The sequence below is a fragment of the Streptomyces sp. NPDC001222 genome, from assembly GCF_042896945.1.
Taxonomy (GTDB): Bacteria; Actinomycetota; Actinomycetes; order Streptomycetales; family Streptomycetaceae; genus Streptomyces; species Streptomyces gibsoniae.
Genome location: NZ_JBIAXT010000010.1, coordinates 114633 through 171926 on the forward strand (window position 1 = coordinate 114633; position 57294 = coordinate 171926).

52 protein-coding genes and 1 riboswitch (2 of these 53 running past the window's edge) are annotated in these 57294 nt (G+C 70.6%); of the genes, 17 read left to right on the forward strand and 35 right to left on the reverse strand.

The genetic code is table 11. The features are described 5' to 3' along the window. From serA to ACFY2Z_RS16410, 6 genes are all read right to left on the reverse strand, one after another. Positions 1-288: the 5' portion of a phosphoglycerate dehydrogenase gene (gene serA / locus ACFY2Z_RS16385; RefSeq protein WP_390744829.1), read on the reverse strand. The gene continues 1314 nt to the left of window position 1, outside the view; the window shows 288 of its 1602 coding nt (coding positions 1-288); its start codon is at positions 286-288; its stop codon lies off the left edge, out of view. A 276-nt stretch (positions 289-564) separates the two neighbouring features. Then, entirely contained in the window at positions 565-1563 is a 999-nt protein-coding gene (gene ilvC, locus ACFY2Z_RS16390) for a ketol-acid reductoisomerase (protein ID WP_390744830.1), read from the reverse strand. Between the two features lie 142 nt (positions 1564-1705). Beyond that, positions 1706-2230, reverse strand: coding sequence for an acetolactate synthase small subunit (gene ilvN / locus ACFY2Z_RS16395; RefSeq protein WP_390744831.1), 525 nt, complete (start codon positions 2228-2230; stop codon positions 1706-1708). Positions 2231-2250: 20 nt separating this feature from the next. Further along, a complete protein-coding gene (locus tag ACFY2Z_RS16400) occupies positions 2251-4107 on the reverse strand; it encodes an acetolactate synthase large subunit (protein ID WP_390744832.1) in 1857 nt (618 codons plus the stop codon). Between the two features lie 226 nt (positions 4108-4333). Then, positions 4334-7315 carry a putative bifunctional diguanylate cyclase/phosphodiesterase gene (locus tag ACFY2Z_RS16405; RefSeq protein ID WP_390744833.1) on the reverse strand — a complete coding sequence of 994 codons (2982 nt, stop codon included), beginning with the start codon at positions 7313-7315 and terminating at the stop codon, positions 4334-4336. A 618-nt stretch (positions 7316-7933) separates the two neighbouring features. Beyond that, entirely contained in the window at positions 7934-8896 is a 963-nt protein-coding gene (locus ACFY2Z_RS16410) for a 2-hydroxyacid dehydrogenase (RefSeq protein WP_390744834.1), read from the reverse strand. A gap of 74 nt (positions 8897-8970) precedes the next feature. Between ACFY2Z_RS16410 and ACFY2Z_RS16415 the strand changes: the two genes are divergently transcribed. Further along, positions 8971-9969: an aldo/keto reductase gene (locus ACFY2Z_RS16415; RefSeq protein WP_390744835.1), complete on the forward strand. Its 999-nt coding sequence runs from the start codon at positions 8971-8973 to the stop codon at positions 9967-9969. 133 nt (positions 9970-10102) lie between these two features. Then, positions 10103-11251, forward strand: coding sequence for a PQQ-dependent sugar dehydrogenase (locus ACFY2Z_RS16420; RefSeq protein WP_390744836.1), 1149 nt, complete (start codon positions 10103-10105; stop codon positions 11249-11251). A 10-nt stretch (positions 11252-11261) separates the two neighbouring features. Here ACFY2Z_RS16420 and ACFY2Z_RS16425 read toward each other — a convergent pair whose 3' ends face one another. From ACFY2Z_RS16425 to ACFY2Z_RS16485, 13 genes are all read right to left on the reverse strand, one after another. Further along, positions 11262-11450 carry a DUF6191 domain-containing protein gene (locus ACFY2Z_RS16425; RefSeq protein WP_390744913.1) on the reverse strand — a complete coding sequence of 63 codons (189 nt, stop codon included), beginning with the start codon at positions 11448-11450 and terminating at the stop codon, positions 11262-11264. Between the two features lie 177 nt (positions 11451-11627). Then, the gene (locus tag ACFY2Z_RS16430) at positions 11628-12185 is read right to left on the reverse strand and encodes a hypothetical protein (RefSeq protein ID WP_390744837.1); all 558 of its coding nucleotides are present in this window, start codon (positions 12183-12185) and stop codon (positions 11628-11630) included. A 35-nt stretch (positions 12186-12220) separates the two neighbouring features. Beyond that, positions 12221-12787: a GNAT family N-acetyltransferase gene (locus ACFY2Z_RS16435; protein ID WP_390744838.1), complete on the reverse strand. Its 567-nt coding sequence runs from the start codon at positions 12785-12787 to the stop codon at positions 12221-12223. Next, positions 12765-15008: an MMPL family transporter gene (locus ACFY2Z_RS16440; protein ID WP_390744839.1), complete on the reverse strand. Its 2244-nt coding sequence runs from the start codon at positions 15006-15008 to the stop codon at positions 12765-12767. Before ACFY2Z_RS16440 ends, ACFY2Z_RS16435 begins: the two co-directional genes overlap by 23 nt. Positions 15009-15292: 284 nt before the next feature. Further along, positions 15293-16807, reverse strand: coding sequence for an Asp-tRNA(Asn)/Glu-tRNA(Gln) amidotransferase subunit GatB (gene gatB, locus ACFY2Z_RS16445; protein ID WP_390744840.1), 1515 nt, complete (start codon positions 16805-16807; stop codon positions 15293-15295). A 15-nt stretch (positions 16808-16822) separates the two neighbouring features. Further along, positions 16823-17065 (reverse strand): hypothetical protein, encoded by a 243-nt coding sequence (locus tag ACFY2Z_RS16450; RefSeq protein WP_390744841.1) that lies wholly within the window; start codon positions 17063-17065, stop codon positions 16823-16825. Then, positions 17062-18564, reverse strand: coding sequence for an Asp-tRNA(Asn)/Glu-tRNA(Gln) amidotransferase subunit GatA (gatA, locus tag ACFY2Z_RS16455; protein WP_390744842.1), 1503 nt, complete (start codon positions 18562-18564; stop codon positions 17062-17064). Before gatA ends, ACFY2Z_RS16450 begins: the two co-directional genes overlap by 4 nt. Before the next feature lie 6 nt (positions 18565-18570). Beyond that, positions 18571-18867: an Asp-tRNA(Asn)/Glu-tRNA(Gln) amidotransferase subunit GatC gene (gene gatC / locus ACFY2Z_RS16460; RefSeq protein ID WP_006130840.1), complete on the reverse strand. Its 297-nt coding sequence runs from the start codon at positions 18865-18867 to the stop codon at positions 18571-18573. A 926-nt stretch (positions 18868-19793) separates the two neighbouring features. Next, positions 19794-22103: a putative bifunctional diguanylate cyclase/phosphodiesterase gene (locus tag ACFY2Z_RS16465; protein WP_390744843.1), complete on the reverse strand. Its 2310-nt coding sequence runs from the start codon at positions 22101-22103 to the stop codon at positions 19794-19796. A 225-nt stretch (positions 22104-22328) separates the two neighbouring features. Further along, on the reverse strand, positions 22329-24524 hold the full coding sequence (gene ligA / locus ACFY2Z_RS16470) for an NAD-dependent DNA ligase LigA (RefSeq protein WP_390744844.1): 2196 nt from the start codon (positions 24522-24524) through the stop codon (positions 22329-22331). A gap of 15 nt (positions 24525-24539) precedes the next feature. Beyond that, entirely contained in the window at positions 24540-25547 is a 1008-nt protein-coding gene (locus ACFY2Z_RS16475; protein ID WP_390744845.1) for a methionine synthase, read from the reverse strand. 160 nt (positions 25548-25707) lie between these two features. After that, entirely contained in the window at positions 25708-26406 is a 699-nt protein-coding gene (locus ACFY2Z_RS16480; protein WP_390744846.1) for an SDR family oxidoreductase, read from the reverse strand. A 15-nt stretch (positions 26407-26421) separates the two neighbouring features. Then, positions 26422-26961, reverse strand: coding sequence for a TIGR00730 family Rossman fold protein (locus ACFY2Z_RS16485; RefSeq protein WP_390744847.1), 540 nt, complete (start codon positions 26959-26961; stop codon positions 26422-26424). A gap of 51 nt (positions 26962-27012) precedes the next feature. Between ACFY2Z_RS16485 and ACFY2Z_RS16490 the strand changes: the two genes are divergently transcribed. Then, positions 27013-27336, forward strand: a complete 324-nt coding sequence (locus ACFY2Z_RS16490) for a DUF427 domain-containing protein (RefSeq protein ID WP_390744848.1) — start codon at positions 27013-27015, stop codon at positions 27334-27336. Positions 27337-27373: 37 nt separating this feature from the next. Next, complete coding sequence (locus ACFY2Z_RS16495; protein ID WP_390744849.1) at positions 27374-28153, forward strand: alpha/beta fold hydrolase; 780 nt, start codon at positions 27374-27376, stop codon at positions 28151-28153. 28 nt (positions 28154-28181) lie between these two features. Here the strand turns inward: ACFY2Z_RS16495 and mnmA are convergent, their stop codons facing one another. The 4 genes from mnmA to ACFY2Z_RS16515 form a co-directional block, all read right to left on the reverse strand. Then, positions 28182-29306, reverse strand: coding sequence for a tRNA 2-thiouridine(34) synthase MnmA (gene mnmA / locus ACFY2Z_RS16500; RefSeq protein ID WP_390744850.1), 1125 nt, complete (start codon positions 29304-29306; stop codon positions 28182-28184). 88 nt (positions 29307-29394) lie between these two features. Then, on the reverse strand, positions 29395-30558 hold the full coding sequence (locus ACFY2Z_RS16505) for a cysteine desulfurase family protein (protein WP_390744851.1): 1164 nt from the start codon (positions 30556-30558) through the stop codon (positions 29395-29397). A gap of 98 nt (positions 30559-30656) precedes the next feature. After that, a complete protein-coding gene (locus ACFY2Z_RS16510) occupies positions 30657-30989 on the reverse strand; it encodes a DUF4190 domain-containing protein (protein ID WP_390744852.1) in 333 nt (110 codons plus the stop codon). A 39-nt stretch (positions 30990-31028) separates the two neighbouring features. Further along, on the reverse strand, positions 31029-31196 hold the full coding sequence (locus ACFY2Z_RS16515) for a hypothetical protein (protein WP_390744853.1): 168 nt from the start codon (positions 31194-31196) through the stop codon (positions 31029-31031). 131 nt (positions 31197-31327) lie between these two features. Here ACFY2Z_RS16515 and ACFY2Z_RS16520 point away from each other — a divergent pair, with 131 nt between their 5' ends. After that, the gene (locus ACFY2Z_RS16520; protein ID WP_390744854.1) at positions 31328-31954 is read left to right on the forward strand and encodes a TetR family transcriptional regulator; all 627 of its coding nucleotides are present in this window, start codon (positions 31328-31330) and stop codon (positions 31952-31954) included. 48 nt (positions 31955-32002) lie between these two features. Here ACFY2Z_RS16520 and ACFY2Z_RS16525 read toward each other — a convergent pair whose 3' ends face one another. Beyond that, positions 32003-32968 (reverse strand): helix-turn-helix transcriptional regulator, encoded by a 966-nt coding sequence (locus ACFY2Z_RS16525; RefSeq protein ID WP_390744855.1) that lies wholly within the window; start codon positions 32966-32968, stop codon positions 32003-32005. A 101-nt stretch (positions 32969-33069) separates the two neighbouring features. On the opposite strand from ACFY2Z_RS16525, the gene ACFY2Z_RS16530 reads away from it, so the two are divergent. Beyond that, complete coding sequence (locus tag ACFY2Z_RS16530) at positions 33070-33654, forward strand: TIGR03086 family metal-binding protein (RefSeq protein WP_390744856.1); 585 nt, start codon at positions 33070-33072, stop codon at positions 33652-33654. Positions 33655-33724: 70 nt separating this feature from the next. Here the strand turns inward: ACFY2Z_RS16530 and ACFY2Z_RS16535 are convergent, their stop codons facing one another. Continuing rightward, positions 33725-34585, reverse strand: coding sequence for a thioesterase family protein (locus ACFY2Z_RS16535; protein ID WP_390744857.1), 861 nt, complete (start codon positions 34583-34585; stop codon positions 33725-33727). 219 nt (positions 34586-34804) lie between these two features. Between ACFY2Z_RS16535 and ACFY2Z_RS16540 the strand changes: the two genes are divergently transcribed. Next, entirely contained in the window at positions 34805-36031 is a 1227-nt protein-coding gene (locus ACFY2Z_RS16540) for an alpha/beta hydrolase (protein WP_390744858.1), read from the forward strand. On the opposite strand, the gene ACFY2Z_RS16545 is transcribed toward ACFY2Z_RS16540, so the two are convergent. From ACFY2Z_RS16545 to ACFY2Z_RS16590, 10 genes are all read right to left on the reverse strand, one after another. Beyond that, entirely contained in the window at positions 35940-36596 is a 657-nt protein-coding gene (locus tag ACFY2Z_RS16545; RefSeq protein ID WP_390744914.1) for a trimeric intracellular cation channel family protein, read from the reverse strand. The genes ACFY2Z_RS16540 and ACFY2Z_RS16545 overlap by 92 nt on opposite strands. A gap of 68 nt (positions 36597-36664) precedes the next feature. Then, positions 36665-38056, reverse strand: a complete 1392-nt coding sequence (locus ACFY2Z_RS16550; RefSeq protein ID WP_390744859.1) for a M1 family metallopeptidase — start codon at positions 38054-38056, stop codon at positions 36665-36667. 196 nt (positions 38057-38252) lie between these two features. Then, positions 38253-39794, reverse strand: a complete 1542-nt coding sequence (locus ACFY2Z_RS16555; RefSeq protein WP_390744860.1) for an ABC transporter ATP-binding protein — start codon at positions 39792-39794, stop codon at positions 38253-38255. A gap of 23 nt (positions 39795-39817) precedes the next feature. Beyond that, positions 39818-40915, reverse strand: a complete 1098-nt coding sequence (locus tag ACFY2Z_RS16560) for an ABC transporter ATP-binding protein (RefSeq protein WP_390744861.1) — start codon at positions 40913-40915, stop codon at positions 39818-39820. Continuing rightward, positions 40912-41910, reverse strand: a complete 999-nt coding sequence (locus ACFY2Z_RS16565) for an ABC transporter permease (RefSeq protein ID WP_355904674.1) — start codon at positions 41908-41910, stop codon at positions 40912-40914. The genes ACFY2Z_RS16560 and ACFY2Z_RS16565 overlap by 4 nt, the downstream gene beginning before the upstream one ends. A gap of 110 nt (positions 41911-42020) precedes the next feature. After that, the gene (locus ACFY2Z_RS16570) at positions 42021-43814 is read right to left on the reverse strand and encodes an ABC transporter substrate-binding protein (protein WP_390744862.1); all 1794 of its coding nucleotides are present in this window, start codon (positions 43812-43814) and stop codon (positions 42021-42023) included. A gap of 67 nt (positions 43815-43881) precedes the next feature. Beyond that, on the reverse strand, positions 43882-44889 hold the full coding sequence (locus ACFY2Z_RS16575) for an ABC transporter permease (RefSeq protein WP_390744863.1): 1008 nt from the start codon (positions 44887-44889) through the stop codon (positions 43882-43884). Positions 44890-45232: 343 nt separating this feature from the next. Then, positions 45233-46033 (reverse strand): enhanced serine sensitivity protein SseB C-terminal domain-containing protein, encoded by an 801-nt coding sequence (locus ACFY2Z_RS16580; protein WP_390744864.1) that lies wholly within the window; start codon positions 46031-46033, stop codon positions 45233-45235. Positions 46034-46311: 278 nt separating this feature from the next. Further along, on the reverse strand, positions 46312-47103 hold the full coding sequence (locus ACFY2Z_RS16585; protein WP_390744865.1) for an enhanced serine sensitivity protein SseB: 792 nt from the start codon (positions 47101-47103) through the stop codon (positions 46312-46314). 118 nt (positions 47104-47221) lie between these two features. Next, on the reverse strand, positions 47222-47905 hold the full coding sequence (locus ACFY2Z_RS16590) for an AAA family ATPase (protein WP_390744915.1): 684 nt from the start codon (positions 47903-47905) through the stop codon (positions 47222-47224). A gap of 171 nt (positions 47906-48076) precedes the next feature. Then, positions 48077-48187: riboswitch (glycine riboswitch) on the forward strand. Positions 48188-48372: 185 nt separating this feature from the next. On the opposite strand from ACFY2Z_RS16590, the gene gcvT reads away from it, so the two are divergent. From gcvT to ACFY2Z_RS16640, 10 genes are all read left to right on the forward strand, one after another. Continuing rightward, positions 48373-49494, forward strand: coding sequence for a glycine cleavage system aminomethyltransferase GcvT (gene gcvT, locus ACFY2Z_RS16595; protein WP_311695111.1), 1122 nt, complete (start codon positions 48373-48375; stop codon positions 49492-49494). Positions 49495-49600: 106 nt separating this feature from the next. After that, the gene (gene gcvH, locus ACFY2Z_RS16600) at positions 49601-49978 is read left to right on the forward strand and encodes a glycine cleavage system protein GcvH (protein WP_311695112.1); all 378 of its coding nucleotides are present in this window, start codon (positions 49601-49603) and stop codon (positions 49976-49978) included. 12 nt (positions 49979-49990) lie between these two features. Then, positions 49991-51253, forward strand: coding sequence for a serine hydroxymethyltransferase (gene glyA, locus ACFY2Z_RS16605; protein ID WP_390744866.1), 1263 nt, complete (start codon positions 49991-49993; stop codon positions 51251-51253). Positions 51254-51339: 86 nt separating this feature from the next. Continuing rightward, the gene (locus ACFY2Z_RS16610) at positions 51340-52707 is read left to right on the forward strand and encodes an L-serine ammonia-lyase (RefSeq protein ID WP_390744867.1); all 1368 of its coding nucleotides are present in this window, start codon (positions 51340-51342) and stop codon (positions 52705-52707) included. Between the two features lie 578 nt (positions 52708-53285). Next, positions 53286-53447, forward strand: coding sequence for a hypothetical protein (locus tag ACFY2Z_RS16615; RefSeq protein WP_390744868.1), 162 nt, complete (start codon positions 53286-53288; stop codon positions 53445-53447). A 97-nt stretch (positions 53448-53544) separates the two neighbouring features. Then, positions 53545-53907 (forward strand): hypothetical protein, encoded by a 363-nt coding sequence (locus ACFY2Z_RS16620; RefSeq protein ID WP_390744869.1) that lies wholly within the window; start codon positions 53545-53547, stop codon positions 53905-53907. 520 nt (positions 53908-54427) lie between these two features. Further along, entirely contained in the window at positions 54428-54949 is a 522-nt protein-coding gene (locus tag ACFY2Z_RS16625; RefSeq protein WP_390744870.1) for a hypothetical protein, read from the forward strand. A 90-nt stretch (positions 54950-55039) separates the two neighbouring features. Further along, on the forward strand, positions 55040-55882 hold the full coding sequence (locus ACFY2Z_RS16630) for a DUF4097 domain-containing protein (protein ID WP_390744871.1): 843 nt from the start codon (positions 55040-55042) through the stop codon (positions 55880-55882). A gap of 97 nt (positions 55883-55979) precedes the next feature. After that, positions 55980-56969, forward strand: coding sequence for an ATP-binding cassette domain-containing protein (locus tag ACFY2Z_RS16635; protein ID WP_390744916.1), 990 nt, complete (start codon positions 55980-55982; stop codon positions 56967-56969). Continuing rightward, on the forward strand, positions 56966-57294 hold the beginning of the coding sequence (locus ACFY2Z_RS16640) for an ABC transporter permease (protein ID WP_390744872.1). 454 nt of this gene lie beyond the right edge of the window; the window shows 329 of its 783 coding nt (coding positions 1-329); it begins with the start codon at positions 56966-56968; its stop codon lies beyond the right edge, outside the window. Before ACFY2Z_RS16635 ends, ACFY2Z_RS16640 begins: the two co-directional genes overlap by 4 nt.

Sequence of the window (57294 nt, forward strand, 5' to 3'; positions counted from 1 at the left end):
GACCATCACGCCGGCCTTGGTGGCGGCGGAGACGTCCACGTTGTCCAGGCCGACGCCGGCTCGCGCGACGACCTTCAGCTTCGGCGCGGCGGCGACGGCCTCGGCGTCGACCTTCGTCGCGGAGCGGATCAGGATCGCGTCGACGTCGGTGATCGCCGACAGCAGCTCCGCGCGGTCCGCACCGTTGCAGTGGCGGATCTCGAAGTCGGGGCCGAGTGCGTCGACGGTCGCGGGCGACAGCTCTTCAGCGATGAGTACCGTGGCTTTGCGACTGGAGTACGAGCTCACGTGAGTCCTCACATGTCCAATGCGGTCGGCCGTCCCGACGGCCGCAGGCGGTGGAGGGGTGCTATCCGCGTGGAAGACGCACGACGCTGTGGGCCTGAACGCGATTGTTGTGCAGAAGTGTAGTGGCGAAGCATGCGTCCTTTTGCGCCACTGCGGAAGGATCACCCGTCCGTGGCTGGACGGGATGGACAGGGTGGACGGGGTCTCTTCCCGACGTTACCCCTGGTTCGCCGAAGGGGCCGGAGCTCAGTGCTCCGACCCCTTCGGCCCTGAGGCTTACGCCTCCTCGTTCACCCAGCTCATGAGCTTGCGCAGCTCCTTGCCGGTGGTCTCCAGCAGGTGCTCGGAGTCCCGCTTCTTGTACTCGTTGTACTTCTTCAGACCGCCGTGGTACTCGTCCATCCAGTTACGGGCGAACGAGCCGTCCTGGATCTCCGCGAGGACCTTCTTCATCTCGGCCTTGGTGGCGTCGGTGATGATGCGCGGACCGGTGACGTAGTCGCCCCATTCGGCGGTCTCCGAGATCGACCACCGCATCTTCTCCAGGCCGCCCTCGTACATGAGGTCGACGATCAGCTTCAGCTCGTGCAGGCACTCGAAGTAGGCGATCTCCGGCTGGTAGCCGGCCTCGGTCAGCGTCTCGAAGCCCGCCTTGACCAGCGCCGCGGTGCCACCGCACAGGACGGCCTGCTCGCCGAACAGGTCGGTCTCGGTCTCCTCGGTGAAGGTCGTCTTGATGACGCCGGCGCGGGTGCCGCCGATACCCTTGGCGTACGACAGGGCCAGCGGGAACGCCTCACCCGAGGCGTCCTGCTCGACGGCCACGATGCAGGGCACGCCGCGGCCCTCCTCGTACTGGCGGCGCACCAGGTGGCCCGGGCCCTTCGGGGCGACCATGCAGACGTCCACGCCGGCCGGGGGCTTGATGAAGCCGAAGCGGATGTTGAAGCCGTGACCGAAGAACAGCGCGTCGCCGTCCTTCAGGTTCGGGGCGATGGACTCCTCGTAGACCTGGGCCTGGATCGGGTCCGGGACCAGGATCATGATCACGTCGGCCTCGGCGGCGGCCTCGGCCGGGGTCACCACGCGCAGGCCCTGCTCCTCGGCCTTCTCCTTGGACTTGGAGCCCTCGTGCAGTCCGACCCGCACGTCGACACCCGAGTCGCGCAGCGACAGCGCGTGGGCGTGGCCCTGGCTGCCGTAGCCGATGACCGCGACCTTGCGGCCCTGGATGATGGACAGGTCGGCGTCAGCGTCGTAGAACAGCTCGGCCACTTTGTGTTCTCTCCTTGGGTACGGATGGTGCGTCCCACCGTATGACGGCGGGGAGAAGGGAAGTTTCGGGGTCTCGGCATTCGGGCGGCCGCCGGTCGGTCGGCCGCCCGTGTCCGGTCGTACGGGAATGATCCCGGAGGTCCTAGGCGGACCGGTCCAGGGCGCGCAGCGACCGGTCGGTGATCGAACGGGCGCCGCGGCCGATCGCGATCGTGCCGGACTGGACCAGTTCCTTGATGCCGTACGGTTCCAGCATCTTCAGCATGGCCGAAAGCTTGTCGGTGCTGCCGGTGGCCTCGATGGTGACGGCCTCCGGGGAGACGTCCACCGTCTTGGCGCGGAACAGCTGCACGATCTCGACGATCTGGGAGCGCGTCTCGTTGTCGGCGCGCACCTTCACCAGAACGAGTTCACGCTGAACGGCCTGGGACGGCTCCAGTTCGACGATCTTCAGGACGTTGACGAGCTTGTTGAGCTGCTTGGTGACCTGTTCGAGCGGCAGGTCCTCGACATTCACCACGATGGTGACGCGGGAGATGTCGGGGTGCTCGGTGACACCGACCGCGAGCGAGTCGATGTTGAAGCCGCGGCGGGAGAACAGGGCGGCGATCCGGGCGAGGATGCCGGGCGTGTTCTCGACGAGGACCGAGAGGGTGTGCTTGGACATGGTTCTCACTCAGCTCTCTCTCAGTCGTCTTCGTTGTCGCCGAAGTCGGGGCGCACGTCCCGGGCGGCCATGATCTCGTCGTTGGAGGTGCCGGCGGCGACCATCGGCCACACCATGGCGTCCTCGTGGACGATGAAGTCGACGACCACGGGGCGGTCGTTGACGGAGTTCGCCTCTTCGATGACCTTGTCGAGGTCCTCCGGGGACTCGCAGCGGATCGCGTAGCAGCCCATGGCCTCCGACAGCTTCACGAAGTCGGGGACGCGGGTGCCGGCGCTCGGCTGCTTGCCGTCCGCCTCGGGGCCGGAGTGCAGCACGGTGTTGGAGTACCGCTGGTTGTAGAAGAGGGTCTGCCACTGGCGGACCATCCCGAGGGCGCCGTTGTTGATGATGGCGACCTTGATCGGGATGTTGTTCAGGGCGCAGGTGGTCAGTTCCTGGTTGGTCATCTGGAAGCAGCCGTCGCCGTCGATCGCCCAGACCGTACGGTCCGGGGCGCCGGCCTTCGCGCCCATCGCGGCCGGGACCGCGTAGCCCATCGTCCCCGCGCCGCCGGAGTTCAGCCAGGTGGCGGGGGTGTCGTACCGGACGAAGTGCGCGGCCCACATCTGGTGCTGGCCGACGCCCGCCGCGAAGATCGTGCCCTCGGGCGCGAGCTGTCCGATGCGCTCGATGACCTGCTGCGGGGACAACGAGCCGTCCTCCGGCAGGTCGTAGCCGAGCGGGTAGGTCTCGCGCCAGCGGTTGAGGTCCTTCCACCAGGCGGTGTAGTCGCCCTTGTGGCCCTCGCTGTGCTCCTTCTGGACGGCCTGGACGAGGTCGGCGATGACCTCCCGGGCGTCACCGACGATCGGCACGTCGGCGGCGCGGTTCTTGCCGATCTCCGCCGGGTCGATGTCGGCGTGGACGATCTTGGCGTACGGGGCGAAGCTGTCCAGCTTGCCGGTGACACGGTCGTCGAAGCGGGCTCCGAGGGCGACGATCAGGTCGGCCTTCTGCAGCGCGGTGACGGCGGTGACCGCACCGTGCATGCCCGGCATGCCCACGTGCAGCGGGTGGCTGTCGGGGAATGCGCCGAGCGCCATCAGGGTGGTGGTGACAGGCGCTCCGGTGAGTTCCGCGAGGACCTTCAGCTCGGCGGTGGCCTTGGCCTTCAGGACGCCGCCGCCGACGTAGAGGACGGGCCGCCTGGCGGCGGTGATCAGCTTGGCGGCTTCGCGGATCTGCTTGGCGTGCGGCTTGGTCACCGGGCGGTAGCCGGGCAGGTCCATGACGGGCGGCCAGCTGAAGGTCGTCTGCGCCTGGAGGGCGTCCTTGGCGATGTCGACGAGGACCGGGCCCGGGCGGCCGGTGGAGGCGATGTGGAAGGCCTCCGCGATCGTCCGGGGGATCTCCTCGGCCCTGGTCACGAGGAAGTTGTGCTTGGTGATCGGCATCGTGATGCCGACGATGTCCGCCTCCTGGAAAGCGTCGGTGCCGATCGACTTGGAGGCGACCTGGCCGGTGATCGCGACCAGCGGCACGGAGTCCATATGGGCGTCCGCGATGGGGGTGACAAGGTTGGTGGCGCCGGGTCCCGAGGTCGCCATGCAGACGCCGACCTTGCCGGTGGCCTGGGCGTAGCCGGTGGCCGCGTGGCCCGCGCCCTGCTCGTGACGCACCAGCACGTGCCGCACCCGCTGGGAGTCCATCAGCGGGTCGTAGGCGGGAAGGATCGCACCACCGGGAATGCCGAATACCGTGTCGGCGCCGACCTCCTCGAGAGAGCGGATGAGGGACTGCGCACCCGTGACGTGCTCGGGCGCGGACTGGTGTCCTCCGGATCGGGGCCGCGGCTGCGGGTGATGGGCCCCGGTGGCCTGCTCGGTCATCGGCATTCTCTTCTCGATGCTGAGGGTTTTTGCGAGGTTCGGGCGTTGTTCGACTGGTGCGTGTGCAACAAAAAACCCCTCGTGCCGTTAGGCAAGCGAGGGGAGCGCGCCGGGAGTGGTCGCTGGGTGTTCCGGTTCATTTCCGGTGGGTCCCAGCTCAGCCGACGCGCTGTCCAAGTACGAGAATTCGGGTGCGCATGGCACTGACCCTCCCCCCGGCACGCCATCACTGTCAAGTGGGTGGGACGGGAGTCTCATTATGTGAGCGTAGGGCGCTTCCACCGCCCAAAACCGCAGGCACACCGCTGGTGAACAGCGCGGCTCCGCCGACCGCGAACGCCGGCGCCGGTTCCACCGTGCCGTGCGGCACGGCGCAGTGGCCGGACGTGAGCGCCCGGCGCAGCCGGTACTCGTCCAGCGGTCCCGAGAATGCCATGCCCTGCCCGTGCGTACACCCCATGGCACGCAGGGCGACGACCTGTTCGGGCAGATCCACTCCGTCGGCGACCGACTGCAGACCGAGGTCCGTGGCGATGCGCAGCAGCCCGCTGGTGATCTTGTGCAGTCGGGCGGACTCCACGACCCCCTCGACCAGGCCCCGGTCGAGCTTCAGTACGTCGACGGGGAGCCGGCGCAGCGCCGTGATGGCCGCGTAGCCGCTGCCCAGGCCGTCCAGGGCGACTCGGACGCCGATCCTGCGCAGTGCGCCGAGTCTGCGCTCCAGTTCGTCCAGGGCGACCCTCGGGTCGATGTCGGACAGCTCGACGACCAGGGTGCCCGAGGCCAGTCCGTGCCGGGTGAGGAGGGCCTCCACGGAGCCGACGGGCAGCGAGCGGTCGAGCAGACGGCGGGCGCTCATCCGTACGACGACGGGCACCGCGAGCCCGGTCGCGGCGCGTTCGGTGGCCTGCTCCACGGCCTCCTCCAGCAACCAGCGGCCCAGCTCGGCGGCCTTGTCGCTGTCCTCGGAGACCCGCAGGAACTCCGAGGGGGTGAAGAGCACGCCCTGGGAGGACCGCCAGCGTGCCTGGGCGCTGACGGAGGTGATCCGGCCGTCCTCCAGTGAGACGACGGGCTGGTGCAGCAGGGTGAACTCGCCGTCGTGCAGGGCGGCCCGCAGCCGGGTGGCCAGCTCGGTCTTCCGTACGACGTCCTGCTGCATCTGGGGCGCGTACAGCTCGACGCGGCCCTTGCCCGCGGCCTTGGCTCGATACATCGCCAGGTCGGCGTTGCGCAGCAGCTCGCCCGCGCCGAGGCCCGGCTCCGCGAAGGCCACCCCGATGGACGCGGCCACCCGGACATCGTTGCCGTCGATGTCGTACGGCTGTGAGAGGGTCACCCGCAGCCGGTCGGCGAGCTCCAGGATGTGTCTCTCGTGGGCGGTGCGGTCGCGGGTGCCGTCGCCGACGATGAGGGCCGCGAACTCGTCGCCGCCGAGGCGGGAGGCCGTGTCCCCCTGCCGTACGGAGTCCTGGAGTCTGCGGGCGGCCTGGACCAGCAGTTCGTCCCCGGCCTGGTGCCCGATGGTGTCGTTGACCGCCTTGAAGCCGTCGAGGTCGATGAAGAGGACCGCAGTGTTCCGCAGGGCGGGGCCCCGGTCGGAGGCGCGGCGGCCGGACAGCGCCTGCTGGACGCGTTTGGTGAACAGGGAGCGGTTGGGCAGGTCGGTGAGCGGGTCGTGCTCGGCGTTGTGCTGCAGCTGTGCCTGCAGGCGCACCCGTTCCGTCACGTCCCGGCTGTTGAAGATCAGGCCGCCCTCGTGACGGTTGACGGTGGACTCGACGTTGAGCCAGCCGCCGTAGCCGGACCGGAAACGGCACTCGATGCGGGTGGTGGGTTCCTCCAGGTGGCTGGCGGCGAGGAAGCGGCGCACCTCGTGCAGCACGCAGCCCAGGTCCTCCGGGTGGATGAGCGCGGCGAGTTCGGTTCCGACCAGCTCTTCGGCGGGGCGGCCGTAGACGCCCGCGGCGGCCGGGGAGACATACCTGAGGATGCCGGTGGGTGCGGCGATCATGATGACGTCGCTGGAGCCCTGCACCAGGGAGCGGAAGTGGTTCTCCTGCTGCGCGAGTTCCTGGGTGAGGGTGATGTTGTCGAGCAGCATGATGCCCTGGCGGACGACGAGCGCGAGCACCACGGCTCCCGCGGTGATGAGCACCACGTGGTCGACGCTGTGGCCGTTGAGGACGTTGTAGAGGATCCCCAGGGTGCAGACGCCGGCGGCCAGATAGGGCGTGAGCGCGGCCAGCGATCCGGAGATCGGGCGGGTGGCCGGGTACCGGCCGCGATCGGATCCCTGGGGGACGCCGGCCGGGTACCGGTCCTGGCCCGGCGGCCGGGTCTGCGCGCGGCCCGTCTGCTGCGGGAGCACGGGCGCGGGCCCTTGCCGCCGGTCCGTGCGCCCGGGCTCCGGCCGGTGCCGGCCCGGTACGTGTTCGTGCACCACGCGCGCGTGGGCGTGGTCGCGCGGCAGTCGCTGCCGGACGCCGACCCACGGGGCGTACGCGAGGAGCAGCGAACCGGAGAACCAGCCGGCGTCGAGCAACTGGCCCGAGTGGTAGCTGCTGTGCAGCAGCGGCGAGGTGAACAGGGCGTCGCACATCACGGTCAGGGCGAGCGCGCCGATGGCGGTGTTGACCGCCGACCGGTTGACCGCCGAGCGCCGGAAGTGCAGGGCGACCACCATGCTGATCAGGGCGATGTCCAGCAGGGGGTACGCGAGCGACAGGGCGGTGTGCGCGACGCTCGGGCCGTCGAACTTCGCCGCCTGGGCGAGCGCGAGGCTCCACGACAGGGTGAGCAGCGAGCCGCCGATGAGCCACGCGTCCAGCGCGAGGCATACCCAACCCGCCTTGGTGACGGGCCTTTTGGCGAGCACGAGCAGTCCTACGATGGCGGGAGGAGCGAAGCAGAGGAAGAAGAAGTCGGCGCAGCTGGGCGAGGGGACGGGGCGGTCGAGGACGACCTCGTACCAGCCCCAGATGCCGTTGCCCAGCGCGGCCATGGCCGAGGAGAGCGCGAACAGCAGCCACGCGGGTCGAAAGCGGCTGCGGCTGCGGCGCGCGTAGACGAAACAGGAGACGGAGGCGGTGCCCGCCGCGACGCTCAGTCCGAAGTCACCCATGACGAGCGCGACGCTCCGGCAGCCCCAGTCGAGCGCGGAACCGACGGCGTATCCCGCGCACACCAGAGCCAGGACCAGTTGCGAGACCATGCGCGTCCGGCCTCCCGGGGCCGGACAGCGGGCCGGCAGTGCTCCGGGGGAGCTCACCGGATCCTCCCGGTCCGGGGCGCCGCCGGGTCCTGCCGGTCCCGGTGCGCCGGATGCGCATGCCTCTTGCGGCCGCTGGGCCGACGGTGGTGGGGAGGATGACCGCCGTGGCCGATCTGGCCGCCGTGACCACTGTGGCCGGCGTGACCACCGTGTCCGCAGTGGCCACGTCTGCGCGTGACCGCTCGCCAGGGTCGCAGTCCGCGACCCCGCCGCGTCGGATCGTTCGTCCATAGGCCGTGCATCGCCCGTCGCCCCCCTCGCATGTCTGAAAGTTCCGTCCCCGGCGCCGAACGGTGCACGGCGCAGCCCCTGTCGGGGACGATACACCAGACTCGTCACTCAGGGACATAGCTTCTCTACGCTCAGTGACGACCAGCGAGGATGTGCGTACTTACTGCGTACGAGGGACTGCGGAGCGTACTGGAAGCGGACGGGGAGCTAACGGAGAGCGGCACGCGCGCCGGTGGTGCGCCCCGGTGGAAGGCCCGCGCACGGGCGGTGGGAGTGGCTTGAAACATACGTCGGCGGGGCCGCCCCCCACCGGTCGCCGTCGCCCGTTCAGCCCCGGCGCACCCCCTGTGCGCCACCGGTCGTCAGCACCACGTTCGCCATCGGTTCCCCCTGCGCGAAACGGTTCAGCTGAGCGGTCAGCAGACGCTTGGCGCGGGGCCAGAACGCCGAGGTGGGGCCGCCCACATGAGGACTGATCAGCACGCCCGGCGCATGCCACAGGGGATGGCCCGCGGGCAGCGGCTCGGGGTCCGTGACGTCGAGGGCGGCCGTGATACGGCCCTTCTCCAGCTCGGCCAGCAGCGCCCCGGTGTCGACGACGCCGCCCCGCGCGACGTTGACGAGCAGCGCCCCGTCCTTCATCCGGGCCAGGAAGTCCCCGTCGACCAGGCCTTTCGTCTCTTCCGTGAGCGGAGTGACGAGCACCACCACATCGGCGTCGGGAAGGAGTTCCGGCAATCGGGAGAGAGGATGCACGAGACCGCGCGCCGACTCGCGTTCTCGGCGCGCGACGCGCGCCACCCGCGCGAGCTCGAACGGAACGAGCCGGTCCTCGACGGCGGCGCCCACGGACCCGTATCCGACGATGAGCACGGACTTGTCGGCGAGCGCGGGACGGAAGCCGGAGCGCCACTCCTCGCGGTCCTGTCCCCGGACGAAGTCGGGGATGCCGCGCAGCGAGGCGAGGATGAGGGTCAGCGCGAGTTCGGCGGTGCTGGCGTCGTGCACCCCGCGCGCGTTGCACAACTGCACCCCCTCGGGCAGCAGGTGCAGGCCCGGTTCGACATGGTCCACTCCGGCGGAGAGCGTCTGCACGACCCGGACGGACGTCAGGGCGGCCATCGGGCGCACCGCGACCTCACTGCCCTTCATGTAGGGCACCACGTAGAACACGCAGTCGGCGGGATCCGCGGGAAACTCCCGGCCGCCGTCCCAGTAGCGGTATTGCAGGCCCTCGGGGAGGTCCCCCATCTCCTCGGCGCGGAACGGAAGCCATACGTCGTCAGTCATGTCAGGAGGCTAAGCGAAGGATCCCGTACCGCATTGGTTAGTTTGGGGTGCCAGGAAAGGGAGGGCACGGCCAGGTGGAGCGCAGGACGATCGGCGCGGCAACGCTCGATGTGGGGGCCCTAGGACTCGGGTGCATGCCCATGAGCTGGGCGTACTCGGGCTCGCGGCAGCGGGGCGACGAGTCGCTGCGAACGGTGCACCGGGCGCTGGATCTGGGGGTGACCCTGCTCGACACCGCCGACATGTACGGGCCGTTCACCAATGAACTGCTGGTGGGCCGGGTGCTCAAGGAGCGGCGTGCCGAGGCCTTCGTGTCGACCAAGGTCGGCCTGCTCGTGGGTGAGCAGCACATCGTGGCCAACGGCCGCCCCGGCTATGTGAGACGGGCCTGCGACGCCTCGCTGCGGCGGCTGCAGACGGACGTCATCGACCTGTACCAGCTGCACCGCTCGGACCCCGAGGTACCGATCGAGGAGACCTGGGGCGCCATGGCGGAGCTGGTGCGGGCGGGCAAGGTACGCGCGCTCGGACTGTGCGCGGTGGGGGTGCGGGGCGGGCGGCGGACCGGGGCGCGGCTGTACGACGCCACGATCCGGCAACTGGAGCGGGTGCAGCAGGTGTTCCCGGTGAGCGCGGTGGAGGCCGAGCTGTCGGTGTGGTCGGCGGAGGCCCTCGACGCGCTGGTGCCCTGGTGCACGGCGCGCGGGGTCGGCTTTCTCGCGGCGATGCCGCTCGGCAACGGTTTTCTGACCGGCACGCTGACGCCGGGCGAGGGCTTCGAGCCGGACGACCTGAGGGCCCGTCACCCCCGGTTCACCGCTGAGGTGATGGCGGCCAACCAGCCGATCGTGGCCGGTCTGCGGCGGGTGGCGCGCCGCCACGGCGAGGAGGTCACGCCCGCCCAGGTGGCCCTGGCCTGGGTGCTGGCGCAGGGCCGGCACGTGATCCCGGTGCCGGGCGCGAAACGGGAGCGCTGGGTCGCGGAGAACGCGGGCGCGCCCGCTCTGCGGCTGACCCCGCAGGATCTGGCGGAGCTCGCGGACCTGCCGGCGGCGCAGAGGTCGTGGGACTGAGCGGCCGGGTGGGGAGACGGCTGACGGCGCTCCTGGGACTGACCCGATCGGTGGATTCTCCCTCGCCGGCGGAACACCGGGGGGTCGCGCCACGTAGGTAGGGAAGAATCCCCGCGTCGAAGGGACCTGGATCGTGCGACGTCGAGCTGTGCCGGCCGTGGCCGCGCTTGTGCTGGCGGCGGGTTGCGCCGCCGGCTCCGGGAACACGTCCGGCACCACCCCCGCGTCGAGCGGTACGGCACCGGGGGCGCCGGCCCCCGGGCAGACGGGCGAGCACGCACCGCCCGCGAAGGGATCGGTCCGTGTGGTGCGGACGGTCGTCGGCCACCTCAAGACCCCCTGGGGCCTGGCCCCACTGCCCGACGGCGCGCTGCTGGTCTCCTCCCGGGACGACGGGACGATCACGCGGATCGACGAGAAGACCGGCAGGAAGACCGAGCTGGGCACGGTGCCCGGGGTCTCGGCCGCCGGCGAGGGCGGCCTGCTGGGCATCGCCCTCTCCCCCGGCTACGCCTCGGACCACCTGGTCTACGCCTATCTGACGACCGACTCCGACAACCGCATCGTGCGCATGCTGTACGACCCGCAGAAGCCGGCCGGTGAGCAGCTGGGCGCGCCGGACACTGTCTTCAAGGGCATCCCGAAGGGCATGATCCACAACGGCGGCAGGATCGCGTTCGGACCGGACGGCATGCTGTACGCGGGCACGGGCGAGTCCGGTGACCGGGGTCTGGCACAGGACCGGGCCTCCCTTGGCGGCAAGATCCTGCGTATGACGCCGGACGGCGAGCCCGCCCCCGGCAATCCCTTCGGGAACTCGGCGGTCTACTCCCTGGGCCACCGCAACGTCCAGGGCCTGGCCTGGGACGACAAGCAGCGCCTGTTCGCCTCGGAGTTCGGCCAGGACACCTGGGACGAGGTGAACGCGATCAGACCGGGCGACAACGGCGGCTGGCCGATCACCGAGGGGAAGTCGGCCGACCCCAGATTCCACGGCCCGCTCGCCCAGTGGCACACCGACCTGGCCTCCCCCAGCGGCCTCGCCTACGCCGGGGGCTCACTGTGGATGGCGGGCCTGCGCGGGCAGCGGCTGTGGCGGGTGCCGCTGCGCGGAACCGAGACGTCGACACCCCCGCAGGCGTTCCTGATCGACGCCTACGGCCGGCTGCGGACCGTGGTGGCGGCCGGCGGCGACCGGCTGTGGCTGACGACGAGCAACACGGACGGCCGGGGCGAGCCCGCGAAGACCGACGACCGGATCCTGGAGATCGAGGTGAAGTAGGGGCGCCCCCTCAGGCCGGGCGGGTCTCCGGATCGTCCGCAGGAGCCGGGCCCGGGACCCGCACGACCACCTTGCCCGAGGCCAGGTCGATCGGGCCCCTTCCCGGGTCGCCGTCCGTCACGTCCAGCCGGGTCAGTTCCAGGCGCCGGTTCTCGTCATGGGTGTGCTTGCGGCCCGGTGCGAACAGTTCCTCGAACATGTTGAACACAGTGCCTCCTGGTACCCGGCTCTCCGGGGGGTGCGCGGCCCGCGGTCCAGGATGACCCTTGTCTCCGTCCCGGCGCGACCCCCTGGACGTGCGAAGGGGCCCCGGGGCTTCCATGAACCGCGTGGATGCGGCGGAAGGCCCGGGGCCCCCGGTACAAGGCGCGTCGGCTCAGCTCGCGGACGGGAGTCCGAGCAGGATGTCGGTGTACTTGAGGACGGCCAGGAACAGCCCGATGATCCCCAGGGCGACACCGCCCCAGGCGACCGACTTGATCCATGGAGCCTGCGGCTTCCCGGGCGTCCCGAACGCCGGGCGGGCCAGCACGACGACGCCGACGATCAGCGCCGCCAGCGCGAACAGGCCGCCCCACAGCGCGGTGGCGTGCCAGGCGTCGCCGTAGACCTCCTTGATCTGCTTGGAGACGCTCGCCTGCGACGAGGTCTGCAACTGGCCCACCAGGGTCTCCCGCGCCGAGGCCACCGTGGAGACCCAGCTGCCGGTGAGGGAGACGATGCCGAGACCGGCCGCGACGACCGCGCCCGCTCCCTGCCCGACCCCGGACGGCCCCTCGGGCGCCGTCTCCTCGGCCGCCGCCTCCTCGGGAAGGTCCTCTTCCCGGGCCTTCCCGGCCGCCTCCTCGCCCTCGATGGGCTGCACGTTCTGCTCGTCGTCGGTCGCCTGGGCGCTCGTCTCGGCCCCGGCCTCGTCAGCTGTCTTCGTTCCCATGCCTCGCACCGTACGGACGCTGTCTGAGAGGTCTCTTAATGATCGTCACGGGCCCGTGCCGCCCGCCACTCGGGCGCGAGCACCGACCACACCTCGGTGTCCTGGCGCACACCGCGGTACAGGTAGTTCTCACGCAGTACGCCGTCCCTGCTCATGCCCAGCCGTCGCGCCACCTTGACGCTCGGCGTGTTGGCGGACGACGCGCACCACTCCACACGGTGGATCCCCCGCTCGTCAATCGCCCAATCGATGAGCACCCGCATGCCACGGGTGACGAGCCCCCGTCCGGTGGCGGCGGGCTCCAGCCAGCAACCGACCTCGCAGGTACCACCGGCGGCGTCGAAGACCCGGAACAGCAGCCCCCCGACCAGCTTCCCGTCCAGCCACAGCCCGTGCAGGCTGCCGCTGTCGGCGGCGCGTTTGTCGGCGTACGACCGCAGGAGGGCCCGGGCGGAGGCGGCGTCCGTGGCGTTCGCCCCGAACGGGATGTGCTGGTTGACGAACTCGCGCCCGCGGTCCAGATGCGCCAGGAACTCCTCGGCGTGCCACGGCTCCAGCGGTCGTAGTTCGGCCCCGTCGTCACCCAGGGATATCGCGTACATCCGGCTGCCGCTCCTTCACCAGTTCGTCCACCAGCGCGTCCGCGTCGATGCGCTGCCCCGGCATCGTCGCACGGCAGTGCGGCGGCTCGATGCAGATGCGCGGCAGTCGGCGGTTCAGCCAGCACGGCATCCACCAGTTGGCGCCGCCGAGCAGATGCATCAGGGCGGGGACGAGCAGGGTGCGCAGGACGAACGCGTCGAGGGCGACGGCCGCCGCCAGTCCGATGCCGAACATGGCGATCACCCGGTCACCGGCGGCGACGAAGGCGAGGAAGACGGAGATCATGATGACGGCCGCCGAGTTGATCACCCGGCTGGTCTCGGCGAGGCCGACGCGTACGGCCCGTCGGTTGTCGCGGGTCTCCAGCCACTCCTCGTACATCCGGCTGACCAGGAACACCTGGTAGTCCATGGAGAGGCCGAAGAGCACCGACACCATGATCACGGGGAGGAAGGGCTCGATCGGGCCGGCCCGGCCGAGGCCCAGCAGCTCGCTGCCCCAGCCCCACTGGAAGATCGCGACGACCACGCCGAACGCGGAGGCGACGGCGGCGAGGTTCATCGCGGCGGCCTTCAGCGGAATGCCGAAGGACCGGAAGGCGAGCAGCAGCAGCGCACAGCCCAGGCTGATCACCACGCCCACGAACAGCGGCAGCTTGCCGACGATCACGCCCGCGAAATCGTCGTAGGCCGCCGTCACGCCGCCCACGGACAGATCCAGCGTGGTGCCCTGCTCGGCGCGCGGCAGCACCTCCGCGCGCAGCCGGTGCACCAGGTCGGTGGTCTGCTGGGACTGCGGGGAGGACTGCGGAACGACGGTGAGATAGGCGGTGTCGCCGCCGCTGTTGTACGTCACCGGGGTGACCGAGGCGACGCCCTTGGTGGCCGCGAGGGTGCCGTTGAGGTTGTCGAGCGCCAGCTTGTCCTCGGCGCCGTTGACATGGGTGACCAGGGTCAGCGGGCCGTTGACGCCCGGTCCGAAGCCGTCGGCGAGCATGTCGTACGCCTGCCGGGTGGTCGACGACTTCGCGTCGTTGCCCTGGTCGGAGGTGCCGAGGTGCAGGGAGAGGGTGGGCAGCGCGAGCAGGGCCATCACGGCCAGCGCGAGTGCGCCGAGCTTCTTGGGGTGGCGCTCGACGAAGGCCGACCAGCGGGCGGCCAGCCCGGTCGGCACCTCCGGTTCGGGACCGTGCTCGTACAGCCTGCGCCGCTCGCGCCTGCTCAGGGCGCGCGGCCCGATGAAGGACAGCAGGGCGGGCAGCAGGGTCACGGAGGCCGCGACGGTGAGCAGGACGGTCAGGCACGCGGCGAACGCGACACCGTTGAGGAAGCTGAGCCGCAGGATCAGCATGCCGAGCAGCGCGATGCACACGGTGGCGCCCGCGAACACGACGGCCCGTCCCGTGGTGGAGACGGCGCCGACGGCGGCCTCCTCGACCGAGGTGCCCCGCTTCAGCATCTTGCGGTGCCGGGTCACGATGAACAGCGCGTAGTCGATGCCGACGCCGAGCCCGATCAGCAGGCCGAGCATGGGCGCGAAGTCTGCGACGGTCATGGCGTGGCCGAGCAGGCCGATGCCCGAGTACGCGGTGCCGACGCCGATCAACGCGGTGGCGATGGGCAGCAGGGAGGCGGCGAGCGACCCGAAGGCGAGGAAGAGGACCACGGCGGCCACGCCGACGCCGACGGCCTCGGCGACATGGCCGCCCTTCGGCTGGGTGAGCGCGACGGCGCTGCCGCCCAGTTCCACCTTCAGGCCGCCGTTCTCGGCGGCCTTGGCGGTGTCGACGACGGCCTTGGCCTGGCCCTTGCCGATGTTCTCGCTCGGCTGGTCGAAGGTGATCGTGGCGTACGCGGTACGGCCGTCCCCACTGATCTGGGCGCTGTGGCCGCCCTCGTAGGGGTTGGTGACGGAGACGATGCCGGGCAGGGTCGAGATCCGGTCCAGGGTCCGGGTCATCGTCTGCTCGACGTCGGCGGAGCGCACTCCGCCGGGGCCGGTGCTGCGCCATACGACGCTGTCGCTGTCGCCGCCGAGGCCGGGGAAGCCGTGCTGGAGCATCTGGGTGGCGCGGCCGGCCTCGGTGCCGGGAGCGTCGTAGTGGTTCGAGTACGCAGAGCCCGCGACGGATGCGCCGACCGTGACACCGGCGAAGGCGATGAGCCAAAGCAGAACGGTGACGAGGCGGTGGCGTACACACCAGCGGGCAAGGGCTGCCACGAACGTGCTCCCTGAAGATTGATTTCGTTGATCTTTGACCGGGAACAGCCGCATGTGGAACTGAACAACCCGCAAAGAACGTATGAGCAATCCCCAACACTGTCGCAGCCAGAAGAGATCGTTTGCCGCTTTCGTGGGCTTAGTCACAGAACTGCGATCCAATTCACAGACATTTCCCGTGGCACTGTCGCCCGAAATAAGCTTTTCGTTAAACAAATTAAACAAAAAAGGGGCGGTATATCGCTGTGATATACCGCCCCCTTCGGGTGCTTTCGCGGTGGTGATCAGCCCTCGCCGACGCCGAGCTTCTCCAGGATCAGCTCCTTGACGCGAGCCGCGTCGGCCTGGCCGCGGGTGGCCTTCATGACGGCGCCGACCAGGGCGCCGGCCGCGGCCACCTTGCCACCGCGGATCTTGTCCGCGACGCCGGGGTTGCCGGCGATGGCCTCTTCGACGGCCACGGTCAGCGCGCCCTCGTCGGAGACGACCTTCAGACCGCGCTTCTCGACGACCTCGTCCGGGGTGCCCTCGCCCGCGAGAACGCCCTCGATGACCTGGCGGGCCAGCTTGTCGTTCAGGTCACCGGCGGCGACCAGCTCGGTGACCCGGGCGACCTGCTCCGGCGTGATCGACACGTCGTCCAGGGCCTTGCCGGACTCGTTGGCGTGGCGGGCCAGCTCGCCCATCCACCACTTGCGGGCGGAGGCCGCGTCGGCGCCCGCCTCGATGGTGGCGACGATCAGGTCCAGGGCGCCCGCGTTGAGGATCGCCTGCATGTCGGTGGCGGAGATCCCCCACTCCTCCAGCAGCCGGGTGCGGCGCACGAGGGGCAGCTCCGGCAGCGTCGCCCGCAGCTCCTCGACCCATTCGCGCGAGGGCGCGACGGGCACCAGGTCCGGCTCGGGGAAGTACCGGTAGTCCTCCGCCTCCTCCTTGGTGCGGCCCGAGGTCGTCGAGCCGGTGTCCTCGTGGAAGTGTCGGGTCTCCTGGATCACCTTGGCACCGCTGTCGAGCACGGCGGCGTGGCGCTGGACCTCGTAGCGGGCCGCGCGCTCGACGGAGCGCAGCGAGTTGACGTTCTTCGTCTCCGAGCGGGTGCCGAACTTCTCGGAGCCCTTCGGCATCAGCGACAGGTTCACGTCACAGCGCATCTGGCCCATCTCCATCCGGGCCTCCGAGACGCCGAGCGCCCGGATCAGCTCGCGCAGCTCGCGGACGTACGCCTTCGCCACCTCGGGCGCACGCTCGCCCGCGCCGACGATCGGCTTGGTGACGATCTCGATCAGCGGGATGCCGGCGCGGTTGTAGTCCAGGAGGGAGTGGTCGGCGCCGTGGATGCGGCCGGTGGCTCCGCCGACGTGCGTCGACTTGCCGGTGTCCTCCTCCATGTGGGCGCGCTCGATCTCCACGCGGAAGGTCTCGCCGTCCTCCAGCTGTACGTCGAGATAGCCGTTGAAGGCGATCGGCTCGTCGTACTGGGAGGTCTGGAAGTTCTTCGGCATGTCCGGATAGAAGTAGTTCTTCCGGGCGAAGCGGCACCACTCGGCGATCTCGCAGTTCAGCGCGAGACCGATCCGGATCGCGGACTCCACGCCGATCGTGTTGACGACGGGGAGCGCGCCGGGCAGGCCGAGGCAGGTGGGACAGGTCTGCGCGTTCGGCTCGGCGCCGAGCGCCGTGGAGCAGCCGCAGAACATCTTGGTCTTGGTGCCGAGTTCGACATGGACCTCAAGGCCCATGACGGGGTCGTACGACGCCAGCGCGTCCTCGTACGACACCAGGTCGGTGGTGATGGTCACGGTGAAACTTCCCTCTCAGCCCAGCAGGACGTCGTCGTCGCCGATCCGCTTCAGCTCGCGGTAGAGGATCGCGAGGCCGGTGACGATGGCGGCGGCGGACACGGCCGCGTCGATCAGGCGCAGCGTGTCGTTCTCGAGGCGGGCCTTCTTGGCCTGCTTCGCGACACCGATCGCGCCGAACGCGGTGGTGGCCATGGACAGGTACATACCGGACTTGGACTTCTTGAAGCCCTTGGCCTTGGACAGTGCCTTACTCACAGCGACGGAGCCTCCTCGAGAAGCGGGTGCCCCCACCTTTCCACGAAGGCGGCCTCGACGGCGGCGCCGACCTTGTAGAGCCGGTCGTCCTTGAGCGCCGGGGCGATGATCTGCAGGCCGACCGGAAGGTTGTCCTCCGGAGCAAGACCGCAGGGCAGCGACATGGCGGCGTTGCCGGCCAGGTTGACCGGGATGGTGCACAGGTCCGCCAGGTACATCGCCATCGGGTCGTCGGCGCGCTCACCGATCGGGAAGGCGGTGGTGGGGGTCGTCGGCGAGACGATCACATCCACCTGCTCGAACGACTTCTCGAAGTCGCGGGTGATGAGCGTGCGGACCTTCTGGGCGGAGCCGTAGTACGCGTCGTAGTAGCCGGAGCTGAGGGCGTACGTGCCGAGCATGATGCGGCGCTTGACCTCGGCGCCGAAGCCCGCCTCACGGGTGAGGGAGGTGACCTCCTCGGCGGAGTGCGTGCCGTCGTCGCCGACGCGCAGGCCGTAGCGAAGACCGTCGAAGCGGGCGAGGTTGCTGGAGCACTCGCTCGGGGCGATCAGGTAGTACGCGGCCAGCGCCAGGTCGAAGGACGGGCAGTCCAGCTCGACGATCTCGGCACCCAGCTCCTTGAGGAGGGCGACGGCCTCGTCGAAGCGCTGCAGGACACCGGCCTGGTAGCCCTCGCCGCGGAACTGCTTGACGACACCGATGCGCATGCCCGCCACGCTGCCGTTGCGCGCGGCCTCGACGACCTGCGGGACCGGGGCGTCGATGGAGGTCGAGTCGAGCGGGTCGTGTCCGCCGATGACCTCGTGCAGCAGGGCGGCGTCCAGGACCGTACGGGCGCAGGGGCCGCCCTGGTCGAGGGAGCTGGAGAAGGCGACCATGCCGTACCGCGAGACACCGCCGTACGTCGGCTTGACGCCGACCGTGCCGGTGACGGACGCGGGCTGGCGGATGGAGCCGCCGGTGTCCGTGCCGATGGCGAGCGGGGCCTGGAAGGAGGCGAGCGCGGCGCTCGACCCACCGCCGGAGCCGCCCGGGATACGGGTGAGGTCCCAGGGGTTGCCGGTGGGGCCGTAGGCGCTGTTCTCGGTGCTGGACCCCATGGCGAACTCGTCCATGTTGGTCTTGCCGAGGATGACGACGTCGGCTTCCTTGAGCTTCCTGGTCAGGGTCGCGTCGTACGGCGGGATCCAGCCCTCGAGGATCTTGGACCCGACGGTGGTGGGCACGCCCTTGGTGGTGAAGATGTCCTTGAGCGCGAGCGGCACGCCGGCGAGCGGGCCGAGCTTCTCGCCCCGCTCCCGCTTCTCGTCGACGGCACGGGCCTGCGCGAGCGCGCCCTCGCGGTCGACGTGCAGGAAGGCGTGCACCTTCTCGTCCACGGCCTCGATACGGGCGAGGTGGGCCTCGGTGACCTCGACGGCGGTCAGCTCGCCGGAGGCGATCTTCTCCGCGGTCTGGGCGGCGGTGAGCCGGATGATGCTGTTCTTGTCCGTCATGACGGGCTACTCCTCCCCCAGGATCTGCGGCACCTTGAAACGCTGCTGCTCCTGGGCAGGGGCGCCGGACAGCGCCTGCTCGGGGGTGAGCGACGGACGGACCTCGTCCGCGCGCATGACATTGGTCAGCGGCAGCGGGTGGGAGGTCGGCGGTACGTCTTGGTCGGCGACCTCGCTGACGCGGGCGACCGCGCCGATGATGTCGTCGAGCTGGCCCGCGAAGTGGTCAAGCTCTTCGGGCTTCAGCTCCAGACGCGCCAGCCGGGCGAGGTGGGCGACCTCCTCGCGCGTGATGCCAGGCATGCAGCGATCCTCTGGGGTGAGTGTGTGTGGTTTGGGCCCAATCCTATGGCGCGAGCGCGGGTGCCCGCGCATGGGTTTGCCCGCGCGCGGTGCGTCGGCAGGCGGTTGGAGGTGATGGAGGGGCACGAGACGGGTGCCGGTCGGGGCTGTTCGGCGGGCACGGGCGGTCGACGGGCACGGGCCGGCCGACGGGCACAGGCCGATCGACGGGCACAGGCGGTCGACGGGCACGGGCCGATCGACGGGCACAGGCGGTCGACGGGCACGGGCCGATCGACGGGCACAGGCGGTCGACGGGCACAGGCGGTCGACGGGCACAGGCCGATCGACGGGCACGGGGCAATCGGCGGGCACAGGCCGATCGACGGGCACGGGGCAATCGACGGGCACGGGGCAATCGGCGGGCACAGGCCGGCCGACGGGCACAGGCCGATCGACGGGCACAGGCCGATCGACGGGCACGGGCCGATCGACGGGCACAGGCGGTCGACGGGCACGGGCCGATCGACGGGCACGGGGCAATCGGCGGGCACAGGCCGATCGACGGGCACGGGGCAATCGGCGGGCACGGGGCAATCGGCGGGCACAGGCCGATCGACGGGCACGGGGCAATCGGCGGGCACAGGCCGATCGACGGGCACGGGGCAATCGGCGGGCACAGGGCAATCGGCGGGCACAGGCCGATCGACGGGCACAGGCGGTCGACGGGCACAGGCCGACCGACGGGCACAGGCCGACCGACGGGCACAGGCCGACCGACGGGCACAGGCCGACCGACGGCCACGCGCCGACCGACGGGCACAGGCCGATCGACGGGCACAGGCCGATCGACGGGCACAGGCCGACCGATGGGCACGGGCGGTCGATGGGCACGGGCGGTCGACGGGCACAGGCCGGCCCGGACCTCCGTCGTCAGGGTGGTGGCGCTACTCGTCCGTCGCAGCCGCCGGGAGTGCGGCCCTCGGGCGTTGCCAGCCGCGGGCGCCCCGTGCTCGCAGCCACGCCGTCGTCTCCTCCGGCGGCATCGCGGCCGCGACCAGCCAGCCCTGGACCGCGTCGCAGCGCAGGTCGCGCAACCGCTCCCACGTCTCGTCGTCCTCGACCCCCTCCGCGACGACGAGCAGCCCAAGCGAATGCGCCAGGTCCACGGTGCAGCGCACGATCTCCGCGTCCTCCGCGTCCACCGCGAGCCGCGCCACGAACGAACGGTCGATCTTCAGCTCGCTCACCGGCAGCCGCCGCAGATGGACCAGCGACGAGTAGCCCGTCCCGAAGTCGTCCAGCGACATCTTCACGCCGTGTCCGGCCAGCGCGGCCAGCGTGTCGGCGGCCCGCTGCGGGTCCTCCAGGAGCACATGCTCCGTGATCTCCAGCTGCAACGCCCCCGCGGGCACCCCGTGCCGGGCCAGCCGCGCGGCCACCGAGCCCGCGAACCCGGGGGTGTGCACATCGCGGGGCGAGACGTTCACGGCCACCGGGACCCGCAGCCCCTGCGCCCGCCAGCGCGCCACCTGCCCGAGCGCCGTCTCCAGTACGTACTCCGTCAGATGCGGCATCAGCCCGGAGGACTCGGCGATCGCGATGAACTCGTCCGGCGGCACCTTCCCGCGCTCGGGGTGCACCCACCGCACGAGTGCCTCCAGCCCGGCGACCTGCCCGTCGAAGCGCACCTTGGGCTGGTAGTGGAGCTCCACCTCGTGCGCGTCCAGCGCGCGTCGCAGATCCCCCAGCAGTCCGAGCCGGTCGGGGGTGTTCGAGTCCCGCTTGGACTCGTAGACCTCCACCCCCGTACGGTCCCGCTTCGCCTGGTACATCGCGACGTCCGCCCGCTGCAGCAGCCCCTCCGCGTCGAGCGCGTGCTCGGGGAAGACGGCGACCCCCGCGCTGGCCTCCAGGACCAGCGTGAGTCCGTCGAGGTCGAGCGGGGAGCTGAGCGCCGCGACCAGATTGCGGGCCGCCCGTGACGCGGACGTCGTGGAGTCCGCGACGGGCAGTAACACGGCGAACTCGTCCCCGCCGAGCCGCGCCGCCTCCGCCCCGCGCGGCAGCGCGAGCCGCAGCCGCTCGGCGATCTGCAGAAGCAGCCGGTCACCGGCGAGATGGCCGAGCGTGTCGTTCACCGACCGGAAGCGATCGAGGTCGATCAGCATCAGGGCGGCCCGTGCGCCGATCCGCTCGGCGTCGTCGAGCGCCGTCCAGGTGCGCTCCAGCAGCCACTGCCGGTTGGGCAGGCCGGTCAGCGGGTCGCGCAGCTGTTCCTCGGCGCGGGCCCGGGCTATCCACAGGGTGGAGTCCAGGGCGACGAGCGGGACGGCGAACAAGGGCAGCAGGATCGGGAGCGTGACGGCGACGACACAGATCAGCGGGGCGATGCCGAGCAGGGCGACGGCGACGAGTCCCTGCCGGACGAGGGCGGAACGGGCGACCGTGGGCAGCTTTCCGGCGCGCACCGCGTGGAGGTACCACAGCAGCAGCCGGGTCACCGCGAGGTAGGCGCCGGCGACGAGGACGACCTGGGGCGCGGTGTAGAGGGTCCAGCTCTGGGGGTTCCAGGGCGTCTCGACGGTCGGGACGCGTCCGAAGACGGCCAGGACGAGCGCTGCGGCGCCGATGCCGAGGATGTCGACCGCGCCGTGCAGCACGCCCTGCCGCCAGCGGCCGAGCCGGGCCGTCACGACCAGGACGACGACGGTGAGGCTGACCATTCCGGCGGGCACCCAGCCGTACAGCAGCAGGACGGCGAGGGTCAGGGCCGCGCCCGAGCCCGTGCCGCCCCAGGAGCGGACGCGGCCGAGGGCGACCAGATGGCCGACGATGATGCCCGTGAGCACGGCCAGGGACCAGCCGGCGGTGCCGGACGGGAAGAGCGCGTGGTGTCCGCCGAAGGCACGGAGGAGACCGGTGCCGAGGACGCACGCCGCCGCCGCCACGACCGCCGCGGGCAGCGCGAGCCGGACCCCGTGCCGCCCGCCGTCCGGAGCGGGCGAGCCGGACGGCACCGCGGGGAGTGGCACGGCCCCGGGGGCGGTGGCCTGGGCGGGGAGGAGGGCGGGGAGGTTCCTCGGCGGCACTCCGGTGACATGGACGGGGCCCGCCGCGGGTGGCACGCCCGGCACGGCGCCGGGGCCGTTCCTGCGTATCGGTGACCGCGTGGTGCGGCGGCAGAGCCGCCAGGCGCCGGACATCCGGCGCAGGCGCAGCCGTGAGTCCGAGGTGGCGCTCTCGGTCGGTTCCATTCCCGTCCCTCTCACAGCCGGCGGTGCCCACGCCACGCGGCCTGCTGCCCGACGACCCGTCAACGGCACCGCGTCCGAGACCCACCACGCGTGCGGGCACGGCAGGCGCACATCTCAACAGTAGGCCGCAAAAGGCTTTCACGGGCAGCGGTCGTCGGCGGTTGCCCGAATACGACCCGGCCGCCCTATGCATCTGGTATGCGCGGAACGAGTGGCCTTCAACCACTACTCCCCGGTCGGAAGGGCCACTTCCGCCGCTGCCTCCGGCCCCTGTTCCAACAGGACCGTGAAACCGTCCTCGTTGAGCACCGGAACCTTCAATTGCATGGCCTTGTCGTACTTCGATCCCGGGTTCTCACCGACGACCACAAAAGACGTCTTCTTTGAGACAGAACCGGTCACTTTCGCTCCACGGCTCTGCAGGGCCTCCTTGGCCCCGTCACGGGTGAACCGCTCCAGCGTGCCGGTGACCACGACGGTGAGGCCCTCCAGCGGACGCGGGCCCTCCTCCTCGCCCGAGCCCTCCTCCTCCAGCCGCACGCCTGCGGCCTTCCACTTACGGAGGATCTCGCGGTGCCAGTCCTCGGCGAACCACTCCTTGACGGAGCGCGCGACGATCTCCCCCACGCCGTCCGTGTTCCGGAGCTCCTCCTCGGTGGCCTGATCGATACGGTCGACGGAGCGGAAGGCACGGGCCAGCGCCTCGGCGGCGACCGGGCCGACATGACGGATCGACAGCCCGGTCAGAATGCGCGCGAGCGGGCGCTCCTTGGCGGCGGCGATGTTCTCCAGCATCGCGAGCGCGTTCTTCTTGGGCTCGCCCTGCTGGTTGGCGAAGACCGTGGCGATCTTCTCCTCGCCGGTCTTCGGATCGCGCTTGGGCAGACCGCTGTCCTGGTCCAGGACGAACGCCTTGATGGGCAGCAGCTGCTCGATCGTGAGGTCGAACAGATCGCCCTCGTCCTTCAGCGGAGGCTCGGCCGGCTCCAGCGGCTTGGTGAGAGCCGCGGCGGCCACATAGCCGAAGTGCTCGATGTCCAGCGCCTTGCGGCCGGCGAGATAGAACAGCCGCTCCCGCAGCTGGGCCGGGCAGGTCCGGGCGTTCGGGCAGCGGAGGTCGACGTCCCCCTCCTTCATGGGCCGCAGCGGCGTACCGCACTCGGGGCACTCGGACGGCATCACGAACTCCCGTTCGGTGCCGTCCCGCAGATCGACGACCGGGCCGAGGATCTCCGGGATGACGTCACCGGCCTTGCGCAGCACCACCGTGTCGCCGATGAGCACGCCCTTGGCCTTGACCACGTCCTGGTTGTGCAGGGTGGCGAACTCGACCTCCGAGCCCGCGACCGTGACGGGCTCGACCTGCGCGTACGGAGTGACCCGGCCCGTACGGCCCACGCCCACGCGGATGTTGACGAGCTTGGTGTTGACCTCCTCGGGCGCGTACTTGTACGCGATCGCCCAGCGCGGGGCGCGCGAGGTGGAGCCCAGCCGTCCCTGGAGGGGGATCTCGTCGAGCTTGACGACGACTCCGTCGATCTCGTGCTCCACGGAGTGGCGGTGCTCGCCGTAGTACGCGATGAACTCCCGTACGCCGTCGAGGTCGTCGACCACCTTGTTGTGCCGGGCGGTGGGCAGGCCCCAGGAGTGCAGCAGGTCGTACGCCTCGGAGAGACGGCTCAGACCGTCCGCGAAGCCCTTGAGGGCGCCGATGCCGTGCACCACCATGTGCAGCGGGCGGGTGGCCGTGATGCGCGGGTCCTTCTGCCGCAGCGAACCCGCCGCCGCGTTGCGCGGATTGGCGAAGGGCTTGTCGCCGCCCTCGACCAGCCGGGCGTTCAGCTCCTCGAACTTCTCCATCGGGAAGAAGACCTCGCCGCGGATCTCCACGAGGTCGGGCACCCGGTCGCCGTGGAGGCGGTCCGGGATCTCCGCGATCGTCCGCACGTTCGGCGTGATGTCCTCGCCCGTACGGCCGTCTCCGCGGGTCGCCGCGCGGGTCAGGCGGCCGTGCTCGTAGGTCAGGTTGACCGCGAGGCCGTCGACCTTCAGCTCGCACAGGAAGTGGTACGCGGAGGTGCCCACCTCCTTGGCGACGCGGTCGGCCCAGGCGGCCAGCCCCTCGTCGTCGAAGACGTTGTCGAGGGAGAGCATGCGCTCGCGGTGCTCGACGGCCGTGAACTCCGTCTCGTAGGCCCCCGCGACCTTCTGGGTGGGCGAGTCGGGGGTGCGCAGCTCGGGGTACTCCTCCTCCAGCGCCTCCAGGGAGCGCAGGAGCCGGTCGAACTCCGCGTCACTGACGACGGGAGCGTCCTTCACGTAGTACCGGAAGCGGTGCTCCTCGATCTGCTCAGCGAGCTGCGCGTGCTGCTCCCGTGCCTCGGCGGGCACCGTCGTCTCCGCTTGCTTGTCGCCGGCCACCGTGTGGTCCTCCCGTTACTCTGGGTTGTCCGCGAGGGATCTCGCCGCCCGGACGCAGTGGGCGAGCGCCCGGCGGGCGTAGTCCGGAGAGGCGCCCGCGAGCCCGCACGCCGGCGTGACCGTGACCGCCTGCGCGAGAAGCCCCGGACGCAGCCCCAGCCTGCGCCACAGCGTCCTGACACCCATGACGCTACCGGCAGGGTCCGACAATGGGCCGTCGGTGCCCGGCACGACTCCGGTGAAGAGCCGGGTGCCCGCTTCCACCGCCTCCCCGATCGTCTCGTCGTCACGCTCGGTGAGGAGCGAGAAGTCGAAGGAGACGGCGGCGGCGCCCGCCCGGCGCAACAGGGCGAAGGGCACGTCGGGTGCGCACGAGTGCACGACGACCGGGCCGTCCGCGTGTACCCGCACGACGTCCCGCAGCGTGGCCTCGACGATCTGCCGGTCGACGGCCCGGTGGGTCCGGTAGCCGCTGGCGGTCTTCACCTGCCCGCGCAGGACGGAGGTGAGCGAGGGCTCGTCGAGCTGGAGGACGAGCCGGGCTCCCGGTACGCGGCGCCGTACCTCGTCGAGGTGGAGCCGCAGCCCCTCCATGAGGGAGCCGGCGAGGTCGCGGCAGGCGCCGGGGTCGGAGAGCGCGGCCTCGCCGTTCCTCAGCTCCAGGGCGGCGGCGAGCGTCCAGGGACCCACCGCCTGTACCTTCAGCGGTCCCTCGTAGTCCTGGGTGAACTCCTCCAGGGCGTCCAGGTCCTCGCCCAGCCAGGAGCGGGCCCGCCGGGTGTCCCGCCCGGGCCGGTCCCCGAACCGCCAGCCGCTGGGCTCCACGCGCGCGTACAGGTCGACGAGCATCCCGGCGGTCCGCCCGATCATGTCCGCACCGGGCCCCCGGGCGGGCAGCTCGGCGAGGAAGGGGAAGTCTTCGAAGCTTCCGGTGACGGTCTTGGCGGCCTCCCGGGCGTCGCCGCCCGGCATGGACCCGATCCCGGTGGCGGCACCGAACCTGAACTGGCTGTCTTCACTCACCCGTGCAGCGTAGGCCCTCCGGGGGTGCGGCCGTCCCTGGTGCCGGATCCACCGAGCGTCGGCCGGTGGTGGGTCCCGTCCCCGGGGGCCGCGACCCCCAGACCCCCTGGTCGGCCTCAACCGCCTCGTCCTCAAGCGCCGGACGGGCTGGTTGTCCTGGCTACGCCCCGGGCCGCACCGTGAGGTCGTTGACCTCCGCGTCCCTCGGCAGGTCCAGGCACATCAGCAGGGCCGTGGCCACCGACTCGGGGTCGATCCATCCGGACGGGTCGTACGGCTTGCCCTCCTGCTGGTGGACCTCGGCCTGCATCGGGGTCGCCGTGCGGCCGGGGTAGACCGAGGTGACCCGGACGCCGTTGCCGTGCTCCTCCTGGCGCAGGGAGTCCGCGAGGGCCTTCAGGCCGTGCTTGGAGGCGGCGTACGCCGACCAGTCCGCGTGCGCGTTCAGGCCCGCGCCGGAGTTCACGAACACGACGTGGCCGCGCGCGGCGCGGAGCTGGGGCAGGAAGTGACGGGTCAGTTCCGCGGGTGCGATCAGGTTGACGTTCAGCTGGTGGCGCCAGGACTTGGGGGTCAGCTCGCCCACCGGGCCGAGGTCGACCACGCCCGCGATGTGCAGCAGGGAGTCCACCCGGTCCGGCAGGGACTGGTGCGAGAACGCCCAGGACAGCTTGTCCGGGTCGGCGAGGTCACCCACCAGGGTCGTCGCCCCGGGGAACTCGGCCGTCAGTTCCTTCGCCCTGCCCGCGTCGCGCGCGTGGAGCACGAGAGCGTCCCCGCGCGCGTGGAGACGGCGGGCCACCGCCGCGCCGATGCCGGAACCCGCTCCGGTGATCACATGAGTTGCCATGTCCGCCATGCTCGCACCCCGGGGCTAGCGGATCCCGAGCGACTCCTCCAGGTACGCGAGCGCCCCCACCGGTTCCTCGGCGAAGAACACCAGCTCCGAGAGCGGGCGCGGCAGAAAGCCCTCGTCCTCCATCCGCCGGAACTGCTCCTTCAGGCCGTCGTAGAAGCCGGCCGTGTTCAGCAGGACCACCGGCTTGTCGGTGTGCCCGTGCTTCTTCAGCTCCAGGATCTCGGTCGCCTCGTCGAGCGTCCCGGTCCCGCCCACCATGATCACGACCGCGTCGGACTTCTCCAGGAGCAGCCTCTTGCGCTCGGCCAGGTCCTCGGCGACCACCATCTCGTCGGTGCCCGTCCGCGCCTTGGCGGCCAGGAACCGGACGGAGACGCCCACGAGCCGGCCGCCCGCCTCCTGCACCCCGTCGGCGACCACCTTCATGAGGCCGACGTCGGAGCCGCCCCACACCAGGGTGTGACCGCCCTTGCCGAGCAGCTCCGCGAACTGGCGCGCGGGGCGGGTGTAGCGGTCGGCGAGGTCGGCGGCGGAGAGGAAGACACAGATGTTCATGCCGAACACCGTACGCGGGAAGAACCGCGGTCCCGCACGTGCTTTTCCAATATGAGCAACGGACACACGATCACCATCGAGCAGGGCGACAAGCATGTGCGCGTGGTGCACGACGGACAGGTCCTGGCGGACAGCGACCGCGCCCTGGTGCTGCGGGAGACCGGCTGTCCCGTGCGGTACTACATTCCCGCCGAGGATGTCCGCACGGACCTGCTGACCCCCTCCGAGACCCACACCGAGTGCCCCTTCAAGGGCACCGCGTCGTACTGGTCGCTGCCGGACGCGGAGAACCTCGTGTGGGCGTACCCCGACCCCAAGCCGGAGGTCGCGGCCATCAAGGACCACCTCTGCTTCTACGAAGTGGAGGTGTCGTGAGCGACTGAGGCCGCCGCCCTGCGGCAGTCTCACAGACATGGACAAGCAGACCACCTCACGCGACGGCACGCGCATCGCGTACGAACGCACCGGACAGGGCCCGGCGGTCGTCCTGGTGAGCGGCGCGATGTCCACGGGCGCCACCGTGGCGCCTCTGGGCGCGCATCTCCCGGACCGCTTCAGTGTGATCGTGTACGACCGCCGGGGCCGTGGTGGGAGCGGTGACACGGAGCCGTACGCGGTGGCCCGCGAGGTCGAGGATCTCGCGGCGCTCATCGAGGCGGCGGGCGGCGAGGCGTGGCTCTACGGCATCTCGTCCGGCGGCGCGCTGGCTCTCGAGGCGGCGGCGAGCGGGCTGCCGGTGCGCGGCGTCGCCGTCTACGAGCCGCCGTTCGCCGACTACGGGGGCGGACAGCCGGAACGCGCGGAGTACACCGCGCGTCTAGGTGAGGCGCTCGGTCAGGGACGGCGCGGGGACGCGGTGGAGTTGTTCCTCGGTCTCACCGGACTGGCCCCGGAGATGATCGCCAACGCCCGCCGGTCCCCGATGTGGGCCGACATGGAGGCGCTCGCGCCGACCCTCGCCTACGACGACGCCGTGATGGGCGACGGGCTGGTGCCCCGGGAGCGGCTCGCGTCGGTCACCGTCCCCGTGCTGGCCGTCGCGGGCGGCGCCAGCCCCGAGTGGCTCCGCAGGGCGGCCGAGGCCGTCGCCCAGGCGGTCCCCCGGGGCACGTACCGCACCCTGCGGGACCAGGACCACATGGTGGAGCCCCAGGTGCTCGCCCCGGTGCTGGCGGAGTTCTTCGGGAGCTAGCCCCCGAAGAACGTCGTCCTCCCGGGCCTCACGCCACCGCGGGCGTCGTGCGGGTCGTCGACGCGATCGTCGCCGAGCCGACCACGCGCGTGCCGTCGTACAGGACGATCGCCTGGCCGGGGGCCACGCCGCGGACCGGCTCGGTGAAGCGCACCCGCAGTTCGCCGTCGACCAGCTCCGCCGTCACCTCCGTCTCGCCGCCGTGGGCGCGGAGCTGGGCCGTGTAGGTGCCGGGGCCGGCCGGGGCGGTTCCGCACCAGCGGGGCTTGACGGCGGTCAGCGCGTCGACGTCCAGGGAGGACGCCGGGCCCACCGTCACGGTGTTGTCGACCGGCGAGATGTCGAGGACGTAGCGCGGCTTGCCGTCGGCCGCCGGGGTGCCGATCCTGAGGCCCTTGCGCTGTCCGATCGTGAAGCCGTACGCGCCCTCGTGGGTGCCGATGGTGGTGCCGGACTCGTCGACGATGTCGCCCTCGGCCTTGCCGAGCCGCTGGGCCAGGAAGCCCTGGGTGTCGCCGTCCGCGATGAAGCAGATGTCGTGCGAGTCGGGCTTCTTGGCGACCGCGAGGCCCCGGCGCTCGGCCTCCGCGCGGATCTCGTCCTTGGTGGTGACCGTGTCGCCGAGCGGGAACATCGCGTGGGCCAGTTGCTTCTCGTCGAGCACGCCGAGGACGTACGACTGGTCCTTGGCCATGTCGGAGGCGCGGTGCAGCTCGCGCGTGCCGTCGTCGAGCATGACGACCTTGGCGTAGTGGCCGGTGCAGACGGCGTCGAAGCCGAGCGCGAGCGCCTTGTCGAGCAGCGCCGCGAACTTGATCTTCTCGTTGCAGCGCAGACACGGGTTGGGGGTGCGGCCCGCCTCGTACTCGGCGATGAAGTCCTCGACGACGTCCTCGCGGAACCGCTCGGCGAGGTCCCAGACGTAGAAGGGGATGCCGATGACGTCCGCGGCACGGCGGGCGTCGCGCGAGTCCTCGATGGTGCAACAGCCGCGCGCACCGGTGCGGAACGACTGCGGGTTCGCGGACAGCGCGAGATGGACGCCGGTCACGTCGTGGCCCGCTTCGGCGGCGCGGGCGGCGGCGACGGCGGAGTCGACTCCGCCGGACATCGCGGCGAGGACGCGGAGAGGGCGCTGCGGGGTGTCAGTCATAACCCTTCAAGAGTACGGGGCGCCCGGCGCGCCCGGCGCGCCAGTATCCGCCGCCGTGCGCCGGGCCCGTGGGCCGGCTGGGGCGGGCTCAGGTCAGTCCCGCGCAGCGCGCCCGCTCCACCGCCGGGCCGATCGCCTTCGCGACCGCCTCCACGTCCGCCTCCGTGGAGGTGTGGCCGAGGGAGAAGCGGAGCGTGCCGCGGGCGAGGTCCGGGTCGGCGCCGGTGGCGAGCAGCACATGGCTCGGCTGGGCCACCCCCGCGGTGCAGGCCGAGCCCGTGGAGCACTCGATGCCCTGTGCGTCCAGCAGCAGGAGCAGCGAGTCGCCCTCGCAACCGGGGAAGCTGAAGTGGGCGTTGCCCGGGAGCCGGTGCACCGGGTCCCCGCCCAGGAGGGCGTCCGGGACCGCCGTACGGACCGCGGTGATCAGGGAGTCGCGCAGCGCGCCGATCTCCCGGGCGAACCACTCGCGCTGCTCTGCGGCGAGCCGTCCGGCGACCGCGAAGGAGGCGATGGCCGGCACGTCGAGGGTGCCGGAGCGCACATGGCGCTCCTGGCCGCCGCCGTGCAGCACGGGCACGGGGCTGTACTCGCGGCCGAGGACGAGCGCGCCGATGCCGTAGGGGCCGCCGATCTTGTGGCCGGACACCGTCATGGCGGCGAGGCCGGACGCCTCGAAGTCGACCGGGACCTGGCCGAAGGCCTGGACCGCGTCGGAGTGCAGCGGGACGCCGAACTCGGCGGCCACGTCGGCCAGTTCGCGGATCGGCATGACCGTGCCGATCTCGTTGTTGGCCCACATGACCGTGGCGAGGGCGACGTCGTCGGGATTGCGGGCTATGGCCTCGCGCAGATCCTCGGGCCGGACCCGGCCGTAGGAGTCGACGGGCAGGTACTCGACCGTGGCGCCCTCGTGTTCGCCGAGCCAGTCGACCGCGTCGAGGACCGCGTGGTGTTCGACGAGGCTGGACAGGACCCGGGTGCGGGCCGGGTCGGCAGCGCGGCGGGCCCAGTACAGGCCCTTCACGGCGAGATTGTCGGCCTCGGTGCCGCCGGAGGTGAAGACGACCTCGCTGGGGCGGGCGCCGAGCGCCTCCGCGAGGGTCTCGCGGGCCTCTTCGACGGTGCGCCTGGCGCGGCGGCCGGATGTGTGCAGCGAGGAGGCGTTGCCGGTGACGGCCATCTGGGCGGTCAGTGCCTCTGCCGCCTCGGGGAGCATCGGAGTGGTCGCGGCGTGGTCGAGGTAAGCCATGGTGGGCCAATTCTATGGCCGGTGGTTCTGCGGGCGGGGCGCGGCCCTTGCCCGCGCGGGGTGCGGCCGGGTCTTCCGGCCACCGGGCCGCGCCGCGCCTAGATGCTCCAGGACACCGTGTGGTCCATCTGCATCAGGGCCACCAGGACCACCAGGTCCGCGATGCCGAGGCCGAGGCCGAGATAGGCGCGTCCCCGGCGCTGTGTGCCGCGCCACAGGGCGACGGCGGCCAGGGCGATGGCGACGGGGCCGAGGAAGACGTTGAGGACCAGCAGGCCGAGGAGGCCCAGGATGAAGGACGCCACGGCCATGCCCTCGGCGTCGCGGGTGCCGGTGCGGCTCTCCGGAGCCGTGGTGCTCCGGTCGGCGCGGGTCGTGGTGCTGTCGTCGGCCGGAGTGGTGCTCTCGTTGCGTGTCGCGGTGAGGTTCATGGTGCGGTCATCTCCCGACGGTCGGATGGCGTACGGCGATCAGTGGGCCGATGGGTGCCGCCGACGGCCGTGCCGCTCGCGGATCGCGAAGATCACGAGCCAGACGGCGATGCCGGTCGCGGCCACAAGGGTGACGGGCAGCGGGGCATGGGCCACGGTGCCGAGGACGGTCCCCAGCAGCAGAAGCGCGGCGACGAGGAACAGCATGGTGAGATCCCCTCCAAGAGGCCTCTCGTTACGGTTCGGTGAACGACTGTGGTTACAACCGTTCACTGACTTCTTAGTCTAACGTGCCCGACGGCTTTGCAATTCCAGCGAACAGTTGTTAACTGCATGGCATGAGTCACACCCTCGGCCTCCGGCAGGCCCAGAAGCAGAAGACCCGCCAGGCCCTTCTGGACGCGGCGCTAGGCCTGCTGGAGGAACAGAGCCTGAGCAGTCTCGGGCTGCGCGAGGTCACCCGTGCGGTGGGTGTCGCGCCCACCGCCTTCTACCGGCACTTCCGGTCGACGGCGGATCTCGGCGTGGAGCTGGTCGAGGCGGCCCTCGGCAGCCTTCACCCGATGATCGACTCCACCGTCGCCGCGGCCGGCGACAGCGAGGAACGGATCGCGCGCGCCGTCGACCTGATCGCCCACCACGTCGACGCGTATCCGGCGCACGTACGGTTCATCGCGCGGGAACGGCACGGCGGTGTGCAGCCGGTGCGGGAGGCGATCCGGCGCCAACTGGCGCGCTTCGCCGAGGAGGTGCAGGTCGCGCTGGCCGGACACCCCGAGTCCGCGGGGTGGAGCGAGGAGGACCTGCTGATGCTCGCCGGTCTGTATGTCGACCAGATGCTGGCGACGGCCAACCAGTTCCTGGAGGCGATGGAGGGCCCCGCCGACGAGCGGGACCGGGTCGCCAGATCGGCGGCCCAGCGGCTGCGGCTGATCAGCCTCGGCCGCCATCACTGGAAGTCGTAGCGGACCGCCCCCGCTGCCGACGGACCACCCGCCGGGGCGCCGCGGCGCTCACTCGCCCTGCCGGTACAGCTCCGTGACGGAGGCCGCCGCCCGCGCCAGTTCGGCGCGCGCCTGCGGCGGCGCCAGCACCTCGACCCGGTCGGCGAACAGCAGGAGCCCGCGCACCTCCCGCAGGACGCCGTACGACAGCCGGGCGGTCACCCAGGCGCCGTCGCCCTCCTCCTCCGGCGGGGCCGTCAGCGTGGAGGCGGTCAGGCGCCGGAACATGTCGAGGTGTTCGCGGCGCACCCGGACCGTCACCTCGATACCGTCCGGCCGGTCCTCCACCTGCCGCCGCAGCACCTCCCAGGCGTCGGCGAGTTCGACCCCCGGGCGCCGCCGGACGGGATCCGCCAGCACGGTCGCCGCACGCACCCGGTCCACGCGGAAGAGCTGCGGGCTGCCGCGCCGGTCGGCGACCAGGTACCAGACGCCCGCCTTCGAGACGAGCCCATAGGGATCGACGGTGTAGGTGCGCGCCTCGGTGTCCCCGCTGTGCCGGTAGCGCAGCAGCAGCCGGCGGTCGCTGAACACCGCGTCCTGCAGGGTGTCCAGGTCCACGGTGGCCTGCGGACCGCCCTTCCAGCGCGTCGCGTCGACGAGGACACGGCGACTGGTGGCCTCGGCGGCCGGCCGGTGCGGCGCGGGCAGCGCCGCCATCACCTTGCGCAGCGCGGAGCCGAGGGCCGCGTCCAGACCGAGTGCGGCGTGCGCGCCCTGTGCGGCCAGGACGAACAGGGCGCGTGACTCGTCGGCGGTCAGTCCCGTGACGTCCGTACGGAATCCGGTGAGCAGTTCGATGCCGCCGTGGCGTCCCCGCTCGGCGTACACCGGCACCCCGGATGCGGACAGGGCGTCGACGTCGCGGTAGATGGTGCGCACCGACACCTCCAGCCGTTCGGCGAGTTCGCGGGCCGGGACGCGTCCGCGGGTCTGCAACAACAGAAGTATCGACAGCAGGCGGTCCGACTTCACCGGCCCAGCATCGCGGCGGCGAAGGACCGTTCGCAAATGTTGACGGCAACTGTCAGGTATTACGGGGAACCTCGGGGCACCGACCCACCGAGAGGACCGTCATGAACACCGACCCCCGTCCCGTGTACGCCCGTGCCGCCGAGCAGATCGCCGCGCTGGTCAGGACCGTACGGCCGGAGCAGCTCTCCGGTGCCACACCGTGCACCGAGTTCGACGTGCGGACCCTGCTGTCGCACATCGTCGGCGGCACGCGCCGGATCGCCGTGATCGGCGCGGGCGGCGACGGGCTGGCCGTGCGCCCGTTCGTGGACGGCGTCGCGGACGACGGCTGGCCCGAGGCGTACGACGCGGCCGGCGGCGAGGTCCGGCGCGCCTGGGCGGACGACGCCCGGCTGGACGCGATGGTGCGGGTGCCGTGGGGCGAGACGCCGGGGCGCAACGCGCTGTCGGGGTATGTGATGGAGGCGGTCACGCACACCTGGGACCTGTGGGAGGCCCTCGGCCGGCCGCTCGAACTCGATCCGGATGTGGCCGAGTTCGCGCTCGCCGTCGCCCGGGTGGTCCTGCCGGAGCCGGAGCGCGGCGACGACGTCCCCTTCGGCTCGGCGCGTCCGGCTCCCGAGGGCGCCGACGCCTACGAACGACTGGCGGCCTGGCTCGGCCGCCGGCCGCCGGCGGTCGGCTGACCGCGCGACCAGGCCGGTACACGTTTCGGACCGCGCCCCCACCGGGGCGCGGTCCGACGCATGGGCGGGCTCAGCCCAGCCTGACCCGAGCCAGCTGACGGGACTGTGCGACCAGGCGGTCCTGGCTGTCCCAGACCTCGGCGTCCTCCTCCAGGAAGCCGCCGGCGAGGTTGCGCGTGGTGATCGAGACCCGGAGCGGGCCCGGCGCCGGTCGGAAGCGCACATGCACGGTCAGCTCGACGGTGGGCACCCAGCCGGAGATGCCCATCTCGAAGGCGGTGGGCGGCAGCGCGTCCACCGCGAGGAGCAGCGACAGCGGGTCCGCGTCGCGGCCGTCGGCGAGCCCGAACCACGCGCGCATCTCACCCTTCCCGGTGGGCGCGCCCAGGGCCCAGCCCAGAGTGGCGGGGTCCAGTTTGAGCATCAGCCGCTCGGTGATCGCCGAGCTGCCGGAGACGGGCGCCGGGCCGTCCCCCGAGCCGAAGCACTGGTCCATGGGCGGGAAGGCGGGCGGCTGCGCGCTCGTACGCACATCGTCGGGCAGGGAGTCCAGGTCGCCGTACGAGGCGAGTACGCGGATGCGTTCGACCTCGCGGCCCTCGTCGTCGTACTGGAAGAGGGACGCCTGGCCGGTGGAGAGGGTGCGGCCGGTGCGTACGACGTCCGTGCGGATCACCGCGGGTCCCGGCTGGGAGGCGGTGAGGTAGTGGGCGGAGACGGTGAACGGGTCCGGATGCGGCAGGGCGTCCGCGAGGGCGCGGCCGAGGACGGCCAGCAGATAGCCGCCGTTGACGGCGCTGATGATCGTCCAGCCGGCGGAGAGGTCGATGTCGTAGACGCCGGGTTCCCGGAGGGTGACCGCGGTGTCGCGGTCGAACTCGCTGTCACCGATCGTGGCCGTCACGGCCTGTGCGGTTGCTGCTTCTGGCATGCCTGAACAGTACAATGAGAAATTACTAAGCGGTAGCTTTGTAGTGTTTCAAACTCGTGACACCCTGAGGAACATCCATACGGATCCAGCCATTCCTAGGTGAGGTTTTGGCAATTTCTCGGTAAGTGTCCGCACTCGTCCGTGACCGAGGGGCCCTCGTTTCCCTCTCAGAAGACGTACAGCCAGACCATCCCGTTCACAGGAAGAGCCGCCACGCCGATGAGCCTGACCGGGACGCCGTTCCTCTTCACGTCGATCGTCCTAGTGGCGATCGCCCTCATCCTGCCTCTGTTCCTGTGGTCCCGGATCCGCGGCCCCCTGCTGCTGCGCCAGGCCGCCCGGGTGGTGATGCTGCTGTTCGCCCAGGTCACCGCGGTCACCCTGGTGTTCGTGCTGGTGAACAACGCGAACAGCCTCTACGACAACTGGTCCGACCTGCTCGGCACCGGCAACCACGTGCGCCAGGCCGCCGACCTCGGCAAGGACGGCACCGGCGGGATCCAGATCAAGGCCCTTCCCAAGATCCACCAGACGTTCACCCCGGCCGAGGGGCCGGGCATGCGCGCGGCCGGCGGTGTGAGCGTCACCCAGCTCAAGGGCCAGGTGTCGGGCGTCGAGGCCGAGGTCTACGTCTGGCTGCCGCCGCAGTACAACGACCCCGCGTACAAGAACAAGAAGTTCCCCGTCGTGGAGCTGCTCTCCGGCTACCCGGGCTCGGCGAAGGCCTGGTTCGGCTCCCTCAAGGCGCACGAGCAACTGCTGCCGCTGATGCGCACCGGGCAGGTGGCGCCCTTCATCCTGGTGGCGCCGCGCACCAACCTCATCGCCAAGGTCGACACGGGCTGCGCGAACATCCCCGGCGTCGTGAACGCCGACACCTGGCTCAGCATCGACGTGCCGAAGATGGTGATGGACAACTTCCGCGCCCAGTCCGCGCCGAACGGCTGGGCGGCGGCCGGCTACTCGGCGGGCGCGCACTGCGCCGCGAAGCTCGCGACCGCGCACCCCGACCGCTACCGGGCCGCGATCAGCCTGTCCGGCTACAACGACCCGATCGGCGAGCGCAAGTCACTGGCCGCGCGCAGCAAAGCGCTGCGCCACGCGAACAACCCCTACTTCCTGCTGAAGGGCCGGCACACCCCGCCGCACATCTCCCTCTACCTGTCCGGTCAGCTCGGTGACGGCTATCAGGCGGCGGCCGCGCTGGAGCAGATCGCCAAGCCTCCGACCGTGGTGCGCGCGGTGCTGATCCCGCGCAGCGCGGGCGGGCACAGCATGGCCCTGTGGCGGCCGCAGATCCCGTACGTCTTCACCTGGCTCACCCAGCAGATGAGCGGGAAGGACACCGCGGGGACTACTCCTCGGCAACCGTTGACCGACGGTTCCAAGCGCGCGGCGCTCGCCAGTGGAAGCGCATCGCCAAAAGGCGTAGTACGAAAGCGGTGACGACCGCGAGCCCGGTCGTCAGCGGGGTCAGCGTGTCGTAGCGGATGCAGAGCACGACCATGGTGGAGCCGACGATCGCCGGGACCGCGTAGAGGTCGCGGTCCCAGCGCAGCAGTGAGGGCACCTCGTTGGCGAGGACGTCACGCAGGACTCCGCCGCCCACCGCGGTGGCGAGGCCGAGGGCCGCGCTCGCGGTGAGGCCCAGCCCGTAGTCGTAGGCCTTGGTCGTCCCCGCGACGCAGAAGAGGCCGAGGCCGGCCGCGTCGAAGACGTTCACGGCCGTCTGGATCCGCTCCACCTGCGGGTGGAGGAAGAAGACCAGGAGCGCGGCGAGCAGCGGGGTCAGGAAGTACCCGAGATCCGTGAACGCGGCGGGCGGTGTGGCACCGATGATCACATCGCGGAACAGCCCTCCGCCCAGCGCCGTGACCTCGGCGAGCACGGCGATGCCGAACACGTCGAAGTTCTTGCGCACGGCCAGGAGCGCACCGGAGATCGCGAAGACGAAGATGCCGACGAGATCCAGGGTGTGCTGGACGGAGGGACTGAACAATTGCTGGAGCACCTTTACATTCTCACCCACCCGGGTGAATGCACCTTGCAAAGCAAGGCAAGGACTCCGGAACGCCGACGTTACAAGACCGGACGCTCGGTGCTGTAGATCCACTCCTGGAACAGGTCGTCCAGCTGCTGCCCGGAGATCTTCTCCGCGAGCCGGATGAAGTCGGCGGTGTTCGCGTTGCCGTAGCGGTGGAGCTTCGTCCAGGCGGGCAGGAGCCTGAAGAACGCGGTGTCACCGATGCGCTCGCGCAGGGCCTGGAGGGCCATCGCGCCGCGCTGGTAGACCGCGGAGGCGAACATGGTGTCGCGCTGCGGGTCGGCCACCCTGATCTTCCAGAACGGGTTGTCGGCCGGGCGGCCGTTGTACGCCGCGAGGAACTGGTCGTGCGCGGTGCCGGTGCCCTTGTGCTCCGCCCACAGCCACTGGGCGTAGGTCGCGAAGCCCTCGTTGAGCCAGATGTCCTTCCAGCGCTCCACGGAGACCGAGTCGCCGAACCACTGGTGGGCCAGCTCGTGCACGATCGTCGACTCGGAGCGCACGGCCGAGTACGCGGGCTTGGACTGGACCTCCAGCGAGAAGCCGGCCTCGGGCATGTCGTCCACGATCGCGCCGGTCTCCTCGAAGGGGTACGGGCCGAAGACCTTGGACCAGTAGTCGGTCGCCTCGGCGGTGACCGCGTACACGTCGACGGTGTTGCTGTTCGCGAGCGCGGGGTCGATGGCGACGTAGATCGGGATGCCCGACGGCGTCTTCCCGGTGCGCACATCGAACTTGCCGATGGTCGCCGTGGCCAGGTAGGTGGCCATCGGCCGCGACTCCCGCCAGTGGGTGATCGTCTTGTCGCCCTTGTCGTACGTCGACACCAGCCGGCCGTTGGACACGGCGGTCAGGCCCTTGGGCGCCTTGACGCGGATGTCGTAGGTGGCCTTGTCGGAGGGGTGGTCGCTGGAGGGGAACCAGGTGGAGGCGGCGTTGGGCTCGCACGCGACGAAGACGCCGTCGGCCGTCTTCATCCAGCCGTACCGGGAGCCGAAGACGATGGGGCCGCCGAGCGGCTCGGGGACCCCGCCGTAGGTGACGGTGACCGTGAAGTTCCTGCCCCGGGGAAGGACGCCGCGCGGAGTGATCCGGATCTCGTCGCCGTCGCGCGTGAACGCGGTCCGTCTGCCGTTCACCTCGATCCGCGTCACCTGGAGCTTCTGCAGATCCAGATCGAAGGACGTGAGGCTCTGGGTGGCCCGGGCCGTGATCGTCGTACGGCCGTCGAGACGACCGCCGGCCGGGTCGTACGCCACGTCGAGGGCGTAGTGGCGGGCGTCGAAGCCACCGTTGCCGAGCTGCGGGAAGTAGGAGTCGCCGATGCCGGCGGCCCCGGCCGAGGGGGCGGGGGAGGCCGCGATGACGAGGAAGGAGACCGCCGAGACGGCGAGGGCTCCCAAGCGTGCCGAACGGGAGAGTGCCATGAGTCATCCCTTCGAGCGTGCTGTCGATCAGACGGACACGCCCGACTCTGCGCTCTCCCCTAAGGGCATGTACATGACTTTACCAATCCGTCATGTGCCATCCCTCGCGTTGCTCCTGACGAAACGCGTATGCCCCGGTGACCGTTCTCCGGTCACCGGGGCATACCCGTGAGTGCGACAGCGGCTGTTCCGCTCGCTACTTCCCGCCCTCGGTCTTCGACTGCTTCTCAGACTCCGACGACTCCGGGGTCTCGTCGGAGGCGGCCTCCGCGGGCTCCTCGGAGGCGGTCCCGGCCGACTCCTCGGTGCCCGTGGCCTCGGCCTCCGGAGTCTCCTCGGAGGCAGCCTCGGCCTTCGGGGTCTCCTCCGCAGCGGCCTCCGCGGGCTCCTCCGTGGCAGCCTCGGCCGGCTCCTCGGCAGCCGTCTCCTCGGCCTCGGCGGACTCGGCCTCCGCCGACTCCTCGACAGCGGCCTCGGTGGTCTCCACCACAGCGGCCTCCGCCGACTCCTCGGCAGCCGCCTCGGTGGTCTCCGCGGTCTCCTCCGCAGCGGCCTCCGCCTGAACCTCCGCGGCCACCGCCGCCGACGTCTCCGCCGACTCCTCCAGCACCGCGTCCGGCACCAGCTCCGCCGCCTCCTTGGCGTCGGACAGCAGCACGGTGTCCTGCGGGGCCTGGTCCTCGAAGTTCTCCGGGTGGTGGCAGGCCACGCGCTGGCCGGGCTTCAGCTCCAGGAGCTGCGGCTCGGTGGTGCGGCAGATCTCCGTCGCCTTCCAGCACCGCGTGTGGAAGCGGCACCCGCTCGGCGGGGAGATCGGCGAGGGCACGTCACCCTTGAGCAGGATGCGCTCGCTCTTGACGTTCCGTCGCTTCGGGTCCGGGATCGGCACCGCCGACATCAGCGCCTTGGTGTACGGGTGCATCGGCGCCTTGTACAGCGAGTCGCGGTCGGCCAGCTCGACGATCTTGCCGAGGTACATCACCGCGATCCGGTCCGAGACGTGCCGGACGACCGACAGGTCGTGCGCGATGATCACGTACGTCAGCCCCAGCTCCTGCTGGAGGTCGTCCATGAGGTTCACGACCTGCGCCTGGACGGACACGTCCAGCGCGGAGACCGGCTCGTCGGCGACGACCAGCTTCGGCTTCAGGGCCAGCGCCCGGGCGATGCCGATGCGCTGGCGCTGACCGCCGGAGAACTCGTGCGGGTAGCGGTTGTAGTGCTCGGGGTTGAGCCCGACCACCGACAGCAGCCGCTGCACCTCCTTCTTGATGCCGCCCTCGGGCTCGACGCCCTGCAGCCGGAAAGGAGCGCCGACGATCGTGCCGATGGTGTGACGCGGGTTCAGCGACGAGTACGGGTCCTGGAAGATCATCTGCACATCGCGGCGCAGCGGACGCATGCCGCTCACCCCGAGGTGCGTGATGTCCTTGCCCTCGAACTCCACCTTGCCGGCGGTCGGTTCGAGCAGCCGGGTGATCAGTCGGCCCATCGTCGACTTGCCGCAGCCCGACTCGCCCACGACACCGAGGGTCTCACCGGCCCGCACCTCGAAGTCGAGGCCGTCGACCGCGCGCACCGCCCCGACCTGCCGCTGGAGCAGGCCCTTCTTGATGGGGAAGTGCTTCTGCAGCCCGGTCACCTTCAGCAGGACCTCGCCGGGAGCGGCGTCCTGGTCGAGAGTGGCCGTGCCGGAGGCCTTGTCCTCGGCGCCGTCGCTCTGGGCAGGGATGCTCACTGCCTTGTCCTCTGTGTTCTCGCTCACAGCTTCGGCGCAATCTCTTCGATCCAGATCCGCTCCCGCTGCTCCTGCGACATGTGGCAGGCGGCCCAGTGCTTGCCGCCGACCTCGGTCAGCTCGGGGCGGACCGTGCGGGTGACGTTGTCCTTGGGGATGTCCGCGTACGGGCAACGCGGGTTGAACGCGCAGCCGGACGGGATGTTGATCAGCGAGGGCGGGGAGCCCTTGACCGGGATCAGGCGCTCCTGCTGCTCGCGGTCCAGACGCGGCATCGAGCCGAGCAGGCCCCAGGTGTAGGGGTGGCGGGGCTCGTAGAACACCTTCTCGGCCGGACCGCGCTCGACGCAGCGGCCGCCGTACATCACCAGGATGTCGTCGGCCAGTTCGGCGACGACACCCAGGTCGTGGGTGATGATGATGACCGCGGAGCCGAACTCCTTCTGCAGATCCCGGATGAGGTCGAGGATCTGCGCCTGGACGGTCACGTCCAGGGCGGTCGTCGGCTCGTCCGCGATGAGCAGTTCGGGGTTGTTGACCAGCGACATCGCGATCATCGCGCGCTGGCGCATACCGCCGGAGAACTCGTGCGGGTAGCTGTCCACCCGCTTGTCCGGCTGGGGGATCCCCACACGGTCGAGCATGTCGATCGCCCGCTTGCGGGCGGTCTTCTTGTCGACGTCGTGGTGGATGCGGTACGCCTCCACGATCTGCTGGCCGATCGTGTAGTACGGGTGCAGCGCGGACAGCGGGTCCTGGAAGATCATCGACATCTGACGGCCGCGCAGCTTGCGTACGTGGTCCGGGTCGGCGGACAGCAGCTCGGTACCGTCCAGCCAGATCTCGCCCGAGATCCGCGCCTTGCGCTTGCCGTACTGGCCGGCGGTGTGCAGGCCCATGATGCCGAGCGAGGTCACCGACTTGCCGGAGCCCGACTCGCCCACGATGCCGAGGGTCTTGCCCTTCTCCAGCTGGAAGCTGAGCCCGTCGACGGACTTGACCAGGCCGTCGTCGGTCGGGAAGTGCACCTTCAGATCGCGTACTTCGAGGAACGCGCTGGGCGCCGGAGAGCCGCCGGTGGGCTCGCCCACCGCCGATCCGGTCTTGCTGAGTTCGGTCATGCGAGCCTCACTCGGGGGTCGATCACGGCGTACAGGAAGTCCACCACGAGGTTGGCGACGATCACCGCGATCGAGGTGATCAGGGTGACGCCCAGGATGAAGGGCAGGTCCTGGTTCTTGATGGCGTCCAGCACCTTCTGGCCGAGGCCGGGCAGGCTGAACGTGGTCTCGGTCAGGACCGCGCCGCCGATGAGGGCGCCGAGGTCCATGCCCAGCATGGTGAGGATGGGCGTCATGGTGGAACGCATGGCGTGCTTGCCGATGACGACCTGCTCCTTGAGGCCCTTGGCGCGGGCCGTGCGGATGTAGTCCTCGCCCAGGATCTCCAGCATGGTGGCGCGGGTGATCCGGGCGTACATGGCCGCGTAGAGGAACGCCAGGGTGATCCACGGCAGGATCATGCCGCCGAACCAGCCCGTGAAGCTCTGCCCGATGGGCACGTACTCACCCTTGATCCAGTTCAGTCCGAAGACGAAGATCGCCAGGCTGAGCAGACCGGTGAAGTAGATGGGCAGCGAGACACCCGCGAGGGCGACGACCATCGCACCGCGGTCCCACAGGCTGCCCCGCTTGAGGGCGGAGAGCACACCCGCGGCGACACCGAAGACCAGCCACAGGATGGCAGCGCCGAGCGCCAGCTGCAGGGTGACCGGGAAGCGATCGGTCAGCACCGGCCAGACGGCCTGCTCGCTGCGGAAGGAGTAGCCGAAGCACGGCGCGGCACAGTGGGTGACATCCCCGCCGCCCGAGTAGGTCCGGCCCACGAAGATGCCCTTGAAGAACTCCCAGACCTGGGAGTAGATCGGGTCGCTGAGACCCAGCTTCTCGCGCACCGCCTCGACGGCTGCCGGGTCCGCCTGCTTGCCCACGAAGCTCGTGGCCACGTCGACGCCCGCCCACTTGGGGACGAGGAAGAAGATGCCGAAGACCACCACGATGATGACCACGAGCATCACTACGGCGGCGATCAGCCGCCTGATGAGGTAAGCGAGCACAGCTAACGGCCCGCTGCGGACCACGGGCCACCGGAGGTCCTCCGATGGCCCGCGGTCACGCCGCGCCGGCCTTCACCTGCCTTTCGTGCCGTTCGGCGGGTGTGCCGGGTTTACTTCGCGGACTTCAGGCCCAGGTTGACGAAGTCGTACTGACCGCTGTACGCGTTGGTCGTGTAGACGTTCGCCAGCCGGTTCGAGCGCCAGTTGATGAACTTCTCGAAGGTGAAGGGCAGGTAGTAGCCGCCCTCCATGACCTTGTGGTTGATCTGCGTGGCGATCTCGGTCTGCTTCGACGGGTCCGTCGCCTTGGTGTACTGGTCGAACAGCCCGTCGATCGTCTTGTCCTTGATCAGGGCGTAGTTGTTGTTACCGCTCTGCGTGATGTACGAGCTGTTCCACAGCGGCAGACCGTAGCCCTGGACGGACGGGAAGTCCGGGCCCCAGCCCATGATGATGATGCCGTAGCCCTTCTTCTTCACGTTGTCGGGGCTACCGATGATGCCGGTGGTCTGCGAGCCGTCGTACTGGTCGATCTGGGCGTTGATGCCGATCTTCTTCAGCGACGCCTGGAGCGACTGGGCGGTGGCCACCTCGACCGGCTTGTTGTTACGCACGGCGATGGTGGTGGAGAAGCCGCTCGGCTTGCCGCAGGCCTTCAGCTCTTCCTTGGCCTTGGCGACGTTGCCGTTCTTGTTCGCGCCGGCGATCTGGAACGGGTCGTACTTCTGGCCCTCGGCGCCCGGCACGGACGGCGGCAGCATGTTGGTGCCGATGTCGCCACCGGCGATCGGGCCACCGCGCGCGGTCTGCAGCGACACGTGGTCCGCGCCGTAGATCACGGCGTTGCGGCAGTGGATGTTGTCCATCGGCTTCACGCTCTGCGGGAAGACCGCGTAACGGACGTAGCCGGAGACCGGGTTGTCCAGGTTGCCCTTGTGCTGCTTCAGCGCCACGGTACGGCCCTGCGGCGACATACCGGTCTGGTTGAGGTCCAGGTCGTAGTCGCCGGCGATGAGGCGCTGGTCCATCTCGTTGGCGTTGGTGAAGAACTTGATGCTGATCTTGTCCGGGAACGCCTTGCGGACCGGGTCCGAGGACTGCTTCCAGTTGGTGTTGCGGACCAGGACGAGGTCCTTGCCGGGGTCGTACGACTGGAACTTGTACGGGCCGGAGGAGAACGGGTGCAGCGCGTACTTGGACTTGGTGTCCATGTCCTGGCGGACCGGGGAGGCCGAGGGCAGCGCGATCATCTGCAGGAAGTCCGAGTTGGGCGCCGGCAGGTGGAAGACGATCGTCTTCGCGTCGGGCGTGTCGATCGCCTTCAGGCCCAGGTGGTCCTTGGCGGTGTCCTTGTAGGGGCCCTTGTACGCGTTCTTGGGGTCGAGCACGTTCTTCAGGTAGATCGGACCACCCGACAGGACGTCCTGCGCCCACTGGCGCTCGATGCCGTACTTGACGTCCTGGGCGGTCAGCGGCTTGCCGTCCTCCCAGGTGAGGCCGTCGCGCAGGGTGAAGGTGTAGGTCTTGCCGCCATCCGAGACCTTGCCCATGTCGGTGGCGAGGTCCGGCTGCACCTCGGCGCCCGCCTGGCCCGGCTCGGTCTTGTAGGTGACCAGCTGACGGCTGTAGTAGCGCATGAAGTTCCACGCCATGCCGTAGTAGCCACGCGTGGTGTCCCACGAGTCGGCGTCCTGCGCGCTGGCGAACTTCAGCTCGCCGCCCTTCTTGGCCAGCGAGGCCTGGGCGACCTTGTTGTTCGCCGCGTCGAAGCCGGCCGCGCCGTTCTTCGAACCGCCGCCGTTGCCATCACCGCCGCCGCACGCCGCCGTGGTCAGCAGCGCGGCGACCACCGCGGCAGCGGCCATGGCCTGCTTACGCCGCCCTGAGGTGCGTTGGGTAGTCACGATCTCGGATCCTCCGGATAGATGAGAGACCCCGTGTGATGCCACGGGTCGCTGGGGGTACGGCAGTTCAGCGGGAGCCCTTGGGGTCCAGCGCGTCACGCACGCCGTCACCGAAGAGGTTGAAGGCGAGCACGGTGATGAAGATCGCCACACCGGGGACCACCATGTACATGGGGTCCGAGTCGTAGTAGTCGATCGCGTTCGAGAGCATCTGACCCCAGGAGGCCGTGGGCGGCTTCACGCCCACGCCGAGGAAGCTGAGCGCCGCTTCGGTGAGGATGTTGGTCGGGATCATCATCGTCGTGTACACGATGATCGGCGCCACGAGGTTGGGCAGCAGTTCCTTGAACAGGATGTAGAACCGGCCGGCACCGAGGGAGCGGGCCGCCTCGACGTACTCGCGCTCACGCATCGAGAGCGTCTGGCCGCGCACCACACGTCCCACATAGGGCCAGCCGAAGAACCCGATGACCAGGATCATCACGAAGATGCGCACGCCCGTGCCGGACAGGCCGAGCATCTGGTTCGGCATGACCGAGACCAGCGCGATGATGAACAGCAGCTGCGGAAAGGCGAGCAGACCGTCCATGACCCGGCTGATGACCGAGTCGACCCAGCCACCGAAGAAGCCGGCGAGGATGCCGAGAACGGTGCCGAGGACGACCGCGACCAGCGCGGACAGGAAGCCCACGAGAAGCGAGATCTGTCCGCCGTAGACGATGCGGGCGAAGATGTCGCGTCCGTTGACCGGCTCCACACCCAGGAGGTGGTCACCGCTGATGCCGCCCAGGGACCCCGTGGGCGTGCCGAACAGCGGGTCGATCAGGTTCTCGTGGTACGCGTCGGGGTCCTGCCCGATCAGGCTCGTGATCACGGGGGCGAGGGCCGCCACCAGGATCAGCACCAGCACGACGATGCCGCCCGCAAGGGCGAGCTTGTCCCGCTTGAGGCGCTCCCAGGCGATACGGCCCAGGGAACGTCCCTGTACAGCCTTCGCGTCAGCACTGGCTACGGCCGCTTCCTCGGCAGCACTCGGTGCCGCTTCCGCGGTCGGCTCGTGCAATGGTGCCGTCATCTGGCAGGGACCCCTCTCAACCGGCGGTGACCGGCCCGCACTTGCCGCTGTGGCGGCATGATCAGTCCGTCGTACACAGGGGTGGAACCCCTTGAAGCGGGAGTCTTCAACGCTTTGGCGATCAGTTGCCAGACTTGGCGATGAAAGGATGCGCAAACGTGACACGCATAAGGGGATTCCGTTATCCGGACGATGGGTAACGGGGTGCGGACGCCCGCCAACCGGGGCAGACCGCACAAGATTTGGATCTATCTCCTGCATCTACGCGCGAAGAGGCGCTCCTGCCACGGGAGTTGATGCGAAATCCGAGACGGTCCGGGGGCCCGCCCGGCTCACTCCGGACTCAGTACGCCCCACGCACCGGCGGATACCCGTATCCCCCGGCCGCCGGAGCCTGGGCGGGTGCGGCGTGGGCCTCCCGGTCGTAGAAGGGACGGGCGCGGGCGCGGAGCCACATCGCGACCGGGTCGTACTCGTCGGACATCGCCACGGTCGACACGGACAGCCCCTCCGGGACCGCCACGACGGACTGCTGCATCATCGCGCGCACCGAGTCGACGGCGGGCGGCGAGGTGTCGTAGACGTCCAGGCCGATGGCCAGGTAGGGGGCGCCGACGGCGGGCTGCACCCAGGCGCGGCGCAGCGAGCGCACCGCGGACGTGCGATGCGCGTTCTGGGTGAGGACGGCGTAGAACTGCGGGATCTCGATGGCCGGCTCGGTGAGCCGGAGCGGACCGGCGGGCTGGCGCTCCAGACCGGTCGCGATACGGCGCAGATCCAGCCAGGGGATGCCGACGCCGCCTCCCGGCGCGTGCGGGTTCAGCCACAGGCCGTAGTGGTCGGGATAGAGGGTGCGGGCCGCGTCGAGGGCGTCGACCACCTCGTACGAGCGGTTCCAGCCGCTGGCCGAGAGTTCCTGGGCGGAGGTGACGCAGGGCGCGTAGCCGTGTCCGTTCACGTGCATGTTTCCGTACTGGGCGTCCGGCGAGCCGGCCTGGCCGTGCCAGAGCAGCATCCAGACCTGACCGGAGGAAGGGGTCGCGAGCACGCGCAGCAGCGCCTCGTAGGCGTCGTAACGCCCGGGCGTCACCTGGCGCAGCATCTGCTCGACCTGTCCGGCCGCGGCCGTGCCCGACGCGCTCACCCTCTACCGCCCCTTCACGACAAACCTGACAACCCCGACGGAGGTCTTCGGTGCGTGGCGCACGGATTTCAGCCGCGTCACCCCGACCGAGCCATTCTCCCCTGTCCGCGGGACACCGCACTCCCCCGCGGCCGTGCCGGGGGCGGGCCCCCGCCCCGTGCCGGAAACCGGCGTGTTCCGCCCCGGCCATGAAACCAGGTTAAGGCGCCATACTGACAGCACCCCGACGCGCGCCACCCCACATCGTCACGGCAGCGCGCGCCGCGTTTCCGGGCGGTTCAGTAACCGTGCTGGTAGAAGGGCCGCACCTGCCCCCGCAGCCACTCTCCGACCGGGTCCTGCGCCACATCCAGAAACACCATGTTCACGGGCATTCCCACCGGGACCCGGCCGAGCGCCCGGCCGAGCGCGTCCAGCGGAAGCGTCCGTATGTCGGCCTCCCCGTTGGTGAGTTCGACGCCGATGAACATCACCGGGTCGGCGGTCTCGATCGCCGCCAGGCAGCGGCGGGCGGTGAGCACCACCCCGGTCGCAGCGAACTCGGCCGACGCGGCGGAGAGGAAGTCCACCGGGTCGTCCTGCCAGTCGGGCTCGAAGAGCCGGACCCGTCCGCCGCTCACCGGACCGTCCAGTTCGGTGCGCCCGCCGCGGCACAGTTCGGCCACCGCGGCCGGCGGCAGCGGCACGCCCACCAGCCCGCCCGGGTTGACCGCGATGCCGACCTGCGGGGGCAGCCCGCGGGCGAACTCGACGGCGGGCGCGATCGTGTACGACATGTGGTTGCCGACGACCTGGCGGAACTGCTCCTCCGAACTGAACACCGGTACATACGCCTGCCCCTCGATCTCCAGCGTGGGCAGGTCGAGCGGGCCGCTCTGCGGGCCTCCGCCGCTCGGCAGCGGCACCCACAGGAAGCTGCGGCCGAGGACCTCCACGATCCGGCCGCCGGCCGAGGGGACGCCGAGCGAGGCGGAGAGCACCTCTTCCAGTTCGTTGCCCGGCCATCCGCCGTGCGGATGGGGGTGTGTCTGTGCGGGGAAGTCCGCGGGAAGATCCGCCGGGAAGTCCATCTGCCACCGCCTGCGAAAGAGCTGAGAAACCACTGCTGAGGACCGAAAGGCTAACGGGTGCGGGGGGTGTGTTCGCGGGGTCGGTCCACGACGTCCGCCTCCGCCCCCGGCGCCCGTCTCAGTCCGCGAAGTCGATCCGGTGCAGGACGTCCGCCGCCTCCCGGTCCAGGAGGACCACCGAGCCGCAGCCGTCGGGGACGGTTCCCCCTGCGACGGAGCCCAGCAGGCGCCGGGTGGCCCGGCGGTGCCTGAGGAACGCGTACCGCGAGACGCCCCGGCCGCGCTCGCGCTGACCGTCCAGGGCCGTGTCCGCGGTGACGTCGAGCACGAGCAGATGGAGGGCGCCGCCGCGGCGGCGGGCCGCGCGGGCCAGCCAGGCGCGCACCCAGGTCTGCGTACCGCAGTCGTGGACGACGACCCCGGTGCGGGCGCGCAGGGCGCGGCGCAGGCCGGCGTAGTGGGCGAGGCGGACGAGGGGGCGGTAGACCGCGTACGGCAGAAAGCGGGACAGCCGCTCGTCCCAGCGGTCCCGGACGTCCTGGGAGTCGATCCGCGCACCCCGCACCGCCCGGCGCATGAGGGTGGACTTGCCGCTGCCGGGCAGCCCGGTGATCACGACGACGTCGCCCGCCCGGAAGGTGAGCCCCCGGGGGCCCCGGCCCGCCCGGTCTCGTAGATCACGGACCCGGGTGCCCGCCGCCGCCCGCGGTTCATCGCGGGCCCGACGGGCCGGGGATCCGGGCTGGGCGGGCACCGCGATGCCCGAGATCGTCGCGTACGCCGTCGTCCTGTCCACCGTGATCGTCCTCCCCTGGGGGTCAGGAAGTCCCGTCCCCGTCGAGTGTAAAGAGAAGGTAATGAGCGGTGTCTCGTGGTCGCGTCGCCGTAGCGCCACAAGCCGGTCACGGATACGGCCCTGCCATGATCGGACAAGGCGTGCAATGATGTGCCCGCCAACTGCATACCGGCCGCTTGAATCCGCGCGGGAGAGTTCCGGGTCCGTACGTCGCCGTACGTCCGCCCGGGCGCCGAAGGAGCAAGTCCCTCCCTTGAATCTCTCAGGCCCCGATACCGCGCGGGCGAGGCACATCTGGAAAGCGGGCCGCTTCAGGTGGCTCCACCCAAGGTGCAAGCCGTGACGACCCGCCCCGCGGGGTCATGGCGAACCTCTCAGGTTCCGATGACAGATGGGGAGGAAACGACCTCGCCCTCCCCCTGCGCCCGGCTTCGTTCGCGCGCCGGGACCCCATCGCCCTGGGAGCACAACCGATGAGCAGTAGCAGCCCCCTGCGCCGTACCGCGCTCGATGCCCTGCATCGTTCGCTGGGCGCGACGATGACCGACTTCGCCGGCTGGGACATGCCCCTGCGGTACGGCTCCGAGCGCGACGAGCACCTCGCGGTCCGGACGAAGGCGGGCCTCTTCGACCTCTCGCACATGGGCGAGATCACGGTGACCGGCCCGGACGCGGCCCGGCTGCTCGACCACGCGCTGGTCGGCAACATCGGCTCGGTCGGCGTCGGCCGTGCCCGCTACACCATGATCTGCCAGGCGGACGGCGGCATCCTCGACGACCTGATCGTGTACCGGCTCGGCGAGCGGGAGTACATGGTCGTCGCCAACGCCTCCAACGCCCAGGTGGTGCTGGACGCGCTCGTGGAGCGGTCCGCCGGCTTCGACGCCGAGGTGCGCGACGACCGCGACGCCTACGCGCTGATCGCCGTCCAGGGCCCCGAGTCCCCCGGCATCCTGAAGTCCCTCACCGACGCCGACCTGGACGGCCTGAAGTACTACGCGGGCCTGCCCGGCACGGTCGCGGGCGTCCCGGCGCTGATCGCCCGCACCGGCTACACCGGCGAGGACGGCTTCGAGCTGTTCGTCGCCCCCGAGCACGCCGAGAAGCTGTGGCAGGCGCTGACCGAGGCGGGGGCGCCGGTCGGCCTGATCCCCTGCGGTCTGTCCTGCCGGGACACCCTGCGCCTGGAAGCGGGCATGCCGCTGTACGGGCACGAGCTGACCACCTCCCTGACCCCCTTCGACGCCGGTCTCGGCCGGGTCGTGAAGTTCGAGAAGGAGGGCGACTTCGTGGGGCGCGCGGCGCTCCACGAGGCCGCCGAGCGCGCCGCGCAGAACCCGCCGCGCGTCCTGGTCGGCCTGGTCGCCGAGGGCCGGCGGGTGCCGCGGGCCGGGTACGCCGTCGTCTCCGGCGGCGAGGTGATCGGCGAGGTCACCTCCGGCGCGCCCTCCCCCACGCTGGGCCGGCCGATCGCGATGGCGTACGTCGACGCCGCGCACTCCGCGCCCGGCACCGCCGGGGTCGCGGTGGACATCCGGGGCAGCCACGAGCCGTACGAGGTCGTGGCGCTGCCGTTCTACAAGCGCCAGAAGTAGACACTGGGCCCGGGCCGGACGTCGCACCGCCCCGTGCGGCCTGCTCACGAGCTTCTCAGCAGTCCCCCTTCACCACCACTCCCGCGCGTACAGGAGAATTCAGGCCATGAACAACCCCCAGCAGCTGCGTTACAGCAAGGAGCACGAGTGGCTGTCGGGCGCCGAGGACGGCGTCTCGACGGTCGGCATCACGGAGCACGCGGCCAACGCGCTCGGCGATGTCGTGTTCGTCCAGCTCCCGGAGGTCGGTGACACGGTGAGCGCGGGCGAGACCTGCGGCGAGCTGGAGTCGACCAAGTCGGTCAGCGACCTCTACTCCCCGGTCTCCGGCGAGGTCACCGAGGTCAACGAGGACGTGGTGAACGACCCGTCGCTGGTGAACTCAGCCCCCTTCGAGGGCGGCTGGCTGTTCCGCGTGCGCGTGTCGGAGGAGCCCTCCGACCTGCTCACCGCGGACGAGTACACCGAGTTCTCCGGCAGCTGAGGAACCGCATCCATGTCACTTCTGAACACCCCCCTGCACGAGCTCGACCCGGAGGTCGCCGCGGCCGTCGACGCCGAGCTGCACCGCCAGCAGTCCACCCTCGAGATGATCGCCTCGGAGAACTTCGCCCCGGTCGCGGTCATGGAGGCCCAGGGCTCGGTCCTCACCAACAAGTACGCCGAGGGCTACCCGGGCCGCCGCTACTACGGCGGCTGTGAGCACGTCGACGTGGTGGAGCAGATCGCCATCGACCGCGTCAAGGCGCTCTTCGGCGCCGAGCACGCCAATGTGCAGCCGCACTCGGGTGCGCAGGCCAACGCGGCCGCGATGTTCGCGCTGCTCCAGCCCGGTGACACGATCATGGGTCTGAACCTGGCGCACGGCGGCCATCTGACCCACGGCATGAAGATCAACTTCTCCGGCAAGCTCTACAACGTGGTCGCTTACCACGTGGGCGACGACGGCACCGTGGACATGGGCGAGGTCGAGCGCCTCGCCAAGGAGAACCGCCCGAAGCTGATCGTGGCGGGCTGGTCGGCGTACCCGCGGCAGCTGGACTTCGCCGCCTTCCGCCGGATCGCGGACGAGGTCGGCGCGTACCTCATGGTCGACATGGCGCACTTCGCCGGTCTGGTCGCGGCGGGTCTGCACCCGAACCCGGTCCCCCACGCCCACGTGGTCACCACCACCACCCACAAGACGCTGGGCGGCCCCCGCGGTGGCGTGATCCTCTCGACGGCCGAGCTGGCCAAGAAGATCAACTCCGCGGTCTTCCCCGGTCAGCAGGGCGGTCCCCTGGAGCATGTGGTCGCCGCCAAGGCGGTCGCCTTCAAGGTCGCGGCGAGCGAGGACTTCAAGGAACGGCAGCAGCGGACGCTGGAGGGCGCTCGCATCCTGGCCGAGCGCCTGGTCGAGGACGACGTCCGGGCCGTGGGCGTGGACGTGCTGTCCGGCGGCACCGACGTGCACCTGGTCCTGGTCGACCTGCGGAACTCCGAGCTGGACGGCCAGCAGGCCGAGGACCGTCTGCACGAGGTCGGCATCACGGTCAACCGCAACGCGATCCCGAACGACCCCCGCCCCCCGATGGTCACCTCGGGCCTTCGGATCGGCACGCCCGCCCTGGCGACCCGCGGCTTCACGGCCGAGGACTTCGCCGAGGTCGCGGACGTCATCGCCGAGGCGCTCAAGCCGTCCTACGACGTCGATGCACTCAAGGCCCGGGTGAAGACCCTGGCCGACAAGCACCCGCTGTACCCGGGTCTCGCCCGGTAAGTCACCCTTCGGCCGGCACCGCGCACACTGGAGAGAAGCGCGGTGCCCGGCCGGCCCCTGCACCACCCCCGTATTGAGGAGTACCCGTGGCCATCTCGGTCTTCGACCTGTTCTCGATCGGCATCGGCCCGTCCAGCTCCCACACGGTCGGCCCGATGCGCGCGGCACGCCTGTTCGCCCTGCGGCTGCGCAACGAGGCGCTGCTGGAATCGGTCGCCTCCGTGCGCACCGAGCTGTACGGCTCCCTGGGCGCCACCGGCCACGGCCACGGCACGCCCAAGGCCGTGCTGCTGGGCCTCGAGGGCGCCTCGCCCCGCACGGTGGACGTGGAGGGCGCCGACCGGCGGGTGGAGGACATCAAGGAGTCCGGCCGCCTCCGGCTGCTCGACGAGCACGAGATCGCGTTCTCCTTCGACGACGACCTGGTGCTGCACCGCCGCAAGGCGCTCCCCTACCACGCGAACGGCATGACCCTGTGGGCGTACGACGCCTCGGGGACCGAGCTGCTCACCAAGACCTACTACTCGGTCGGCGGCGGCTTCGTCGTCGACGAGGACGCGGTCGGCGCGGACCGCATCAAGCTCGACGACACGGTGCTGAAGTACCCCTTCCGCACCGGCGACGAGCTGCTGCGCCTGACCAGGGAGACGGGTCTGTCGATCTCCTCGCTGATGCTGGAGAACGAGCGGGCCTGGCGCACGGAGGAGGAGATCCGTGCGGGCCTGCTGGAGATATGGCAGGTCATGCAGGGCTGCGTGACCCGCGGCCTGTCCCGTGAGGGCATCCTGCCGGGTGGTCTGAAGGTCCGCCGCCGCGCGGCCGTCACCGCGCGTCAGCTCCGTGCCGAGGGCGACCCGCTGGCCCGCGCGATGGAGTGGATCACCCTCTACGCGATGGCCGTGAACGAGGAGAACGCGGCCGGCGGCCGGGTGGTCACGGCCCCGACGAACGGCGCCGCGGGCATCATCCCGGCGGTGCTGCACTACTACATCAACTTCGTGCCCGGCGCGGACGAGGACGGCGTGGTCCGCTTCCTGCTCGCCGCGGGCGCGATCGGCATGCTCTTCAAGGAGAACGCCTCCATCTCCGGCGCGGAGGTCGGCTGCCAGGGCGAGGTCGGCTCGGCCTGCTCGATGGCGGCGGGCGCGCTGGCGGAGGTCCTGGGCGGCACCCCCGAGCAGGTGGAGAACGCGGCCGAGATCGGCATGGAGCACAACCTCGGCCTGACCTGCGACCCGGTCGGCGGTCTGGTCCAGATCCCGTGCATCGAGCGCAACGGCATGGCGGCGGTCAAGGCGGTCACGGCGGCCCGCATGGCGATGCGCGGCGACGGCTCCCACAAGGTCTCCCTGGACAAGGTCATCAAGACAATGAAGGAGACCGGGGCGGACATGAGCGTCAAGTACAAGGAGACGGCGCGGGGCGGGCTCGCGGTGAACATCATCGAGTGCTAGGGAAACAGGCCCTGACTGTGCGGTGGTTGCGATCGCCGGGCCGGACACGGTATGTGTCGGCCGTGGCCCGTGCCGACCGCCGAGTTCAACCGAGAAGGGATCCGGGTCGCCCCGGGGCAGGAGCAGATCCGCACCTGGTGGGACGGCAGGGCCTGGCAGGACCGGTGGACCCCCGGAGCCCGCCGTTTCCGCGACCAGCTCTCGCTGCCCGGCCCGGACGGCACCCCCACCACCGTCGTGGTCCGCGAGACCCCAGTGCACTCCGGCGGCCCGGTGCGCGTGCGCGAGTACGCGGGGGGGCGAGGGCGTCACCCCGTACTCGGTGTGGAAGGAGTACGACCACGGCACGGTGGTCCGGCAGCGTGTGGCCGACGACGGCGGCTTCCTGGAGACGGACGTCTGGCGCGGCCAGTGGAACCGCTACACCGGGAACGGCGACCTCGTCGCGCAGCGCACCGACAGCGGCCTGGTCTTCGAAAGCGACATGCTCGGCCGGATGCGGCTGACCGGCAACGAGTACGACTTCCGCGGCCCGCTCACCGAGCTCCGCGGCTGGGGCCGCCGTATCGCAGGGCTTCATGGACTTCTGGCTCCAGCTGCCCTTCAAGATCTTCGAAAAGACGATCCAGTCGGTGTACCTGACCGGTACCTTCCGTGCCCACATCAACCCGGACCGGTACAGCTCGCAGCAGCCGCACCCCACGTCGTCATCCGAGGACCAGGGGCCGAAGTCGACGTAGACATGACGAGAGGTGCGGGCGAGACGACAGAAGAACAGCAGGCCGGAGCCGGGCGCGACAGCGGCTCCCGCAGATGATTCAGCAGAAGGATCCGAACATGACCCGTCACACCGTGGCACCCAAAGGACAGGGCGGCCGGGGCGCCTTCCACCGCATCGCCGACGCGGTGCGCGCCGCCGCGCCCGGCGACCTGGTCGTGATCTCCCCCGGCACCTGGACCGAGGCCCTGGTCCTCGACCGCGCGGTCGTGCTGACGGCGGAGCACGGCCGGGGCAGCGTCATCCTGGCCGCACCTCCCGGGGACCGGCCCGCGGTGACCGTGGACGGCCCGGACTGCGGCCTGCACGACATGACGGTGTGGGGCGCCGACGAGCTATCCGACCCCACCCCGGACCAGCTCATCACCCTGGAGAGCGGCGACCTCCCCATCCCCGTCGCGGCCTCCGTCGCCTCGACCTGATCCCGGTCTGGCTACGGCGGCGTCACCCCTGATGAAGTTCGCCGACGGGCCGACCGGCCGCCGACTCGCACACCGGCATCGGTCGCCGAACTCCCCCCGCAGCCGAGCGGATCAAGAACGTGACGCCGAATCCGCAGGTCAAAGAGCTGATCGCACTCGCGGCAAGCGTGACCAAGTACAAGGAGACGGCCCGGGGCGGCCGCGCGGTGGACATCATCGAGTGCTGAGGCCGGCCGGAAGACCTGTGCAGCGTTGAAGAACCCCGGCGGGAAGGCGACCGCCGGGGTTCTCTGTTGATGTCCCGCCCCTGCGGCATCACACGGCACCGAGTGGCACCACTTGGCACCATGTGGCGTCACGTGGCGTCATGTGGTGCCATTCCGGGCCCAAATGAACGCATGAGCCTGCATGGCGTCACGATGCGTTTCCACAGCTCAGGGCAATTTTCCTCAAGCCGGCCCACCCCAGGGTGCACCACCGGGGCTTGCACATGGCGCCATCGTGGTGCCATTATGGCGTCATGGACCTCACCCCGTATGTCGACACCCTCCGCCGTGCACTCGCGGTGGCCGCCGAAGCCGGCGGGGAGGATGCCCGCGAGCTGGCCGAGCGGCTCACCGCTCCTCTGGAGTCGGCGACCCGTCTGACCATGCTCAATGTGCTCTCCGCCGCGATGGACGAGATCACCCGTGAACTCGCCCCCGGCTCGGTCGACGTACGGCTGCGCGGTCTGGACCCCGACTTCGTGGTGACACTGCCGCCCGTCGGCAGCGGCCCGACGGAGACGGCCGCCCCGCCCGTCGAACCGCTCAAGGCACCGGCGCCCGCCGAGGTCGACGAGGGCGGCACCGCCCGCGTCAATCTGCGGCTGCCGGCCCACCTCAAGGTGCGCGCCGAGGAGGCCGCGAGCCGCGAGGGCCTGTCGGTCAACGCGTGGCTGGTGCGGGCAGTGTCGGCCGCGGTCGACGGCGGTGCGCAGCCACCACGTACCACGCAGCGAACCAGCACCGTCGGACAGAGCTTCACGGGCTGGGTGCGCTGACCGCGCCCGCGCCCGCTTCCGCAAGGCACTTCACCCACACCACGTCCCACCTGCAGGGACGCCCCAAGGACTCATGAGGACGGCACAGCCATGCCTGCTTTCGACACTCCCGAACCGATTTCGGTCGCCGCCCACGTGGGCGCCGGCTCCATCCGGTTCACCACGAGCGACCGCCGCGACACCGTCGTGGAGGTACGGCCCGGCAGCCCGAAGCGGGGCAAGGACGTACGGGCCGCCGAGCAGACCGAGGTCACGTACGCGAGCGGCGTCCTGACCGTCAGGACGAAGGAGCGAGCCTTCATCGGGCCCAGCGGCACCGTCGATGTGACGGTCGACCTGCCCGCGGGCTCGCGCGTCGACATGACCGGCTCCTGGATCCAGGTGCTGGGCGAGGGCCGGCTCGGCGAGGTCCGGGTGAAGACCTCGGTCGGTGACGTCCGCCTCGACGCGACCGGGCCGCTCAAGCTGACCGTCTCCCACGGCTCGATCACCGTCGACCGGGTCGAGGGCACAGCCGAGATCACCACCAGCTCCGGCAGCCTGCGCGTCGGCACCGTCGACGGCCCCGCCGTCCTGAAGAACTCGCACGGCACCACGGTCGTCGGCACCGTGACCGGCGACCTGCGGGTGAGCGGCGCCCACGGCGACATCGACGTCACGCGCGCCCAGGGCTCGGTCACCGCCACCACCGCCCACGGCAACCTGCGCGTCGCCGAAGTCTCCCGGGGCACCGTCCAGTTGGAGACCTCGTACGGCGCCATCGAGGTCGGCGTCCGCGAGGGCACCGCCGCCTGGCTCGACGTCAGCTCCGAGCGCGGGCAGGTGCGCAACGCGATCGCCGCCACCGAGGCCCCGGACAAGACCGAGGACACCGTCGAGGTCCGCGCCCGGACCCGCTGGGGCAACATCGACGTCCGCCGCGCCCGGCCCTGAGCACCGGCCCCGCCGACTCACCCACCCCCTAGTCGCTTTCGCCCACTCCCCAGTCGCCTCAGCCCTCGAACGGGAGAACTCCATGCGCTCTACTGTCATGCCCACGTCCAGTCAGGATGTCGGTTCACAGCCCGCCGCCGTCTCCACCATCGGTCTGCGCAAGTCGTACGGTGACAAGACCGTGCTCGACGGCATCGATCTGCGTATCCCGGCCGGGTCCGTGTTCGCGTTGCTCGGGCCCAACGGCGCGGGCAAGACCACCACCGTGCAGATCCTGTCCACGCTCATCGCCGCCGACGGCGGGCAGGCCCAGGTCGCGGGCCACGACGTCGCCACGTCGCCGGACGGGGTGCGCGCCGCGATCGGCGTCACCGGGCAGTTCTCCGCGCTCGACGACCTGCTCACCGCCGAGGAGAACCTGCTCCTCATGGCCGACCTGCTGCGGTTGGGCAAGCGTGAGGGCAAGGCCCGGACCAAGGAGTTGCTGGAGCGGTTCGGCATCGCGGACGTGGCGAGGAACCGGGCCGCAACCTTCTCCGGCGGTATGCGGCGCCGGCTCGACCTCGCCATGACGCTGGTCGGCGACCCCCAGGTGATCTTCCTGGACGAGCCGACGACCGGGCTCGATCCGCGCAGCCGCCGCACCATGTGGGACACGGTGCGCTCGCTGGTCGCGGGCGGCACCACCGTCTTCCTCACCACCCAGTACCTGGAGGAGGCCGACCAGTTGGCCGACCGGATCGCCGTGCTCGACGGCGGCCGGATCGTCGCCGAGGGCACCGCCGACGAGCTCAAGGCGCAGATTCCCGGCAGCCACGTACGGCTGCGGTTCACCGAGTCCGCCGAGTACGAGCGCGCGGCGGCCGCCTTCCCCGGCGCGGCCCGGGACGACGAGAACCTCGCGCTGCGCGTGGCGGGCGACGCCGGCCTCGACGCGCTGCGCGCCCTGCTCGACCGGCTCGACGCCGTCGGCATCCGGGCCGCCGACTTCTCCGTGCACACCCCCGACCTCGACGACGTGTTCCTCACCCTGACCGGCGAGAGCACCACCGCCTCCCCGCTCCACGTCAAGGAGACCCTGCGATGAGCACCCTCACCTACGCCGTGCACGACTCGACGACGATGCTGCGGCGCAATCTCAAGCACGCGATCCGCTATCCGTCCGTGGGGCTCGGCAGCGCCATGATGCCGATCCTGATGCTGCTGCTGTTCGTGTACGCCTTCGGTGACTCGATCGGCGCAGGCATGGGCGGCGGCCGGGACACGTACGTGAAATACCTCACTCCCGGCATCATCATCATGGGAGTGGCCGCCGGCTCGATGTCGACCTCGATCGCGGTCTGCTCCGACATGACCGAGGGCATCATCAACCGCTTCCGCACCATGAACATCACGCGCTCGTCGTTCATGAC

Coding starts and splice junctions, on each gene's coding strand:
- gatC (WP_006130840.1), bottom strand. CDS start 18,867: ATGCCTGGCATCACGCGCGAGGAGGTCGCCCACCTCGCCCGGCTGGCG.
- ACFY2Z_RS16430 (WP_390744837.1), bottom strand. CDS start 12,185: ATGGGAACGAAGACAGCTGACGAGGCCGGGGCCGAGACGAGCGCCCAG.
- mnmA (WP_390744850.1), bottom strand. CDS start 29,306: ATGACTGACACCCCGCAGCGCCCTCTCCGCGTCCTCGCCGCGATGTCC.
- gatA (WP_390744842.1), bottom strand. CDS start 18,564: ATGACGGACAAGAACAGCATCATCCGGCTCACCGCCGCCCAGACCGCG.
- ACFY2Z_RS16400 (WP_390744832.1), bottom strand. CDS start 4,107: ATGCCGATGACCGAGCAGGCCACCGGGGCCCATCACCCGCAGCCGCGG.
- ACFY2Z_RS16575 (WP_390744863.1), bottom strand. CDS start 44,889: ATGACGGCACCATTGCACGAGCCGACCGCGGAAGCGGCACCGAGTGCT.
- ACFY2Z_RS16485 (WP_390744847.1), bottom strand. CDS start 26,961: ATGAACATCTGTGTCTTCCTCTCCGCCGCCGACCTCGCCGACCGCTAC.
- ACFY2Z_RS16510 (WP_390744852.1), bottom strand. CDS start 30,989: ATGAACCTCACCGCGACACGCAACGAGAGCACCACTCCGGCCGACGAC.
- ACFY2Z_RS16635 (WP_390744916.1), top strand. CDS start 55,980: ATGCCCACGTCCAGTCAGGATGTCGGTTCACAGCCCGCCGCCGTCTCC.
- ACFY2Z_RS16535 (WP_390744857.1), bottom strand. CDS start 34,585: ATGCCAGAAGCAGCAACCGCACAGGCCGTGACGGCCACGATCGGTGAC.
- ACFY2Z_RS16465 (WP_390744843.1), bottom strand. CDS start 22,103: ATGGAACCGACCGAGAGCGCCACCTCGGACTCACGGCTGCGCCTGCGC.
- ilvN (WP_390744831.1), bottom strand. CDS start 2,230: ATGTCCAAGCACACCCTCTCGGTCCTCGTCGAGAACACGCCCGGCATC.
- ACFY2Z_RS16530 (WP_390744856.1), top strand. CDS start 33,070: ATGAACACCGACCCCCGTCCCGTGTACGCCCGTGCCGCCGAGCAGATC.
- ACFY2Z_RS16540 (WP_390744858.1), top strand. CDS start 34,805: ATGAGCCTGACCGGGACGCCGTTCCTCTTCACGTCGATCGTCCTAGTG.
- ACFY2Z_RS16435 (WP_390744838.1), bottom strand. CDS start 12,787: ATGTACGCGATATCCCTGGGTGACGACGGGGCCGAACTACGACCGCTG.
- ACFY2Z_RS16615 (WP_390744868.1), top strand. CDS start 53,286: ATGGACTTCTGGCTCCAGCTGCCCTTCAAGATCTTCGAAAAGACGATC.
- ACFY2Z_RS16630 (WP_390744871.1), top strand. CDS start 55,040: ATGCCTGCTTTCGACACTCCCGAACCGATTTCGGTCGCCGCCCACGTG.
- gcvH (WP_311695112.1), top strand. CDS start 49,601: ATGAACAACCCCCAGCAGCTGCGTTACAGCAAGGAGCACGAGTGGCTG.
- ACFY2Z_RS16520 (WP_390744854.1), top strand. CDS start 31,328: ATGAGTCACACCCTCGGCCTCCGGCAGGCCCAGAAGCAGAAGACCCGC.
- ACFY2Z_RS16425 (WP_390744913.1), bottom strand. CDS start 11,450: ATGTTCGAGGAACTGTTCGCACCGGGCCGCAAGCACACCCATGACGAG.
- ACFY2Z_RS16620 (WP_390744869.1), top strand. CDS start 53,545: ATGACCCGTCACACCGTGGCACCCAAAGGACAGGGCGGCCGGGGCGCC.
- ACFY2Z_RS16480 (WP_390744846.1), bottom strand. CDS start 26,406: ATGGCGGACATGGCAACTCATGTGATCACCGGAGCGGGTTCCGGCATC.
- ACFY2Z_RS16495 (WP_390744849.1), top strand. CDS start 27,374: ATGGACAAGCAGACCACCTCACGCGACGGCACGCGCATCGCGTACGAA.
- ACFY2Z_RS16560 (WP_390744861.1), bottom strand. CDS start 40,915: ATGACCGAACTCAGCAAGACCGGATCGGCGGTGGGCGAGCCCACCGGC.
- glyA (WP_390744866.1), top strand. CDS start 49,991: ATGTCACTTCTGAACACCCCCCTGCACGAGCTCGACCCGGAGGTCGCC.
- ACFY2Z_RS16585 (WP_390744865.1), bottom strand. CDS start 47,103: ATGGACTTCCCGGCGGATCTTCCCGCGGACTTCCCCGCACAGACACAC.
- ACFY2Z_RS16490 (WP_390744848.1), top strand. CDS start 27,013: ATGAGCAACGGACACACGATCACCATCGAGCAGGGCGACAAGCATGTG.
- ACFY2Z_RS16410 (WP_390744834.1), bottom strand. CDS start 8,896: ATGACTGACGACGTATGGCTTCCGTTCCGCGCCGAGGAGATGGGGGAC.
- ACFY2Z_RS16515 (WP_390744853.1), bottom strand. CDS start 31,196: ATGCTGTTCCTCGTCGCCGCGCTTCTGCTGCTGGGGACCGTCCTCGGC.
- gcvT (WP_311695111.1), top strand. CDS start 48,373: ATGAGCAGTAGCAGCCCCCTGCGCCGTACCGCGCTCGATGCCCTGCAT.
- ACFY2Z_RS16505 (WP_390744851.1), bottom strand. CDS start 30,558: ATGGCTTACCTCGACCACGCCGCGACCACTCCGATGCTCCCCGAGGCG.
- ACFY2Z_RS16550 (WP_390744859.1), bottom strand. CDS start 38,056: ATGGCACTCTCCCGTTCGGCACGCTTGGGAGCCCTCGCCGTCTCGGCG.
- ACFY2Z_RS16625 (WP_390744870.1), top strand. CDS start 54,428: ATGGACCTCACCCCGTATGTCGACACCCTCCGCCGTGCACTCGCGGTG.
- ACFY2Z_RS16405 (WP_390744833.1), bottom strand. CDS start 7,315: ATGGTCTCGCAACTGGTCCTGGCTCTGGTGTGCGCGGGATACGCCGTC.